This is a genomic window from Methanothrix thermoacetophila PT (genome assembly GCF_000014945.1).
Lineage (GTDB): Archaea > Halobacteriota > Methanosarcinia > Methanotrichales > Methanotrichaceae > Methanothrix_B > Methanothrix_B thermoacetophila.
Genome location: NC_008553.1, coordinates 515,197 through 572,867 on the forward strand (window position 1 = coordinate 515,197; position 57,671 = coordinate 572,867).

Here is a 57,671-nt window from a genome sequence, read left to right on the forward strand (position 1 = left end):
TCCCCTCTGGTCTGAGAGCCTGCCAGCGGGCATCTGTGTCAGCAGCTGAACCGCGCCGTAAATGGAGATTATCATCCCCAGCATGAGGTGTGTGGCCCCCATATCAAGGACGTAGAGGGGGAATATCGGCGCCACCACTGCAAAACCCAGAACTGAGACGAAGACCGACAGGTACAGGGGAAATATGCTCTTTGGGAGGTCTGCCATCTAGAACTTTAGCTCCATTCCAAGTATCGTTCTCGTGTTCGTCACGCTGGGTATCTCGCGAACCGAGAGAACCATCCTGTTGAGATCAGATATCGCCTCGACATCTGCTATCGCTATGAAGTCATACTCACCATACACCGGCACGACCTCCTTTATGTCTCTGATCTTCTGAAGTGAGTCAAAGACCTCCTTCTCAGAGCCCGGCTCAACATTTATCATTATGAACCCTTTCATGCGAGCCCTCCGTGACCTGACGTTTAGCCTGGATATTCACCCGCTCTCCTCAGAGCCCATGTTCTCATGAGCGAGATCCTCCATCGCCTGGACTTTTCCTATTATGGCGGCCATCTCGACCTCAAACCTGGGGTCGGGGGTCATCTCATAGGCTCTGCCGATGCATTCGATGGCATCCTGAAACCTGCCCAGCGCAACGAGTATGGTCGCCTTCGCCTCCAGGTCATAGGCATCTCCACCCCTCTCTATAATAGTCTCGTAGAGCTCCAGGGCTTTTTCAAGTTCGCCGAGGTCGCGGTGGACGAATGCGATGTTCCTCATAGCATCCAGGTTACCGGGATCTATCTCCAGAGCTCTGTTGTAGCACTCGAGCGCCTCATCAATCCTGTCCAGGTTATACAGTGCGACCCCCTTGTTGTTCCAGGCATCCGAGCTGTCCGGGTTGATCTCAAGCGCTCTGTCACAGTACTCCACTGCTTTCTCATACATCCCTCGCTTCACCATGTCTATGCCCTTGTGTATGAGGATCTTCTCCTTGGTGTGCATAATCACTCCCCCTACATGTAACCTTGGAGCTGCGAGGATCTCTCCGTCTCCTTCGCCTTCCCAGGGCGCTTGATCTCCCCGAAGAGCTTCTCATACTCCTTTATGTGGTTCATCAGCCACTCGGCAAGCTCCTTTGCTGCCAGCGGTGAGAGTATGACCTCAACCTCCATGCTCCGCTCTACAGTGCTCAGCTGCTTACCACCCTCTATGAAGGCTCTTGGCGAATCGTTGTAGAATGATATTCTGAAATCATACGGGCTGTGGCCGCCAATGGCTCCTATCGCGTAGACCTGCCGGAATGCAGGGCTCCTTGTTACCTCTATAGAGACTTCCATGGTAATCGGGTAAAACATCTATATTAAAATAGGTGTTGAGACTGCTCCCATAACTCGACGCGCTCGGAACACACGGCTGTTCGCTGCAGTTTTTCTCTCGGGCATGTTGTTGCGACGCCCTGTGGTCTGCGTATTTCGAGCGCCGGACCGGATGTGATTCATCGCTGAGATCGACTGCGATCGGTCTTGGTTCGAACATCTGAAAACCTGGGCCTGTGGATCGGCATCCTCTGAACGAACCCCCATGAGGTTGATGCACAAGCTTTCGCTCTAATACCACAAGCAAAACATTCAACTGCTCTATTGATTTCTCTTCTCAATGAGATCGCAGAGAAGGTTAAAAATCACGCAGAATAATTTGGAATTGGGTGAGAGGTTGGACGCCGATCCAGGGAGGAGACCCTCTCACCGGGTGTTATATGGCCTCTGGAGTTTCTCCAGATATCTTGAGTATAAACAATTTTACTTACTTAAACCTTCCGGCTGTGCATTTCTGGCTTCACTCATGCGCAGAGGGGATATCGAGATCTGTTGGGGGCTCGAATAGCCGAAGGCGATAACAGCGATCGACAGCTTTGAGCAGCTCTGCTGGGTCTCATTGGCTGAATGCTGCGGATATTCAATTGGGCACGCGTCCGGCTCTGAGCTACGACGACGGACATGGGTCGATCGCGCCGGGAAACAAATACCAGACCTCGGCATCATAAGAGCACGAATCTATCGAGGATTCCTAAAACCCACCCTGTTGATTAAAATAGTAACAATATAATTATGCATCAACCCGTACAGATCCCGAGAAATGGATTAATAGGAATCCTCTACCAAATATCACATGTTTTGAGCAGGAGAATACTCATACATCCCCAAGCCTCAGCTAAAGTTATATACTTAAAAACTTAATGATTAAGCATGAACTATGGCTACACAGGCTATGTGGCCACGCAAGGGTCTGATGAGGTAGATATCGCGGAGTTCCTAAGGAGTCTTGGATTCCTGGAGGACGAGGTATTCAGCGTTGTGTACGAGCTGAACTCATACAGAACGATTCCAGGAACAACTCTGGAAAGGTACATCAACAGGGTTGTCTCATCCATTGTTGATGAGGAGAGGATATCATTCCTCAAAGGGCTCCTGGTGGGAATAGCCATACGTCAGGTCGTCGATACGATCCAGGATGATGATGAGCCGCCGCTCAGCGATGAGGAGGCACGGCTCCTGGAGGAGCTGGGAAGGCTCTCCTGATGGGGGATTCAGGGCGCAAGCTCCTGTTTCGATGCCCCCAGGATCTTAAAGTACGGCTGCTGATGATCCAGCGGCTTCTTATGTGCTAGACGCCACCATACCACACTCGATGTAGCTGGGCCAAGGTGAGTGCAGATGATCTGTCCATACCAACGCATGCGAGTTCAGAGATCCCGCAGCAGATCTCTGTGGGCTTTCCTGCACGCAGAGAGCATCTCTGTGTAACTCGAGCTGTAATGCAGGTGGCTCGGACATCTGCAGTCGGTGCATCCAAAGCGCGGCACGGAAATGCAATATGCACCGATCCTCTTGGCAGCCTCGCACTCGAGATCCATATCAGTTGCTGTGGTGATCACATCCCTCAGAGTGGCATGTGGAAGAAGATAATCGATATGCCACCGGCGTGTGGAGTTATCGCCGTTCATCACTGCGACGTGGCGGGATATCCGTTTGAAGCCGCCCGGGCCGCGGGCAGAGCCGGTGTACGCGTAGTATCCCTCCGGAAACAGAATCTCGCCGATAGAGCCCACCCTTATCCTGATCACATGCTCCAGTCCCAGTATCAGGGTGTATATGCCGCGCATCTATATCTCCACATTCGCGTTCTTACACGCCGAGCGCGTTGATCTCATCGATCAGCTCGGCGAAGGCCTCAAGCTCTAGCTCTATGACCTCTTCCTCTGTCATGGAGATGCTCATCTCGCCATCGACCGTGAGCCTGTCCGGCCCTCTCACTATCAGCCTGTCGATCCCATCTCTCGAGAGCTCCTTTTTCACCTCCCTCTCATGCGCAAGCATCCTTCCCGGAATGACGACGGTCCTTTTAACCCTGGAGAGATCTATGTCCCTGAGATCATCGATCGTCATGAGGCATGCGACATCTTTCTTTGTGGCGACGACATTCACGTCTCTACCGAGTGCAGAGAATATCCTCTCGAGCAGCGGAGCAGCAATTGATCCTGTTACGATCGTTGCAGATCTCTTCAGCTCCGGGAGAGATCTGAGTCTGTCGGTATTGTGAGCAAGGGAGAATGGCGCCTTCGTCTCCGGATCCCAGAGTGGGGTTCCGGTTATCCTTATGCTGTACCTCTGATTCATCTCCGTGACAATGCACCTGAACTCCTCAACGGTGTGGACATCCTGCCCTGGGATGATGGGCGCATTTCCCAGTATCAATCCCTGCTCAGGATGGTTTGCAAACCTCATCAGGATCAATCCCTTTGCTCCCATATCCTCAAGATCCTGGCATGTTCGCTCGAGCACCTCCCCGTCGTTCACGCCCTTCAGCAGAACCGCCGCTGCATACACATCACACCTCTCGCAGAAAATCCTCAGATTAGAGAGCGCTGCCTCTGGATGCTTGTCATGCATGTATTTTCGTCTCAGCTCGGGATCTGTTGCGAAGACTGTAAAGGAGACCTCTCTGACGCCCGCATCCACAAGCTCATCCGCCTCGTCGCCCCGCTTGAATCCCTTTCCGCTGGTGTAGCCCAGATGTATCGGGACATTCTTCTGGCCGAGAATTCTCACGAGTTTCAGAAGATTTGGATAGCAGCTCAGGTCGCCGCCACCGCTTATGGTCACCTTCTCCGGCGTGGCTCCATAAGAGGCCTGGGCGACATCGAACACCACTGCATCAAGCGGCTTGAAGCCCGGGTATCCCTCGATTATGGCCCTGGTGCAGTAATCGCAGCCCTTCCTGAACGGAAGACAGTGCTTGCAGCCAAAGGGCGGAACCGGCTTCACGCCCCTGAAGTAGCAGTAGGTACAGAATCCACCGCAATCGATGCCGGGCCTGCCGCCAACATCTGCGAGTATCTCCATGGAAGCGAGTCTGTCCAGGAACATAAAAACCTTTGGCGATCGACACTCTCCTGGAGATCTGCTCAACCGATGTAGCGGACAATCTGCTGATTTTGCAACCGACGGCGACCTCCAGCACATGGTCCTGGAAATCTGCTCAACCGATGTAGCGGACAATCTGGCCAGGTTCGAAGAGATGACAAGATGTCAGGCCATCTGTGGTTGCAGTATCCGATACTGTATTCGCATCGACGAGTTCAGACGTATCCAACCTCGTGGGGATCATGCAGCATTATGCCAGAGCAGTATTCCTGATAGCTTTCTGCTATTCTAGCCCATGATCCTCAACTCCATATGGTCTGGCAAAGGCGATCACCGGGCTGGCAGATTACGGAATGCATCGACTTCATCGCAAAAAAAAAAAACATGCTGCAGGCATTTTTGCTACAATTGTTAAGATTAATCTTAAATAGTAGTATACTAATAATCCATAATCGGTGATAGTATGATGAGATATGTTTTAAGTAGTATCTGCATCACCCTTGTCCTGATATCATGCGCGTTTGCAGACGATGCCATGATACAGGAGATTGGTGTCAAAGCTGCAGAGAAGGCGATGAGCGAGTTATCCTTCCAGAAAGGCGATGAGAACATACTTGTTTTGACGAATGCCGGTTATGCGATCGTCTCAGGCATGACCACCCAGAAGGCGCTGAAGGGCATTACTGAGACAGCAGGCTGCTCTCATGGCGACGGAAACCTCTTTCAGGTTCTAAGGCCGCATTGGAAGCCGCTGTGGTTCTACTTCTTCGATAAGAACAGCAAAGAGGCGCTGTATCTGGAAGTGAAGCCGGAGGCGCTCTCGATGAGTTTGGAGGAGTTGAAAGCTGCGTCGGATGATGCAGTCTTCTCAAAGATCTCAAAGGCAAATGTGGATCTCGATTACCTATTGAATAACACCGATGAAGGTAACAGAACTTTTAACGAGAAGCTCTTCAACGGGAACGAGTTCTCGCTTGTCGGCATCTCGAATGTGTGGGCGAGGAACGCCAGCTTTGACTTCATTCAGGCTACTTCATTCCATGATCATCTCTGCCCTGGAGTCACCAGTGGATACATGATCGCGAAATACGTGGAGAGGGAGCTGCCGATAAACAGCAGTGCCGAGAGCTACAAGGTGATAGCAGTGCCTCCATGGTGCAAGGATGACGCACTCCAGATTCTCTGGGATGCGACGGTCGGGAAGAGCGGCATCTTCGTCATGGCTCTGACGGACACGGAGAAGAATGCGCTCAAGGCGAAGTACAACCAGAGCGACGTTGCGGGGATATTCGTGAGATGGAATGATACCGCAAAGCAGGGGGATGCGCTGGTTCTGAGCTTCAACTGGACCAGGATGTACGAGCTCACGGAGACGAAGGACTGGAAGGGCCCATCCTGGGCGCCGAAGCTCGTGATGGATGTTCGCATGATGGACTACTGGGATGAGCCAGAGATCGCGGTGAGCGTTATAAAGAGATTCCAGGTTGACCAGAACATGCTGGCCCAGCTCCAGAACGCTGGCATGCATCCCCTGAAGGTTGCGGGAGTGATGTGAGGGACAGAATCCCTCCTTTATATTTAGCAACTTTAATGACCTCTACCAATAAATACGACACTTTAGTTGCCAGATTAAATTGATGAGCCAGACTTGTTGCAAGCAATTTCATTAAAGATGTTATTCAATGACAAAGAATTCATATATGTAGGAAAAATTTCATATTAACTTGAAAAGGAGATGTAGAACATGAGCAGGTTGGTAAAGATCCTCTGCACTGCCATGCTGATATCGCTTCTTCTGCCGGCAGTTGCAGAGGAGATACCGGTATACACGATAGCGGACACGACCGGGGACTGGGGGTACCCATCGCCGTACCTCCACTACTCCAGGGGTCCCGGATATGTGCGGATGAGCTTCATCTTCGATACCTTGGTCTGGAAGGACCAGAACGGCTTCGTGCCTGCGCTCGCAGAGAGCTGGGAGTATCTGAAGGACGAGAACGCGTACATCTTCAATCTGAATCCGAACGCGAAATGGCATGACGGCGAGCCATTCACAGCGGACGATGTGGTCTTCACGATCAACTACATAAAAGAGCATCCGTACCAGTGGGTCGACAGCAGCACTGTGGATAGGGCTGAGAAGATCGATGATCACACGGTTAAGATCTACCTGGCGAAGCCCTACGCCCCGTTCCTGGACCAGGTCGCAGGTACACTGCCGATCCTCCCGGAGCACATCTACATCGATGTGACGAAGCCGGAGGATTTCCAGGATGCGAAGGCGCTTACAGGCACAGGACCGTTCAAGCTTGTCGATTACAACAAGGCCCAGGGCACCTATCTGTACGAGGCTAATGAGGATTACTACCAGGGCGCTCCGAAGGTGAAGCAGCTCAAGTTCGTCAAGCTGAGCGAGGAGATGGCAGGGCCGGCGCTGAAGCGAGGCGAGGTCGATGCTGCGGCTGTGCCTCCAGAGGTCGCTGAGGGGCTCAGGGGCAGCTTCGTGGTTCTCGAGGGCGCGCACGACTGGCTCGCGAAGCTCATGATAAACCACAAGAAGGAGCCGTTCTCCGATGTCAGGTTCAGACAGGCTCTTGCGTATTCCATAGACAGGGAGAAGCTCGTTGAGATAGCCCAGCGCGGGTATGGTGTTCCTGCGAGCCCCGGCCTCTTCGCGCCTGACAGCGAGTGGTACAATCCGGATGTTGAGCAGTATGCCCATGATCCGGAGAAGGCGGGCGAGCTCCTGAAGGAGCTGGGGTATGAGAAGAAGGGGGTCTTCTTCGAGAAGGACGGAAAGACGCTGGAGGTTGAGCTTCTCGTCACATCGAGCAATGAGCGCGCTGGCGAGCTCATAAAAAGAGATCTGGAGGAGGCGGGCATAAAGGTCAACATGCGCAGCGTCGACTCGAAGACTCTTGATAACGCGGTCAACGAGTGGAACTTCGATCTCGCGCTCAGCGGGCACGGCGGAATGGGCGGAGATCCGGCGATACTGAACAAGGTGATCACAGGGTCTGGCTTCAACAGCGCCAGATACGATAACCAGGAGCTGAGTGATCTTCTCAAGAGGGAGATCTCGGAGATGGATCCGGAGAAGAGAAGAGAGCTGGTGAACGAGATACAGGAGGTCTACGCGAGAGAACTTCCAGCGCTCCCGCTCTACTACCCGACCAACTACTGGGCACACGACGGGAAGGTCGATCTCTTCTACACAAAGAACGGCGTTGGGAGCGGCGTGCCAATTCCGCTGAACAAGATGGCCTTCCTGGCCTGAATTTTTTTTGGAGGTGGATGATGAAGATACTGATATGCGGCAAGGGCGGTAGCGGTAAGAGCACAGTTTCAGCTCTTCTCGCCAGGGAGATTGCTGGAAGGGGCACGAGGGTTCTTGTGGTCGATGCTGACGAGTCCAACTTCGGAATTTACAGGATGCTCGGCTTTGATCAGCCGAAAGACTTCATGGAATCCTTAGGAGGAAAGAGGGCGCTCAGTGAGAGACTGATGCGTTTCATCAGATCCGAACGGAGAGAGGCGCTGAGCATAATTCCAGAGGAGTTCCAGATAAAGGATATACCTCCGGAGGTCGTGGTTGGTGATGAGATGGTAAAGCTCGTCGCCATAGGCAAGATCCACAACTTCGGCGAAGGGTGCGCGTGCCCCATGGGCGCTCTCGCCCGGGAGTTTCTGGAGAAGCTCAGGACCAATGGAGAATATGTGATCGTCGATACAGACGCTGGAATAGAGCACTTTGGGAGGGGTGTGGAGACAGGCTGCGATAAGATCGTGGCTGTCATAGATCCATGCTACGAGTCTGTACAGCTATCTGAGAAGATAGCTGAGATGGGCGAAAAGATTGGAAAAGATGTGTTTTTCATCGTGAACAGAATCGATGAGGACTCTGAGGACATCCTGGATATGATCGACAGGGACAGGGTCATCGGCGTGATACCGAAACGTAAGGATCTATTCAGGGCAAGCCTGACCGGCGGAGCACTCCCAGAGATCGCGATAATGGGAGAGATCGCCGACAGGCTGATCAGATAGATGGAACAACATAGTATCTCCTTCAGTCACAAGCTCCGGTCTTCAGGTCGGGCAGTTGGCAGATGGGATGAATGGACATGGAGAGCGAGATGGTACTAAGACCCATTGGGGTGATCCACACCCCCTTCACCAGCAGGGCCGAGGCGCCGCACCAGGGCAGGGTCTCCAGAGAGATCTGCGAGATCGAGATCTTTCCCGAGTTTGAGGATGGGCTGATGGATATTGAGAAATGCACGCATCTCATAGTGCTTTACTGGCTGGACAGAGCAGACAGAACGAAGCTCAGAGCTGTACCGCCTCATGACGGCCGTGTCCATGGGGTCTTTGCGACACGATCTCCTGATCGGCCGAATCCGGTGGCATTCAGCGTAGCGGAGCTGTTATCTGTGGAGGGGAGGAAGCTGCGGGTGAGAGGCCTGGATGCCCTCGACGGCACGCCGCTGATCGACATAAAACCATATTCTGCTGGGATCGATTGCGTTCCTGATGCGAGGATCGGGTGGTGGGATGAGAAGGAAGGAGTGAGCGCATGATCTCGGTGCACATCAAAACCGGAGCAGATTGAGAAGAAATCGCGGCAGCATGCTTGGCATGGCTTTTGTCAGCTGAAAAGCTGCATTCGCGCTCTTTCTCCACAGACCTCCAGGCACCAGCAGATTCCTGCCGGAAAGGGAAATAAAGAGCCTGTCGATCTCATCATCGCTCATCGATCTGAGACGCTCAAGCGATGCTCTCCCAAGGATGTACTCAAAACCAAGCTCCCGCCACCACCTCCTGCTGTACTCTGAGAGTCGCTCCCTGGATGGATCCCTTTCCAGAGCTGCTCTGCCTGCAACGTCTCCACATATCTCACCCGCACGCATCGAGTACGCAAGCCCGCTTTGGGCTGCAGCCCCGCCTGTGACCATTATACCATCATCAACAATCCTTCCTGGAAGTACGGCGATCGGGTCACCACCCCGCCTGGTCCCCAGGATCCTCATTCGCTCCAGGCCGGGATGTGACCCTGCCCTTCTGCTAATGAATTTCTTCAGGAACGTTTCCAGAAACCTCTGGACATCTCTTCCGTGTCGTCTAACAAAGACTCCCAGCGTGGCCATGTCTTCACCTGCTGGAGAGAACGTGGCCTTCCATCCAGGAGCTATGCTCCCCACCCAGTACTCGAACCGGTCCTCCTCGCCGATGCCCGGATGGCGCACATCGACCTCAATCGCCCAGGCCACGTCATCGGGGTGACGCATGGTTTTGATTCCCAGAGACGATGCGAGCTGTGAATCCACACCCGCAGCATCTATGACGATCCTGGCATCGATCACATCTCCTGTGGACAGAAAAAGCTCCATTCCATCCGCGGATCTAGATACAGACCTGACTTCTGATTCGATGATCTCTGCTCCATAATCTGCTGCGGAATTCAGGTAGTGAGCGTAAAACCCCTTCCTGTCCAGGAAGTGGCCCCCCGCATCGATCTCAAGGCTGTGGCCCGATGGAGATATCAGCCGCATGCCTCTGACCTGGTGAATGGAGAATGGCTCCACATTCAGGCATGCAGCAGACGCCATCCCCTCAAAGATGGTGTTGGCATTGGGCACCGATGTGAGATCCCTGTCAATGAGCACTGTCCTCGCGTCGGTGCGGGCAGAGCTTGCTGCAGCAGAGAGACCTGCTGGCGAGGCGCCAACAACAGCAACATCGAACTTCATCTTTCTCATGGATCACCCGGCGGCATCTGTCGAGCAGATCATCCCGAGCATCATCCGATCTGCATAACACGAACACTGCATCATGCGGATCTAATCTTGCATAGGAGATCTGCTTGAAGGGATCTTTCGGGCCACCATGCTTCATGGCTGTTTATACATTCATCGGTTATTCTGTAGTGTTCCCCTCAACCAATGACTGTAGAGTTTTTTCTAACGATCCCGCTATGCTGCGATCGTATCAACGAATTCAAACGGTAGTACTTCAAAATCAATTCCCTTATGGGGCCATCGCGATTTGAACGCGAGTCACAGGACCCCCAGTCCTGTAGGATACCAGGCTACCCTATGGCCCCAAGACTCAGGCTGGCTTGAGTTGGCCCAGCTGCAATATAAGGGTTTCCCATGGGAGAGAACTGATAGGGATTTCAGACTCTTAGTGTAAACAGAGTACTTCATTTAGTTTTTGTGGTAGTCAACCAGTCAAAGTTTATGTCCAGTACACAACCAAATTAACTTATATATGTGCATATTATCATATATTGACATTAAAGAGGATTCCTAAAACCCACCAAATTGCGCCTCGCCTTATATACCTTTTATAAAACTGAGACCAAAATCGGAGGTTATTAGGAATCCTCTAAAGACTGGATATGGGGTGGGAGCATATCTGCAAGTTCAGGCATACTTGAAAAGGGTGAGCTGATTCGAATAGTGAGCTTGGCAATCCTGCTGATTTCCCTATCAGCTACATCCAGTGCGATCACGGGATTGGTGAAGGAGCAGGCCGATGTAACGGCAGCACAGTCCCTTGAGGCAGGGACAAACTATCCGATTCCAGTAGATATTGTGATTGATCTGTACTACACAGACGCAAGGGAATCCCCAGGCTCTGTCTACCATGCTGGTACGCCAAACTACACAAGGAGGAGCGGAAACATATACAGCTTCGCGTTCCATCCAGGAGTACCTGAGAAGCTTTACTTCGTCAATGCTAATGAGAACAAGATATACAGGACACACATGAGAAGTGACGGATATTATTTCCCAGAGGAGACGGTGTACACGCACGATACATACGTAAGGGACATAGCATTCGCATTGGATGACTCGGGTGATCTGCGCCTATACTTCAGCGAGGCCACAGGTGCGGGAGCCAACGGAATGATTTACAGGCTTGAAACCAACGGAACCGCGGCTCCGTTTTACGTGGTCAGACTCTCTGATGTCGGCGGCTCCTGGGCAGGGGACTTCGCATTCGATACTGAGGGGAACCTGTACCTGAGCTCTGGAAACCGGATCCCTGCAAGCATATACAGGGTGAGATCAGGTACCGGTGTTGTTGAGGTGGTCTATACTGATAACACGGAGCCAATCAAGGGGCTGGTCGTTAAGGATGGGGCGATATACTACGCAAACTGGAGAAACACGATCTATAAGCTGAATCTCACAGATGGAAGTAAAATCGACATCTACACAGATTCAGACAGGACATGGCTCTCCGACGTAGGATTCAGACGCGTTCTGAGTGCTGATGAGATGCCAAGAGCTGGAACATACGAGAGATTGCCGCTGAGAGATTTTACGAGGACGATGACTAGGGCTGCCATTCATAAATAGCAATCTCCAGCATCACCTCCATTTTTGCACTCGCTTGTTTCTGGGCTGAGGGCTTGATTCATCGAATTGGGCAGTGTACCATATTTGCTGCGAATTCAAAACTGATCGGTACGCGTCGGATAGTACGTGACCGATTCACAGCAATTTCAGCACACCACCTCGATTTGTCACTGATATTGGCATCCAATAGCACGCCGTGGACATATAATTGAACGGAATTTCATGAACCGATATTCACTGGTACAACAGATCACAAATCATGCGAGGTCACATGCTGTTGGCTTCGATGATCGGTTGCGTGCTCGAATAGCTGAATGATTCTGCTGGAATCGAGCGCTTGGGCGAGACTATCCCAGGAGTCTGAACGGGCTGATCGCTACGGGTTTCAACGATACGAGTATACGATTCAATGGCATAACGTGGTCATTCAAGTCGTCTCTAAACCAGCTGCCCACTGGCTGTGACATGGTGTCCTGCCATGCATTTGGGTTCCATGTGCTGATCATATCCACCGATGGCAGCGGGATGTTTTGAGACATGCTCAGCGTCTTCTTCTCCAAAATTGCATTGAAAATCTGGCTCAGGCCTCGATTGTGCCGATCAGTGGTGCAAAAGAGCAGTACTCAAGAGATGTATAAATAGCATCAGCTGTTTCGAGATGGCTTCGACACCGCATAAATCCCGTGATGTCAAATGCTGCTGATATCACAGATCCAAGCACACGGCCGATTTTCTTGAATAAATCATGTTACTAAATGTTTATGATCGTTTGTCGCTAAATTTAAATAGAATCGATTTGTAAATTAAATCCACAAGTTCGTCATCGAAGATGATAGGAGGGAAGAGCTTAATCAAGGTGTGTGTCGCGTGTATTGTGTGCCGTATTGCAGGTTAGATCCAAAAGATTTCGAGAGATACATTCGCTGAGCTCATCACACATTGAGAACCCTTTTGAGAGGGAGTTTCAGTGTAATACAGCTGGCTGTCAAGCGAATTCAGATCTGTATTGTTGAATCATGGTAATTATTGTATTGGTCTGTATGTATAGCATGGTATGATGTAAGGAGGGTGTTTGAAGTATGGCAGAAAATGTGGAATTCAAGGAGCCGCCAGGAGGCAGATGGGTCCTTGTCATATTGGGGATGATAATAAACCTCTGTCTAGGCAGCGTTTATTCCTGGTCGGTATTCGTTAAGCCCCTGACCGACCACTTCCAGGCGATGGGACAGGTGGTGAGTGCAAACGATGTGCTGCTGCCATTCTCGATATTCCTGGCAGTCTTCGCCATAGCGATGCCTTTGTCAGGCAAGTACATCGAGAAGTACGGTCCACGAAAGGTCACTATGGTGGGTGGTGTGCTCTGTGGACTGGGGTGGCTGCTGGCCTCGACAGCAAGCAGCGTGCAGATGCTGTATCCCACATACGGAATCATAGGCGGGCTGGGCGTCGGAATAGCATATGGGTGTCCAGTAGCAGTAGCTGCCAGATGGTTCCCCGACAGGCGCGGCCTCGCGGTGGGTCTGACTGTGCTTGGATTCGGCTTTTCAGCGTTCTTCACCGCAAATATAGCCGGATACCTCATTGCTGCTCAGGGCGTTATGAACACATTCAGGGTATTCGGTGTGGCGTTCATTATAATAATCGTCCTGCTCTCAATGCCGCTGGTATTCCCACCGGCTGGATACAAGCCCCCTGGATGGACGCCCCCTGCTCCAAAGCCTGGCGCAGCCGTCACCCACGAGTTCAGAAGAGAGGAGATGCTCAAGACGCCGACGTTCTATGGTCTCTGGCTCTGTTACTTCATCGGATGTCTTGCAGGACTAATGGCGATAAGCGTATCAAAGCCGGTTGGCACTGAGATCGTCCAGATCGACCCAGAGCTTGCAACATTCCTGGTGGGATTCTTTGCCATATTCAATGGTGGTGGCAGACCTCTCTTCGGCTATCTCACCGATAAGCTGACTCCGAGGAACGCAGCGATAGTATCGTTCGTGCTGATCTTCATCGCATGCATGATGATGGCCACAATGGCCAAGCCCACTGCCTCTGAGATATACGTTGTTGCGTTTGCTGCTCTATGGCTCTGTCTGGGTGGCTGGCTGGCAATAGCCCCGACATCGACTGCCACATTCTTCGGAACCACGGATTATCCGCGCAACTATGGTGTTGTTTTCCTCGCATATGGTGCTGGTGCGATAGTCGGTCCGCAGCTCGCTGGCTTCATCAAAACGTCCACTGGAAGCTATATGGGTGTCTTCAACTACGTGGCGGCCCTTGCCATAATCGGTATCATCATAGCGTATGTTCTGATGAGGCCTCCGAAAAAGCCAGAATGAATGGATAGACCATTCATTTTATATTTTTTGTTTAATTTAGTTGTAGTTCTCTGTGTATCCCTTGGGGGATTGGGAGTATTGCACATGCAAAAGTGCATTACGCCCTGGAGATGCTCTGATGGCATCTCGGGCGTTTGTATTTATGATGGCCTGCTTTTCAGGCGTTTGCATTAGATATAGAGTGCATATCCGGGCTCGACCCAGAGTGTTGTGGTAACACCTCTCGAATAGTACTTGGGCTTGCCGTAGAAGAACTGGCCGTCCCAGACCTTTATGAAGTGCTCCATGTTGCCCACGACTCTAAGGGTAAACGAGCCGTCAAGTGGATCTCCACCCTTTCCATCGGTTCCAACATATACATCGTCAAGATATACATCGTAACCTATCATACCTGTGGATTTTATAATCACAACAGTATCTCCAGCTTGTGATGGCGCTGCCGGCATGGCCGGAGGAGTGTACAGAGAGCTCACTGCGGAGACCGCGGGAACAGCCTGTTGAGGAGTCTGCTGCGGAGTAGTTTGAATGGCAGGAACGACATCTATTATGACGATATTGCTCGGGATGCTGTTCGCTATGAAGAAAACCATGTTCCTTCCAACAGCATCTGCCCTGAAGTTCATCTCGTTGGGCCCTGGGAAGATCGGGTACTGTCTGCGGTTGATTGTGTTGTTCGGGTATATCTCGTAGATGTCAGCCACACCATCAGTTGTTGAGTCTGCGATGAGCCTGAGCAGCGTATTCACAGGGCATACAACATACTGCGTCCATGTGCCAGATCCGGCGATCCAGAGCTGGTTTGTTCCCAGCAGGGATGCACGCGACACAAACTCCCTGTAGGGAATCGGCTCAGCTCCGAACAGGTAGACGAGCTGCGGCTCATGCCCTCTTATCTCAATTCTTCTCGGCTGGCTCAGGCCGGATGTCATGGATACGGAGGAGGACACAGACGAGCTGCTGAAGTAGAACTGGCTGAAGAAGGACATGCTGGCATTGTCGAAGTGATCCATCATGGAGAACGTAGTGTTCGAGCTGAATCCTGGAAAGGGCATATCCAGATAGCTGTAATTCTCATCACCAAAAAGATCCTCCGGCGTTATCGGGGTTGCTGTGCCTGCGATCATGCATGCAATCAGCATTACCATGATCAGAGTTCTCAAATTAAACACCTCATGGGACCGTTGATCAAGGCATTATATATCACTGAGCGTCTTGTAGGACTCACATGAGCCCAACAGGATTCTGGTATAGAAGCAGCAGTGTGCAGACTCCGGTCTTCAGGCCAGAGGGAAAGGTCAGCCGTATGGATATACACCTGCGTAGGGATACGGCCATCAATTCACAGCTGCCTGCCATCGCATACCGATAGACCGCCATACGCAGCGAGTCGATCTGAGAGCCATCGGAGCCACCGGATGCATGGGGCCTGTCCAGATAAGAGATGAATTCAGAGATCTGTGGCTTACTCCTTTTGTATGGAGAAGACACTCAATCCTTATCCGGACAGGTTCGATGCCTGCATCACAAGATTCTTCTTCAGGATCTGCAATATTCTAAGAAGCTCGTCTCAAACAGCGAGCCTCTGGGCGTCTCATGAGGGATCAGGTTGAGTGAGTACATACCTTTGCAGGCAGAGATCGTGGATATCGACCGCGTGACACATGACTCGTATCTCATATCCCTTCAGATCCTGGACAGGGATGTGAGCTTCACATACAGACCCGGACAGTTTGTCATGGTCTCGCTTTTTGGAATGGGCGAGTGCCCCATATCGATAGCATCGAGCCCGACGAGAAATGTGCTCCAGCTCTGCATCCGCAGGGCGGGGAGGATAACAAACGGAATAATGGACTCCATGATAGGTGATGTTCTTGGAATCCGCGGACCACTGGGAAATGGATTCCCCATCGATAAAATGCATAAAAGTATCGTCATCGCAGGAGGTGGCTCCGGCTTCGCGACCCTGCGGTCTCTGATAAATTACATTGTTGATAGGAGAGATGAGTTCGAGGAGGTCTTTGTGGCATACGGGGCCAGAACGCGTCAGGATCTCTACTTCATGCAGGAGTACAAATCCTGGAAGATGGAGGGAATTGAGATCGAGCTGACCGTGGACGTCGGCGATGAATCCTGGAGGGGCAACGTCGGGATGGTCCCTGAGCTGCTTGATAGAATGGATATATCACCACCAGCATCAGCTGCGATCTGCGGCCCACTGCCGATGATTCGCGCGGTTGCGAACAGACTCCTGGAGAATGGTTTCAGAGGATCAGACATACTTCTATCGATGGAGCGGCACATGAAATGCGGAATCGGAAAGTGCGAGCACTGCACCATCGGCCCATACCGTGTATGCAAAGAGGGTCCGGTCTTCCCGTACAATACGATCAGGGACCTGCTCTGATCTCACTTCTTCCAGAAATCCGGGAGAAGAAGCACGAGGACCGTCATGATCTCGAGCCTGCCCATCCACATGCAGAGGATGAGTACCAGCTTGCCCAGCGGATGTATCTCAGCGAAGTTCATGTACGGACCAACCGGTCCGAAACCAGGTCCGACGTTTCCGAGACATGAGGCAACCGCGGATATGATCGCCTCCAGGTTCATCGCCTGATCTGAGTACGAGATCGCAGCGAGTACGATAGAAGCCAGGGCGAATGTCAGCATGTAGACTCCGAAGAAGCTGATCGTGGAGCGAACGATCTCCTCCTTGACAGTGATGTCATGAAGTTTTACCTGTATCACCGCCTTTGGATGCATTGCGAGCATGAGTTCCCGATGGACGTACTTCAGGATCACCAGCACCCTTACAACCTTTATGGCACCACCAGTTGAGCCTGCGCATGCGCCCACGAACATCAGCAGCAGCAGAACGATCTTCGCGGCTGGGTACCATGTGTCGAAGTTTGTTGTCGAGAAGCCGGTCGTTGTCATTATAGAAACTACCTGAAACAGCGCACATCTTATGCGATCCGGAAGGGGACTCATCATGCCAGCTGTGGCTGCGATAAAGAGCGTGGAGACTACAATGATAAAAGAATAGAACCTGAACTCCGGGTCCCTGATCAGGCATCTCCTGTCCTGATGTATCGTCATGTAATGAAGCGCGAAGTTTGCTCCTGCCAGAAACATGAACAGCACTATTATGTATTCGATCATCGGGCTTCCGTAAGCCTCGATGCTCATCGATTGTGGCGAGAATCCACCTGTGGCCACCGTGGCGAACGTGTTGCATAGTGCATCATAAAGCGGCATTCCGGCCACTTTGAGGAGAATTACTTCGATAATGGAAAGTGAGAGGTATATCCCCCAGAGCAGCTCTGCGGTCTGTCTTATCCTGGGCGTCAGTGACTCCTTCTCAGGTCCAGGCACCTCTGCCCTGTAGAGCTGCCTGCCGGCAACACCGAGCCGCGGCAGTATCGCGATGAACAGGAGGATTATTCCCATTCCGCCCAGCCACTGGGAGAATGACCTCCAGAAGAGGAGACCGTAATACGTGGGATGTTCAGGGATCATCGCAGATACAGTTGTATTTGTCGTTGCCCAGAGGAGGTACTCGACGGATCCAGCGACTATAAACGCCACACTCTGGTTTGCCAGCTCACCATCTATAATCCAGTACCCCTCGCTGTTGCTATCTGTGAGCACAGATGCGCCAGTTGTGGTAAATCCGGACATCGATTCGAAGAGCGAATCTATGGACCCCATTCCCAGCATCATGTAAGGTATCGCGCCTATCATCGCAGCTGCCAGCCAGCCGAAGGCCACCAGCGCAAACCCATCCTTGATGCTAAGGTCCCCAATTTCACCGTGCCTTCTGAAAAAAGAGCCTATCATCATCGCGATCATCGATGTGAACGCGAACGCCACAACGCCATGTGGCTCTCTGTAGCAGGCCGCGGCAATACCAGGAAATACCATCGCTATGCCGATTATCCTGAGCAGATCTCCAAATGAGTAAAGGAGGATTTTCACGTTCATGCAGATGCCACTCGAATATAGCTTGAGATGGGCTGAAGCCCTGCCTGCAGCTCCGCCGTCTCACATCAGGTCCTGGGACATATCATGTTCTTGATCATAAAGCTTTAGCATTAATGGTACCCCATGGGGACGCGTGAGAATAAGATTTGAGTGTTTCTGACAGGCAGAAGCGTAAACGCGTCTCAAAATTATCAGGCGTATTGATTTATGTGGTTTGTATTTCCGCACAGGATCGACACAGGTCAGCACCATTGCTTAAATAGTTTCGAGACGACTTCGCAGTAAATGTTCAGCTTTCTGGCCTCAGCGCTTATCTGGACAGGCCCACAGATTCGGACCTATCCGAATAAGGATTAGTGTCTCAGACATCCAAAAGCAGTAAGGCCCGGCATCTGGCTTAAGCTCTTATCCGGACACGTCCACAGATTCAGCCAAAAAGGTTAAATGATTGAAGGACTACCATTGCTCCGCGCTCCGGTAGTGTAGCTCGGCCAATCATGAAGGACTCTCACTCCTTCGACTAGGGTTCAAATCCCTACCGGAGCACTATTCTCCGATTATCTACAATGTCATGTTGCGAATTGATTTGTGTAATTCATGCATTCTGGCGGTCTGACGAAAGTGCGCACCAATTCGCCAGAATGCACAGATCGCCAAATGGGTGCGAGTTTTGATAGCATGCTTGTCTCGAAACCAGTTGCCCACTGGCTGTGATATGGTTGTCCTGCCATGAATTTAGATTCCACGTGCTGATCATATCCACCGATGGCAGCGGGATTTTTGAGACAGTCTAAGCGTCTTCGTCTCCAAAATTGCATTGAAAATCTGGCTCAGGCCTCGATTGTGCCGATCAGTGGTGCCAAAGAGCAGTACTCAAGGGGATGTATCGATGGCGGTAGATATTTTGGAGCAGCTCTATGAAAGCTTGCCCGAATAGGCACTGATTCTGCTATTCGTCTGTGGCGAATGGATGGGCTCTCACCAACCACATCATACCAGCCACATCATCTGCCCTTCCCCCCTGCGCATGTTTGTTTTAGTTATATATCCCTCTCACCAACCACATCATACCAGTCACATCATCTGCCCTATGAGCTGCTATGTGCATAAAGGCGCAGCATTTTTGCATTTTTGTGCTGTGTTGGATAACTATTTAAACTAGGAAAATATATAATATATTTCATGGCCTATGAGGATAACCGCAATTGGCGCGAATACAATGAGAAATTGGTTAGGCGAGGATGGTTTTACCTTAGCACTGACTTTGTGAATAATTGGGATGAAGAGCTACTGAAGATGAATAAGAACAAGAATGGCAGACCCTATCGCTATCCTGAGACATTTATTCAATTTTGTGGTTTAGCATACGCCTTTCTTCATTTACCATACAGGCAGCTCGAAGGATTTATTCAGGCGCTAAGCGGATTTGTTCCTGGGCTGTTGGCTGCCGATTATTCGACATTATGGCAGAGGATTACGAATTTGGAGTTGAATATTCCAATACCTGATAACGATTTAGTGGTCGCAGTTGACTCAACAGGAATGAAGGTTACGAATAGAGGCGACTGGATGAGAGAAAGTCATGGTGTTGAACGCAGAGGCTGGATAAAAGTGCATATCGCCGTAGATGTTGAAACAAGGAAGCCCGTAACCTTCGAGATAACCGATGAGACCGTCACTGATCATGAGATGGTAAAACCGCTGCTGGAAGATGTTAAGCTTGAAGATTCACTGATGGATGGAGCTTATGATAAGGAGGGGGTATTCGATTTCATGAAAGAGAAGGGCGTAGATATGCCTGGAATCAAGATCAGGAAGAATGCTATCGTCAAAGCAGGCTCGTCCAGAGCCGAACCAGTTCTTGAGTTTATGAAGTATGGATACCACAGTTGGAAAATTGTGCATGGATATGGAAGAAGGTGGGCGGCTGAAAGTGTATTCTCAGCAATTAAGAGGATATTTGGCGAGACTGTGAGGGCCACTTCGAAGGAAGGCATGATTCGCGAAGTACGCAGGATGTTCACATTTTATACTATAATTTTAAGCGTATAACATTATGACGAAGATTCTTGAAAGAATAAGAGAGAATATATGAATATAAAGCTACTTATCCAACACAGCACATTTTTGTAATAAATAAACTGATAGTTTATCCATTTAGGGAAATGCTTCTCCCAATTTATGGAAAACACTTTATAGCGAGCGATCCCCTGAAAAAGCGGTGAGGATATTGAGGTACATGCCTGTCTTCCTGATCGTCGGAATGGTGGTGGTTGCCTCGCTGGGCTGCATAACAAAAACACCATCCGAGAATATAACACTCAGAATCGGCTACCAGCCGAGCACCCATCAGATAGCGGAGATGGTCGCGATGGAGAAGGGTTGGTGGCTCGAGGATCTGAAGCCGTTTGGCGTTACGGCAGTCGAGGAGTACGAGTTCCCCTCCGGCCCACCTGAGATGCAGGCGATGCTTGCCGGCAGCCTGGATGTCGCTTACGTTGGAACAGCGCCGCCAATATCAGCGATATCAGGCGGTCTCGATGCAAAGATAGTTGCAGGCGTCAACACCAACGGCTCTGCTCTTGTACTCGCACCTGATAAGGAATACAGTGGCCCCGAGTCGCTGAAGGGCATGAGCATAGCTACGTTCCCGCCAGGCTCGATACAGGATACGGTGCTCAAAAAATGGCTGAGGGAGAACGGCGTCGATACATCCGAGGTGAAAGTGCTTCCTATGGGGCCGGGTGATGCTGTGACAGCGATGTTCGCCGGCCAGGTAGACGGCACGTTCCTGCCTGAGCCATCGCCATCGGTAATTGAGATGTCCAATAAAGGAAAGGTCGTCGTATACTCTGGAGAGATGTGGCCGAACCATGCCTGCTGCAGCCTGGTCGTCAGCGGCAAGCTCATCAGGGAGCATCCGGAGCTTGTCGAGCAGATCGTAAAGACGCATATCAAGGCAACAGAGTATGTGTATGCTCATCCTGATGAGGCAGCGAGGATCTATGCCAACCGGACGAAGCAGGATCTGAGCGTTGTGGAGTACTCGATGAAGAACTGGGATGGGAGGTGGATAAGCGATCCTCATGTGCAGATCCCATCCACAATGGAGTACGCCAGGGTCAACTACGAGCTGAATTACATAAGCAGAATGCCATCTGAAGAGGAGCTCTTTGATGTGAGCTTCTACGATAAGGCGAGGGGTGAGTGAGATAAGCAGAGAAGCCGGTAAACCCGGAAAGGGGTGGGCACAGCCCCTCCCCCTCATCGGAATGCTGGCCGTATGGCAGATCTCTGCCATGCTCGTGAACGATTCTCTTGTGCTTCCAAGCTTTCTTGATGTGGTGAACGCCTTCGGATCCAGCTGGAGGGACATATTCTTTCAGGACCTGCCTGTGAGCCTGCTGCACTTTTTCCTGGGGATATTCGCAGGCATGATCATAGCAATGCCTCTTGGCATGGGGATGGGCTGGTCGAGGTCTCTGGATAAGATCATCGATCCCATAGTGGAGGTGGTCAGGCCGATACCACCCCTGGCCTGGATACCATTCGCCATCGTCTGGTTCGGGCTCACACATGAGTCAGCAGGATTCATAGTCTTCATCGGCGCCGTATTCCCGATACTGATAAACACATATGTCGGGTTCAGGAACCTGCCCCGGGTATATGTGGAATCGGCAATGGTCCTGGGCGCAACAAGGGACAGGGATCTGATAAGGTATGTGGCGCTTCCATATGCGCTCCCATCAATAGCTGCGGGGATAAGGATCGCGATGGGCATAGCCTGGATGTGTCTTGTTGCGGCTGAGATGTTCGGAGTGAGCACGAGCGGTCTCGGATACAGGATATGGTCTTACTACTATCTCCACAAAATGGAGCACGTCCTGCTGTACATGATCGTTCTGGGCATGCTCGGACTATTCATCGACAAGGCGTTCAGGAGTATAATCGAGGACAGGCTTCTCAAATGGCGGGTCGGGCTCACACAGTGAGCACGCTCCGGAAATTTTTGAGATCGTCTCCGCAGGTTTCAAGAGCGGACGTTTTGCGGGCTGCATGAACCTTCCTCAGGTTATTACCGGCTCAGGTGGCGCACCATATTTGCCGTAAATCCAAAACTGATCGGCATGCGTCGCACCAGCATAAGGTCAATTTATAAATTTCGGCAGACCACCCTGGATTCCCGCCAGATAACCTGGCCGCACCTTCGTAACAGTTTTTAGCATTTTAAGGCAACTCCACAGGCTCTCAGAGCAGAGCTATATCCCATGCTGCAGTATGTTCAGAAGGTGATTCTGTGAGAATCGAGGATCTGATTGCTGCAGCGAGGGGCGAGCTTGAGGCGGATCTCCTCCTGGAAGGCGGGAAGCTGGTCAATGTCTTCTCAGGGGAGATACACAGGGCTGATATTTCGATTTACGGCGGATTTGTGGCGGGTTTCGACTGCCCGAGCGCCAGGAGGGTCATCTCGGTTGAGGACCACCTTATAGCTCCTGGCTCCATAGATGCTCATGTTCACATCGAGAGCTCCATGCTGATGCCCTCAGAGTATGCGAGGGCTGTTGTCCCGCGCGGGACGCTCACTGTGATAGCGGATCCGCATGAGATCGCGAACGTACTGGGCGTTGATGGAATATCGTATCTGCTCAGATGCGCTGAGGGCATCCCGATGAGATTTCTCGTGACTGCGCCATCCTGCGTGCCTGCAACTCACCTTGAGACATCAGGCGCTGCACTGGGTGTGAGCGAGATCGCCAGTCTCCTCGATGATCACAGAGTCGTGGGCCTGGGGGAGATGATGAACTATCCAGGAGTGATTCACAGGGACAAGCCTGTGCTCGCGAAGCTGAAGGTTGCGGCCTCCAAGAACAAGACGATCTGCGGCCATGCTCCAGGGCTCGGAGGCAGGGATCTTCATGCATATGCTGCTGCGCTGATAGAGGATGACCACGAGTGCACCAGAGCAGAGGAGGCGATGGAGCAGCTCCGCGCAGGCATATGCATAATGATCAGGGAGGGCAGCGCGGCGAGGAATCTCGATGAGCTCGTGAAGATCATAAGAGAATACAACACGCCAAACATCATGCTCTGCACGGACGATCTGGATCCGAGAGATATCGTGCATAGGCATATCGATCACATGATAAGAAGAATCATAGAAGCAGGAACAGATCCGGTCGCTGCGATACAGATGGCCACCATAAATCCAGCGCGCCACTTCGGGCTCCGCAGGACAGGTGCTGTCGCCCCGGGATACAGGGCTGACATCATTGTTATGGATCATGATTTCAATGTGAGGCGCGTGATCTTCGAGGGCGAAGAGGTGGCGAGGGACGGAAGGCTCACGGCAAGTTTCGAGTCGAAGCGGCTGCCGGTGCAGACCAGCATGAATGTGAGGCTGCCCATCACGCGAGAGTCTTTCAGAATCCCCGCAACAGGCAGAATCGTCAGGGTCATCGGCGTTGCGCCGAACCAGATTCTCACGGAGACAATTGCGGCGCGCCCTGAGGTCAGGAACGGAGAGGTTATTTCAGACACGAGAAACGACATTCTGAAGGTCGCGGTGGTGGAGAGGCACAGGGCAACGGGCAACGTGGGACTCGGTCTTGTGAGCGGGTTTGGACTGAAGAGAGGCGCGATTGCGAGCTCTGTCTCACACGACTCCCACAATATAATAGTTGTTGGAGAGGACGAGGAGAGCATGGTGAGGGCTGTGGAATCACTGATATCCATGGGCGGTGGATGGGTTTCTGTGGACGGGACTACGATCGCCTCTTTGCCACTCCCAATCGCGGGTCTGTTATCTGAAAGGCGAGTGGAGGATGTTGTCGAGGAGGCGGAGAATGTCATCGCAGCATCTCACTCCCTAGGATCAGAGCTCGAGGATTCATTCATGACGCTCTCATTCCTCGCCCTGCCGGTTATACCAGAGCTTAGGATCACAGACAGAGGGCTTGTGGATGTGAGGGAGTTCGGGCACGTCCCCCTGTTTATGGAGTAACCGACTGCTATGTCCGGGCCGGATATCTGGTTCAGGTGGAACAGAAAGAACAGGTACACTATAGCAGCGCTGCTCCCGCTCGTGAGCGGCGCCAGGCTTGTGGATAGGCCAAGGCCGGGAATAATGCTCTACAGCATCGCGACACCTCAGGCTGAGGAGGTTTACAGAGAGGTCGATGCAGCGCGCAATTCTGGTATGAAATCTGTGTTCATCGCCGGAGGGCCGCATCCATCTGCAAGGCCTGAAGAGGTCCTCAGGCACTTCGATTATGTCGTCATTGGCGAGGGGGAGGAGACGCTCCCAGAGCTCATCGATGCACTCCGCACAGGCCGCGATCCGGGATCTGTGAAGGGGATAGCGTATATGAAAGAAGGAGAGCTCATAATCACAGAGCGCAGGGGTTTCGTGGATCTCGATCGATTCCCCTCATTCTCGCGCCCTCTTCTCGCGCCAATAGAGATAACCAGGGGCTGTCCGTGGGGATGCGCGTACTGCCAGACCCCCAGGCTCTGCGGAAGCGTGATGCGCCACCGCTCCATCCCGTCGATTCTCAGCCATGCGAGGATGCACATGGATCTCAGGTTCACGTCTCCAAATGCGTTCGCATACGGCTCAGACGGTCTCAAACCCAGACTGGAGAGGGTCGAGCTGCTTCTCAGAACGCTATCAGAGCTCGGGAGGCCGATATACTTCGGCACGTTCCCATCAGAGGTGCGGCCGGATTTCATCTCAGGGAAAGCGCTCGAGCTCATAACAACGTACTGCACGAACCGAACGCTCAGCATAGGAGGACAGTCGGGAAGCGACAGGATTCTGAGAGATATCAATAGAGGCCATTGCGTGCATGATATCGAGATGGCCTGTGAGATCTGTCTCGATCATGAGATCGTGCCGAATGTTGACCTTATTCTCTGCCTTCCCGGTGAGACAGAGGAGGACCAGATGCTAACGGTCGAGCTCGCAGAGCAGATAGTGAGAATGGGTGGCAGGGTCAGAGTTCACAGGTTCATGCCCCTGCCAGGAACTCCACTCGAATCTCAGGAGCCATCGCCACTCATGAGGGAGGCGGAGCTCAGGCTGGGCCGGCTGGCACTGGCCGGAAAGCTGAAGGGAAGGCTGCACTAGAGGTAGAACTGCCTAAACGGGAGCATATAGCTGTCCTGGAGCTCGTATCTGATCAGTATCTCCTTCGGGCGCACCTCTATCTCCCTGACAGCCTGAGAGAACAGGTACCAGATGTATCCCCTCTGAGGTATCTTGTACTTGTCGGGAAGCGTTGACGCAAAACCCGATGCGTTCAAGATGTATGTGCGCAGGAGCTCACTGCCCGACGCGAACAGGAATGGCAGGCTCAGCTTATCAAGCGCCTCTCCGCACTTTCCCTCAAGCCTGAGCCGCTCCAGAAGAAAGTCACGGATCTCCTCCTCGTTTATGACAAGCTCTCGCATCTCGCTCATCGGATCACCCTAAGAGAGTGATACGTGGATTATAAAATTAGCTGCTTCGCAGCTCCTCGGAAACCCCTGTGAGCAGACATGACGTTAGGTGCTCAAGAGATAGACACGGATAGAACTCCTGAGGCATCGTGCCGGTTGAAAAATCCTCAGAAGACTGTCCGGCGATTTGGTCCCGCGACCAAAACAAGGACTTCGAACTCCTATTTCGGTTGGGAAGCGCATGCTATACGGTGAGGATCTTCCGGTACATCATCGCATGGATGCTGCTGATGCCGAAGATCTTTGATATCCGCCGGAGATCCTCTGAAGTGGGTGAGGAGAGCCTGGCTGGAGGCACAGGCCTGCACTCCCTCGCAAACACGCACCCTCCGCGCATCCTGGAGCATGCAAAACCTCCTGCGCTTCCTTTCACGAAGATCTCCCCAGATCTCATCTCGGTTGCTGTGAAATCCTCCGTATCGCCATGCACAATCACAGTTCCGCCAGACAGGAGAACCCCTGTGTTTCTTCCTGAGCAGCCATGGATCTCGAGATCCCCAGAACGCATGAGAATTCCGGCACTCATTCCCGCATTCCCGAAGACCTCGATCCTCCCGGGAGATTCGTTCCTCGCCCCTATCGTCTCTCTGGATACACCATCGCATATCCTGAGAACGCCATCAGAGAGCTCGTTCGGATGGAGTGGAGAATACCCCTTCTCCAGAAGCTCTGTTATGGATACAAACTTTCTGTATCCGGAGAGATCGCTCTCCACCTCTATGACATTGCCCAGCGGCTCCTCGACCCTGCCGCTGACGTAGATCGCACCTCTGATCATTGAGATGCCCATCCTCGGGCCCACATCTCCATCCACTATTACCTTTCCTCCATCCACAGCGCCCCCGCTCCCGCCCAGCCTCATCAGATCCACGCCCATGCTGGAACAGAGCCTGCTCCCCACGTCCCCCAAGATCCTCACAGTCTCCCCGCGCCTGAGCGCGTCCACCAGTGCCCTGTAGCTCCATCCATCGATCTCAGCATCCGGATCGAAACGCGAGCCCCTGTGCTGCCAGTAGAAATCGAAGGTGAAATCGCAGAGGCACTTCTCGCCTGATGTTCTGATGGTTATCATCGAATCGATCCAGTAACGAACTCAATGATATGATTGCCGATGGCATCTTGAGGTGGAGCTACCCGAATAAGAATAGAGCGCTATGACAAACAAGAGCAGTGAGGCACAGTTTCTAACTCCAAACCGTATCTCCAGAAACCATGCCATGTGTCGCTCAGACGCGCTCGGCATACACTCTCTCGATCTCCCCACATATCACATCCCAGTCGTATCGGCTGGCGATCTCCCTGCATTTTTGGCCGGCTTTTCTTGAGAGATCGAGCGCGGCCTGGATCGCATCCGCCATCGAGGCAGGAGATAGCTCTGAGATCACTCCTGTCTCAGGGGTGAGAAGGTCACAGGCAGCGTTCATCCTGTGGCGCACAGCGACCACAGGAACCCCGCATGCCATCGCCTCCAGCGCGGCCATCCCGAACCCCTCTCTTGTTGAGGGAAGGACAAAAGCCCTGGATGACTTGATCAGAGCGATCGTATCCTCGTATTTGAGAAAGCCGCTGAACCTCACCCTGTTATCCACACCAAGCGATCTGGCGAGGGAATGAAGCCGCGACGCCTCCGGCCCCTCACCGATTATCAGGAGGCTCACATCCGAAAGCAGAGCGATCGCCTCCAGAAGCATGTGCAGGTTCTTGTGAGAGATCAGCCTCCCTGCGAATACAAGATCGTGCTCCGAATCCGCAGGCCGGATCGATTGTATGTGGCTGTAATCTATCCCGTTAGGAACCACGATGCTTCCCGCTCCCAACTTCAGCAGCTCCCTCCTTGTCATCTCAGACACCGCTATGTTGTTTCCGGTCAGCGTCGCAGTAGCTTTCTCGACGGCCATTCCAAGATAGCCCGAGACGCCCAGATACTCTATCCAGTAATCCCCCCAGATCTCATGCCATGTTATGAAGAAAGATGCGCCTCCGGAGCGGAGCCTCGTGGAGAAGCATGAAAGATAGGGGAACTCCTGGCAGTCAATGACATCAAACCCGCCCTCGAGGTTTCTCAGAACACCAAGTGCGAAGAGCAGGGCCTGCTTCACCGACCTTTTATTTTTGTTGTATAAAGGATGCGGCGGGCAGACACCGTGATGCCACACATCGCCCAGTTTGATCTCTCTCTCTCCATCCCACCATCTGGCGCCGTAGCAGTGGACATCGTGCCCCCTCCGGGCGAGCCTCTGCGAGAGCTCGTAAACCCTCCGCTCAGCCCCTCCCTTGATCCAGGGGTACACTGCGTCATAAACATACGCTATTCTCATGGTGATCAGCCCTGCTCTCCAAACGCATGCTCTGATCAGTCCCTGCCGTCTGTGAGCAGGAAGAGGCTTATGAGCATGCCCGAGAATATCGTCTGGATCCCGATCATGGATAGGACCATTGCGATCATCGCGCTCTGAACCTCCGCAAGCGATCCGAAGCCGGCGCTGATCCAGCTCATCAGCACCTTACCACCGATCGCGATGCCCGCGATTATGAAAGCCATCCCCAGAAGAATCTCCTTCTCCAGGGAATGATAGCTCAGCAGCCTCTCCGCCAGCCAGCTGCTCGCGATTCCGTGCGTTGCGCCGAATATGCTGAAGTGAACACCGGCGAGAAACGTCTGGTAGCCGATGAAGAGCATCATGATTCCGAGGATGAGAGAGTGCATCCGGAGCTCAGAGGAGCGTGATACAAGAAGAACCCCTACAGTTAGCATCATGCCCAGAGACATTACAAGAGCGCCGGGCGCTACGAGAAAGGGGATCGGCTGGTAGAGCATCATGAACCTCAGATGGCGCCAGCCATCGGAGAACGAGCGGAGCTTTGATCCACCCCTCCGCCTCGGATAGTAATCGATCGGAGACTCTGCAATCCTGAGACCCCTCCGGGATGCCTCGACCAGCATCTCCGAGGCGAACTCCATCCCCGCAGTTCTCAGCCGCATCTTCTTCAGGGCATCTCTCCTTATCGCTCTGAGACCGCAGTGCGCATCTGAGACTCTGATGGAGTAGAGATGGTTGAGGATCCATGTGAGTGCTGGATTCCCGATGTATCTGTGAAGCGCTGGCATCGCCCCAGGATGTATCCTGCCGCGAAGCCTGCTGCCCATCGCCAGGTCCGCGCCGTCGTCGAGCAGCTTCAAAAGCTTCGGGATGTCCTCAGGGGCGTATGTCAGATCTCCGTCCATGAGCACGATGTAATCCCCCGATGCCACCTCGAAGCCCTTGAGGTACGCCCTTCCGTATCCGAGCGCTTCAGATCTCACCACCCTGGCGCCGTGGCTTTCCGCTATCCTGGGGGTTTCATCATCAGAGCTGTCGATAACGATTATCTCCCACACAGAGGCAACGCTCTGAAGAACAGCGCGCGATCTTCTTATGCATTCGCCGATCGTATCTGCCTCGTTCAGGGTGGGTATGATGAGACTGACAGAGCGCACATACGGCCAATGACATGCGGTACTTATAAGGGTTTGTGAGGCGCGGGGACCTGTTTGAATAAGAGCTGAATTCAGAAATCTTGGCTTGCTGTTTTTGGATGACGGGGATACTTAATTCTTATCCGGAGAGGTTCGGCGCGGCCACAATAATATCTATTGGATAGAGTACTTGTCCGGATAGGATCTAAGGCCAGAAATCCGGACCCTACCGCCTTCTGCAGGTCGAAAACACATGATCATTATTCGGACAGGTCTGAATAGAGTGTATGTGATTGTAAGCCCGCATGCAATAAAAGGCATGTTAAATGGTGTAGGCATTTGAGATGCTGGTTGGTCTTCCCAAAATGTCTAGGCATAGCAGGCTATACCCTCCGTATTGTGCTTTCATGCTAATCTCCCGCTCTGTTGATGCTACTTACACCAAAATATTTATTAATATGGGTTATAAAGATTTAAAAACAACGACCTTAAATAATACGGAGGCAACATAATGAGAAACTTAATCATAATCTTAACCTTAATATTGTCCATCGTCCTGTGTGCTGCAGAGAACTCCTCAGAGTATCCGATAACGATCACAGATTCGATGGGTAGAAATGTAACCATAGATGTCCCTATTGAGAGGATTGTTGTTCTGAACTCAGATGCAGCCGAGGCTGTGGCGATACTCGGGTGTGCAGATGAGATCGTCGGAGTCTCTGACACAGTCAAGAACAAGGAATACTATTTCCCACAGCTAAAGGGAGCGCAGCTTGTGGGAACGTGGAAGGAGCCGGACTACGAAATGATAGCGGAGATCGCAAAGGTGGGTGATGAAGTTGTCCCCAATATCCTTGTAATAACATATACATCCCCCGGGAAGTTATATGGGGTGGAAGAAGCTGCTGCAAAGCTCGAGCCCTTTGGCATCAAAGTCGTTGGTCTCGACCTGAACAAGCCTGAAACAATGATATCAGAGATTCTAACGCTTGGCAAGATCCTGGACAGAGAAGAGGAGGCCAGCAGGTACGTGGAGTGGTACAAGAGCGTACAGGAAGAGGTGGAGGATGCTGTAAAGGATGAGAGCGTTCCGAAAGTGTACGTCGAATCCACATCAAAAGGTGGGTCTTACACCACACACGGTCCCGGCTCTGGCGTTGACCAGCTCGTATCAATTGCGCGCGGGCATAACATCGCAGCCGATCTCAGAGAAGCTTATCCGGTCGTCGACTGGGAATGGGTTATCTCCAAGAATCCGGATATCATAATAAAAAAGGTCTCGTACACCGATAGAACACCATATCCATTCGGATGGGAGATACCACCATCACAAGACAGCGTGAAACTTGAGAATATATTAAATGAGATCATCAGCAGACCCGGGTCAGAGAGCATCAGCGCCATCAAAAACAGCAGGGTTTATCTGATGAACTGGGAGATAACTGCAGGCCTTGATGATGTGGTGGGTCTTGCATACATGGCAAAGATCCTCCATCCTGAGATCGATCTGGATCCTGAGAATGTTTACAGAGAGTATCTCCAGATGCTCGGAGTCGATTACCCCAAGAACCGGACATTTGTTTATCCGGAGATATGATCAACGCGCGTGGCCATACAAGAGCTCAGAAGATGACTGGCGCCTGCTGAGGGCATTCAGCCTGAGAGAGATAACATGTGGCATGTAATTAATAAAAATGAAGTTGTCTCAAAATTCCCAGGCGTATTGATTTATGTGTATTATATTTCCGCGCAAGATCGATGGAGATCAGCATTGTTGCTTAAATAGTTTCGAGACGAATTCGATGATATCAATTACTGCGCTGACAAAAGAGTATTCAGGGCGGTGTGTGGTCGACGATCTGAACCTCCATGTTGCCCGGGGGGAGCTGTTCGGCTTTCTGGGGCCGAACGGTGCTGGAAAGACCACAACCATTCGGATAATCACGACGCTGACCAAGCCGAGCTCCGGGAGGGTTCTCATCAATGGCATAGATGTTGTGAGGCATCCCTCGCGAGTCAAGGCCGAGTTCGGTGTTGTGCAGCAGCACATGAGCCTGAACAGGGATCTGACGATAGAGGAGAACCTCGAGCTGCATGCGAGACTCCATCACATTCCGCGATCCGAAAGGCGTGAACGGATATCCGAGCTTCTGGAGTACGTTGGCCTGGAGGAGCATGCGGATTACCTGATAGATGATGTCTCAGGTGGGATGAAGCGGCGTGCGATGATCGCGAGAGCACTCCTGCACAGACCGCGGCTGCTTATACTCGACGAGCCCACAGTCGGCCTGGATGTGCAGACACGCCGGCGCGTCTGGGATCTGATCCGCAGGGTCAACTCAGATGGAGCCACGGTATTTCTGACGACCCACTACATCGAGGAGGCGGAAGCGCTCTGCAACAGGGTCGGAATAATGCATCATGGTAGGCTCATAGCCCTGGGGACTCCACTGGAGCTGCGCCGGATGACGGGAATGGTGACGGTTGAGGTCCAGAACAACTCGAACGGTACAAGATATAGATACTTCCCTGACAGAGATGCAGCCGCTGAGTATGTGAAAGCACTTCCTGACAGCACCAAAGTTGTCATGAGGGAATCGAATCTGGAGGATGTCTTCGTGGAGCTGACTGGCGAGAAGGTGCGTGAGACTTGAATCCAGTCATGGTGATCACAGATATATGCAGCATACTTTGGTCCGATCTCGTGACGCTGAAACGGAGATGGGCGAGGTATCTCATCACAACACTGATGAGCCCTCTGCTGTATCTGATGGCGTTCGGCTGGGGATTGGGCAGGGGCATAAACATGAACGGTATGAGCTACCTGGAATTCGTCATCCCGGGAATAATCGCTCTCACCGCCATGAACGCAAGCTTCAATGGAGCCGGCATAAGGCTCAACGTCGATAGACTCTATTTCAGAAGCTTCGACGAATCTCTGATGGCACCTGTGTCAGACGTATCGCTGCTCATCGGGAGGTCCATGATAGGGATGGTTCGTGGGCTGATAAGCTCCTCTGTATTCGTCATGCTCGCGCTGGCAATAGCACCATCGATGCATATCGAGCCTGTATTCCTCCTCATTCTCCTGATCACATGCATGACATTCGCCTCCATGGGAGTGCTCGCGGCCCTGCTCGCGCGATCCCACGAGGACATGGCCACGTTCAGCAGCCTGATACTGATGCCCATGACCTTCCTCGGCGGCACGTTCTTCTCGCTCTCACAGGTGCCGGAATGGCTCAGACTCGTCCTGTACATCCTGCCGTTGACGCATTCGAGCGCATGTCTGAGAGCTGCTGCACTTGGCCAGCCGGTGCCCTGGAGCTCGTTCATCGCTATCATCATGTTCATGTCTGTATTTCTTGTTACGGGCAGAATGGCGCTGAGGAGGATTAGCGAGTAGTTCTCAGAGCTGTCTCTATCTTATTTGATGACACGCATTTGTATTGGTTCTTTTAGTATGAACAACTGCTTCTGCAGCTTATGTACGCTGACCGAATGAGTATTTGCTCAATATCATGAGCGTACTTGAGTACTGATCAAGTGAGGTCGCTATTATTGGGTATAGTCGTTCATCCAGAAATCTGTCAAGAGGGCAATTTACATCAGCGTATCGAGCATGTTCCGAATGATCCAAAGTTGCGGGTCGTGGACCCGTATCACTGAATAAGTAGCTAATAAGTAGCTATGATCGAGAGCTATGGGCGGGAGATCCCCTGAATCTGGATGGATCGAGCGCTCCAGATTTCAATGAATCAAGTACACGACCAAGTTGCACAAGAGCGACCTGTTTTAGGATTTCGGCGCACGGACGATCCAAACCTGTCCGAATAAGAGCTGAATTCAGAAATCTTGGCTTGCTGCTTTTGGATAGCGGAGACGCTTAATCCTTATTCGGACTGGGGCCACGACCACATAGAAAAGTTTATATATCAGTTTCATTCTCATACTAACAAAAAGTTAGTAAATCGAGGTTAACAAAAGCTGTGCAGGGTGCTGACAGAGATAAAAAATTTGTACCCTGCTGTGATAGTGTATATGGAGGTTTCAATATGACAGAGGAGGTAATTCTGAAGGTCGGAGAGGCAAGAGCCTCCGATGTTGGAAGAGGGATAGCACGAGTTGACCCCGCAGTTATAAAGGAGAGGGGCTGGCAGGCCGGGGACGTCATTAGCATCAGGGGAAAGAAGCAGACTGCTGCGCTTCTCTGGCCGGGCTATCCGGAAGATACAGGAACAGGCATAATCAGAATGGACGGCACGCTCAGGAGAAATGCTGGGGTCACCATAGATGAGCGGGTCCCTGTGAGGATCGTACAGGCTGCTCAGGCCGAGACTGTGGTCTTCGCTCCCACCGTTCCGCTCCGCATAACAGGCGGAGAGGAGTACCTGAAGAGGTACATGGAGGGCAGGGTGATCTCAAGAGGAGATGTTATAGAGCTCAACGTCATGGGGCGCAAGATCGATCTCGTCGCTGTGAGGATCACTCCTCCAAGAGATGCGCTTGTGATAGGGGACCGCACCAAGATAGAGATCAGCGAGAAGCCGGCGAAGGAGGAGAAGATGATACAGCGCGTGACCTACGAGGACATCGGCGGTCTGAGCGCTGAGATCAAGAAGGTCAGGGAGATGATAGAGCTCCCGATGAAGCATCCCGAGCTCTTCGAGCGGCTTGGCGTTGAGGCTCCGAAGGGCGTGCTCCTCCACGGTCCGCCTGGCACCGGCAAGACCCTGCTGGCAAGGGCTCTCGCATCCGAGACCAACGCTCACTTCGAGACCCTGAGCGGCCCTGAGATTATGTCCAAGTACTATGGCGAATCCGAGGAACGCCTCAGGCAGCTCTTCAAGACCGCAGAGGAGAACGCGCCCAGCATAATACTCATAGATGAGATCGACTCGATCGCCCCCAAGAGGGAGGAGGTCACAGGCGAGGTTGAGAGGAGAGTCGTGGCACAGCTCCTCGCGCTCATGGATGGCCTCGAGTCGCGCGGCAAGGTCGTGATAATCGGAGCCACAAACAGGCCGGATGCCCTCGATCCCGCGCTCCGCAGGCCGGGCAGGTTCGACCGGGAGATCGAGATCGGGGTGCCGAACAGAGATGCCAGGCTGGAGATCCTCCAGATACACACGAGAGGCATGCCTCTGAGCTCTGATGTGGATCTCGGAAAGCTTGCTGACATAACCCACGGTTTCGTCGGAGCGGATCTTGCTGCACTCGCAAGAGAGGCCGGCATGCGTGCTCTGAGGCGTGTGCTGCCGGAGCTGGATCTCGAGGTCGAATCCATACCTGCTGAGATCCTGAACAAGATCGAGGTGACAATGGCGGACTTCATGGACGCGCTGAGGGATCTCGAGCCATCCGCGATGCGTGAGGTGCTTGTGGAGTCGCCAAACGTCCACTGGAGCGATATTGGTGGCCTTGCACAGGCGAAGCAGGAGCTGATGGAGGCTGTGGAATGGCCCCTCACCTACCCGAAGCTCTTCGAGCATATGAAGGCCAGTCCGCCAAAGGGGATCCTCCTCTACGGACCGCCGGGCACGGGCAAGACGCTGCTCGCAAAGGCCGTGGCGACTGAGAGCCAGGCGAACTTCATAAGCGTCAAGGGCCCAGAGTTTCTGAGCAAGTGGGTTGGAGAGTCAGAGCGCGCCGTCAGGGAGACGTTCAGGAAGGCCAAGCAGGCTGCGCCCGCGGTGGTATTCTTTGATGAGATAGACGCCATCGCTCCCATGAGGAGCTCCGGAGCAGCAGACTCACATGTGACTGAGAGGGTGATAAGCCAGATACTCTCTGAGATGGACGGGCTTGAGCCGCTGCACAATGTGATAGTGATAGCGGCGACAAACAGGCCTGACATAATCGATCCAGCGCTCCTCAGGCCTGGCAGGTTCGACAGAATGATAGAGATCGGACCGCCTGACGAGGAGTCGAGGCTGGAGATACTGAAGATACACACCGCGAACAGGCCTCTCGCTGAGGATGTTGATCTCGCCGAGATCGCAAAGCGCACCGAGAACTACAGCGGCGCGGATCTTGCAGCAGTATGCAGCGAGGCCGTGATGCTCGCGATCAGGGAGTACGTCCTCGCCGGCAAGCCACAGGATGAGGAGGCGATAAAGAACCTCAGAGTGGAGCGCAGGCACTTCGAGGAGGCGCTGAAGAAGGTCAGGCCGAGCCTGAAGGATGTGCGAATGCAATACACTCTCCCGAGATGAGCGCTCTCGATCATGATGCTGCTCGTCCCGTCGCCCGTCCGCTGTGAGGACGGGCTTCTGTTTTCATTGCGCATTCCGGCATGCTGCAGCTCATATGCAAGTGAGACTCAGAGTCTCCACTTGAAACTGAACCGCTGCATTTAATTTCTGGGCAGCATCCTATGGGCGATCATGAGCAAGATTGGCAAATCGATAAGGCTTGAGCGCATAATAGACAGAAAGACGAGGAAGACCGTCATAGTCCCAATGGATCATGGACTCACGGTCGGCCCCATACCTGGTCTCATAGATCTGGCAGCAGCTGTGGATAAGGTCGCGGAGGGTGGCGCAAATGCTGTCCTCGGGCACATGGGCTTGCCGCTGTACGGCCACAGAGGCTACGGGAAGGATGTCGGGCTCATAATCCACCTATCAGCGTCGACATCCCTGGGCCCGGATGCGAACCACAAGGTGCTCGTGACCAGGGTCGAGGATGCAATAAGGGTTGGCGCAGACGGAGTCAGCATTCATGTGAATGTGGGCGCTGAGGACGAGGCGGAGATGCTGCGAGATCTGGGCATGGTCGCGAGGAGGTGCGATCTGTGGGGCATGCCGCTTCTCGCCATGATGTATCCGCGTGGCGCGAAGGTAAGGTCAGAGCACAGCGTCGAGTACGTGAAGCATGCGGCCAGGGTTGGAGCTGAGCTGGGCGTGGATATAGTCAAGACAAACTACACAGGCTCTCCGGAGACGTTCAGAGAGGTCGTCAGAGGGTGCCCTGCGCCGGTGGTCATAGCAGGCGGCCCAAAGATGGATACTGAAGCGGATCTCCTCCAGATGGTGTACGATGCGATGCAGGCTGGCGCTGCCGGCATCTCCATAGGGAGAAACATCTTCCAGGCAGAGAATCCTACCCTGCTCACCAGAAAGCTCTCAAAGATCGTGCATGAGGGCTACACACCAGAGGAAGCTGCAAGGCTGAAGCTCTGAGATCCACACGACCTGGTTAAAGGCTCGAACAGCTGAAGGAGAAGCGATAGCCTCTGACGGATTCGGTAAGTCAATGGGCTGTAAACGCCTGCGGATATTACACGACTTTTTGCCTGATCCGCGCAGGGGAAAGCGGCTTTCTCTGTTTGTGGGCGAGCCTGAGCTCATCCGTACGTAACATGTGACGGATGTCAGATGTCAAGAGTGAGAACCCGGGCGTTCCACGCCCAGGAAAAATAAGCGCCCGGACCGGGATTCGAACCCGGGTCGAAGCCTCGACAGGGCTTCATGATAGGCCTCTACACCATCCGGACAATTCTCAAGTCCCGCCTCCCAGATTCGAACCGGGGACATCGCGGTGACTGCGCGTAGCACCATAAAGGTGCGATACATACTACAGCCGCGCACTCTACCAGGCTGAGTTAAGGCGGGCCTCGCTATTGGTTGACGTGCTTATACTTAAGCTCTTCGATGGGCCAGAAGGACCTGTCCGAATAAGAGCTGAGGCCTGAAATCTGGACCTTACCCCTTCCGCAGGTCGGAAACACCTAACCCTTATTCGGACACGTCCGGCCAAGGTAGCTATCCGGATAAGATTGAGACTCATTCATGTATGTCCAGCTTGCTGACCATAAGATCTAAGTCGATGCGCAAGAGAACTCATGTAGATGGATCATTCCGATTATGACATACTATCACTCTTCGATGATACGGTTCGGGAATGGTGGATAAGAAGCTTCGGCGGCAGAGAGAAGCTGTTCACGCCTCCCCAGCGACTGGCGGTACCTCTTATCCACGCCGGAAGGAGCGTGCTCATAAGCTCGCCAACTGGATCCGGAAAGACGCTGTCTGCCTTCATCTCCATTATAAACAGCCTCTTCATACTCTCCAGAACAGACGGACTCGAGAACAGTGTTTACTGTCTCTATGTATCACCGCTGAGATCGCTGGCCAACGACATACACAGAAACCTGGAGCGACCCCTAACGGAGATACAGGAGATCGCAGCAGAGCGGAGAATCGAGTCGGTGGAGATCAGGCACGCCATACGACATGGGGACGTATCATCCTCAGAGAGAGCGAAGATGCTCAGAAAGACACCTCACATACTGAACACGACGCCTGAGAGCCTGGCGCTGCTGCTGAACTCCCCTCGCTTCAGGGAGAAGCTCAGGACCATCAGATGGGTCGTTGTCGATGAGATACATTCACTTGCGGGCTCCAAGAGAGGCGTTCACCTCTCGCTCAGCCTGGAGCGTCTTGAAGAGCTTAAAAGAGAGACAGGTGGGGAGAGCTTCGTGAGGATCGGCTGCTCAGCGACCATCGAGCCGCTAAGGGAGGTCGCTGCGTTTCTCGGCGGCGCGGGCAGGGATGTGGAGATCATCGACACAAGGTTTTCGAGAAAGTTCGACCTCAGGCTGATCTGCCCCGTGCCAGATCTCATCTCCACGACTCCCGGAGAGCTCAGCCGGGCGCTCTACGAGACCCTGGATGAGCTGATACAGGAGCACAGAAACACGCTCGTATTCACAAACACCAGGAACGGGGCTGAGAGGATCCTCTACAACCTCAGGGCGAGGTATCCGGATCGTTACAACGAGAGCAACTCCGGCTGCCATCACGGCTCGATGGGGAAGACTAGCAGGCTGGATGTGGAGGAGAGGCTGAAATCAGGGGATCTTAAGGTCGTGACCTCTTCCACATCACTGGAGCTCGGGATAGACATGCCGCATCTCGATCTCGTCCTCCAGATAGGCTCTCCAAAGTCGGTGGCAGCCCTGCTCCAGAGAATAGGAAGGGCGGGCCACAGCCTGGATCAGATTGTCAAGGGCAGGGTCGTTGTTCTCGACAGGGACGAGCTCATAGAGTGCGCGGTGATGCTCGGATGCGCGAGAGAGGGTTTCGTCGACAGGATCCACATACCAAGAAACTGTCTGGATGTTCTATGCCAGCACATCATGGGCATGGCCCTGGAGCGGCGGTGGCGCATAGATGATGCGCTGAGGATCATAAGAAGATCATACTGTTACAAAGACCTCAGTGAGGACGATCTGAGGTCTGTAATGACATACCTCTCCGGTGCGTATGCCGATCTGGAGGAGAGGAACATCTATGCGAAGATCTGGTACGACCCTGAGACCGGAGAGTTCGGCAAACGCGGAAGGAACTCCAGGATGATATACATGCTCAACCTGGGGACGATACCCGATGAATTCTCCTGCGATGTCGTCACAAGGGACGGGAGATGGGTGGGGAATCTCGATGAGAAGTACCTGGAGCGGCTGTCGAAGGGCGATGTCTTCGTCCTCGGCGGCAGATCGTATGCATTCAGGTACAGGCGCGGCGGAAAGATTTACGTCGATCCCACCGGAGAGCGCCCGACGATACCGAGCTGGTTCTCTGAGAAGCTCCCCCTCTCATTCGATCTCGGCCTGCGTGTGCTGCAGTTCAGGGCGCACATGCTCGACATCATGAGGAGAGCTGGTGAGGATGAGGTCGTTCATCATCTCCTCGAGATGCTACCGATAGATGAGAACAGCGCCAGAAGCATCTACCAGATATTCAAGCAGCAGATCAGGTACCTCGGAGAGGACTCGATCTCAACAGACAGGCGCATTGTTGTGGAGGAGACAAGGGACACCAAAGGGAAAATGGTATACTATTTCCTGACCAACTACGGGCTGAGGTTCAATGATGGATTCAGTAGGATGGTCGCTTATCTCCTCTCAAGGGAGGGCAGGAGCAATGTTCTGGTCTCGATAGCGGACACTGGCTTCATGCTATCCATCCCTGAGAAATCGAAAGCTGACCCCATTGCAGCTCTCAAATCCATCAGGCCAGAGATGTGTGAGGATCTGCTCAGGAGAGCGGTCGAGAACACGAATCTGCTGAAGAGGGTCTTCAGGATAAACGCCACCAGGTTCTTCATGATCCTGAGGAACTACATGGGGCACAGAAAGAGCGCGAGGAGGCAGCAGGTATCCGCAGACATGCTCATAGGTCTCGCAAAGCGGCTCGAGGACTTCGCGGTCCTCAAGGAGAGCTACCGTGAGATCATCGAGGACAAGTTCGAGCTCGATAACATAAAGAGCGTTGTTGAAGCGATAAGCACCGGGGATATAGAGATCGTGAAAAAGAGAAGCCCGTCGCCAGGTCCGATGGCGTTCGGAATAGCATCCATCGGAACTCCCGATGTCGTGCTGGCGCAGGACAGGCTTGCGCTGCTGAAGGAGTTCCAGAGAAGGGTCATGGAGAGGATCGCCGGAGAGAGTGCAGCGTGATCATCGAGGATCTTCGAGATCATCTAATGAAGAGGTTCGATTTCCTTCTGGGATCTCTCTATATTAAGGAGACGGAAACATGTGTGCTCTCCGATATCCACATTGGCCTCGAGGAGGAGCTCCTCGCCCAGGGGCTCGTCTTCCCTCTCAGGGAAAAAGAGGAGCTGCTGCGGAGAATCGAGATCATCCTTGCGAAGCTTAATCCGAAAAGGTTCGTTCTTGCAGGAGATGTGGTCCATTCATTCGGACGGGCGGATCAGAGGATTCGGAGGAAGCTTGATGCCATCTTAAACACAATCCGCTCGCGATGCGATCTGGTTCTCATTTCAGGCACACACGATGGGATGCTGCCCTACATGGGATTCACAGCTCAGAGCAGATATGATGAGGGTGGGTACACAGTATCTCACGGGGACGAGGACCTTAGGGACCACGGCCATCTGATAATGGGACACGAGCATCCGGTGCTGGATGTCGAGATGATGCGCATACCATGCTACCTCTTTGGCAGGGGTCCCATGGACGGAATGGACATCATGGTCCTGCCTGCCTTCAATCCGCTCTGCCAGGGCGTGGCTGTGAACCATCTCGAAGCTCCTGATCTTTTGTCGCCTCTGCTGAGAAGACTGGACATAGGCAAGCTTCATCCTGTTGTCGAGATGGAGGGGGAGGTGATGGTCTTCCCGGAGATCAGGCATCTGTAAGATGCACCCGCCCTCGTTTTAGGCTCCTCCGTGCAGCTCCTGGAGCTGCATTATCCTCCTCAGCTCATCCCTGAGGGATTCCGGAAGGCCCTTTATCTCCACGTCCAGGAACCCTCTGACTATTACGCCGGTCGCCTGATCCTTTGTCAGGCCCCTTGCCATGAGGTACTCCAGCTCCTGCTCTGAGATCTTGCCGACTGCAGCCTCATGCGACATGTCGAGGCCGCCGCATCTTCCATCGAGCTCAGGTATGGAGTCTATTCTACCCTTCTCAGATAATATCAGCCCGACGCACTCGAGATGCGCCTTGACGTCAGGCACCTCGCCGACCATCTTTCCTCTGGTTATTATCTCCCCGCCGACCGAGACCGCTCTTGTTATGGAGTCCGCGCTGCATCCGGGCGCCCTAAGCACGACCTCGCTTCCGGTGTCAAGATGCCCCTCCTTCGCATAGAGAACGGTGTTGAAGCTCGCCACCGCCCCGGGCCCATCCAGTATCGCCTTCGGGTACGTCTGCAGGGTCTTCGCGGGCGTCAGGCAGATGTAATTGTTCGATAGAGTGGCCCCCCCCTCCATGTATATCGCTGTTCTGGGCCGGACCTCAACCTCGCGCCCCCAGTTGTGGATCATGGTGAAGCTCACATGCGCGCCCTTCTTTATGAAGAACTCAGACACGCCGAGATGCAGGCCTCTCTGCACATGGCTGGGCGTCGTGCATCCTGTGATGACGTGAAGCTCGCTGCCCTCCTCCGCTATTATTATGTTGTGCACTCTCTGGTTCAAATTCGTCTGCCCGAGGTATAGACAGCTCTTGAGCGGAAATATCGTCTTCGCGCCCCTCCTCGCCCTGAGGAAGTAGCCGGCTGGTGGATGGAGTGCAACATCTGCTGTGTACTTGTCCTGGTCCACAGGAACGAGCTTCCACCAGTAGTCCTTGAGACCATCATACTTCTTCAAAGCAGTGGCTATATCCAGCACCTCGATCCCCTCAGTGGAGGAGCTCGCGACGACAGGCGTCTGATCCATCTGGATGTATGCGCCACCGACCTCATCCTCCAAACTCACACCAACACCCAGAGCTGCCCTCCTGACCTCCTCAGGCACCTCCTCGATGCTCTGAACCTCATCGTGTGGCTTCGCCTCGACCTCATACTCCTCAAGATCCACATCCGGGCCATATGTCGCCTTCTTGCCCAGAGCTTTCCTCGCCCTCTCAGCTATGTCGGACATAGGCACCTGACACACCCCTCGTATCCTCTTGTCTTGATCTGCTCCAGTATCTCCCTCGGACTGCCCGTGCAGACTATCGTGCCCTCCATCATAACATGAGCTTTGTCCACAGAGATGTAGTCGAGTATGTGACCGAAGTGTGTTATTACGATGCCAGAGCGGATCCTCTTGCTGGGCTTCGTGTCCTTCTCTGTGAGCTTGTTTATCGCTCTGCCGATGAGCTTTATGTTCTCCAGATCAACTCCTGAATCAGGCTCATCCAGCATCACAAGCTCCGGTCTCTGCGCAAGCAGCTGAGCCAACTCGGATCTCTTGATCTCCCCTCCCGAGAATCCGCGGTTGACCTCACGATCTGCAAACTCCAGGAAGTTCACCTCCTTCAGCACCTTCTCCGGGTTCACCTCAGGGTTGCACAGCTTTATGAGATCCTTCAGCTTCAGTCCCCTTATCGCAGGCGGGCTCTGAAACGCGATCCCTATCCCCATCCTCGCCCGTTCATCCATCGATAAATGGGTAATATCATTTCCTTTGAACAGTATCCTTCCTCTTTCAACGATATATCTGGGCACGCCTGCTATCGTATTCAGCAGCGTGGTCTTGCCGCATCCGTTCGGCCCGAAGAGGGCATGGTTCTCTCCCCGGTTGATCTTGAGGTTTATGCCCTTCAGAACCATCCGGCCGCCGATGCTTACATGCAGATCCTCGATCTCGAGCAGCCCGAACACCTCCCAGGGTTGATAAAGCTCTGTTGAGCTCTCTGTTTATTTACGCTTTCCCGTCACCTCTGTGGACGCTGTGTCAGGAATCCTGTAAGGAGATCGTGTGAATGTGCAGGGCTCTCGAGGGCACAGAGCTTCAGACCACATCCACGATGACGCTCCCCTGAACCTCTTTCCCTGTGGAGTCGCGAACCTTGACGACTATGAGATGCTCGCCTTTCTTCAGACCGCTCGAGTCGACCTTTATCTTGCTCCCAGACCCAAGATATCTGTTCATGCTTGACCACCATTCATAGGTGTATGGCCCCCTCCCACCGCTCGCCGATGCCTCCATGACCACGGGGCCACCAGAAAGGACAGCCCCAGCCTTTGGGGATATGATCTTCGCAGCCAGCTCAGTGGAACCCGTGTTCGTCTGAGATTCCTCGCGCTCGAGACAGCCGGATGCGAGGACGATAATCAATACGACAACAACTGCCAGAATCCTCATGCTCAAACCACCATTAGCTTCTGGAACGAGACCCTCGAATGCTCAAAGCTGCCCGGGGATATAGCTGGTATTACAGTGAACTATCCTAAAGGGTAAAGCTTCCCACTTCATAGCCAACACTTGCATTACAGAAATATCTATCGTTTAGCATGCCAGAGCAAGGAGGGCTTCGTTTTCATCCCAACTGCGCCCTTCTCCACTCCCCAAGAGTTAAAGATCTCAGTAGCACTCCAGCTGCATGCATCTGCAGCTCCCATGTATCAGGCTCAAGCTCTCTGCTCAATCTGTGATGGGTGAGAACGTCCTGGGGTCGAGTGAGATCTCAGCCTCACAGAAAGAGCATGCTGTCTCAAGGTATCTGTTCTCCCTTATCGCGCGGTCCACATTCTCCTGAGGCGTGAGGTACTGTGTCATCTCCTCTCCACAGATCGGACACCTGACCCTGAGCCACTCAAGCCGTGTAAGGGATCTCACAATCCTTATCAGATCTGCCACTGCGTTCGCGAAACCACCTGATGAAAATGTGATGGGCACGACATCCTCTATGAAGAATGGCATCTCCACCCCATCCTCTGCGATCGGAATTATGAGATGGTCTATCGCTTTGGCGAATCCGATCTCCATGTTGACCGTCCGGGAGAATATCGAGTTCGATGTCACGATGGGCACAATGCATTCCGATGATCGTATCCCGAATGATGCCCAGGCGGTCCTGGAGATACCACAAGTGTATCTGAATTGCGATGTGAGAGACTCGATACATATGCGATATAGCGCAGTGCAGAGATCTCCTGCAAGATCTGCATCAGAGTGGCAATGAGAGACATATATTTTTGAGATCATGCTTTATCAAGCCTCGCTCATGAGGGCGTAAACCAGACGCGCTGTATCATCAAGAGCGACCCCCCGCGCCCCATATCCATGTCATTTGAAAGGCCTTCTGCATTCGCAGAGAGACCTGCACCCTCAAACCCCATGTAAGTTTGCTTCCTGCGACATTATATGGCTTATGAGATTTAAGAAGGTGTTTTGCGTTTCGCTCTTATCCATTTGATGACTTGCCAGAAGGATCAGTGGTCATGCTATGCGTTCGTGTCGAATGAATGTGGTCATCACCAACCACATCGCATGCCCTACGAGTTGTTACGCAGACATGAGCGTTGCATTTTAATATGCCTAGCTTTGTTGAACCCCATCGACATCGCAAGAAGCATGCGGATTCATTTGAAAGTGACGCCACCTCGAAAGCCGCCGGCCACTGGCAGTGACATGCTCTTCTGCCATGCATTTGGGTTCCAGTGCCTGATCATATCCCCCCATGGCAGATGGATGTTTTGAGACAAGTCCAGTGCAGCTTCCACTCTGCCCTGAGGGCAGGCTTCCTGCGATTCAACGTGCTTCAACATGGTCGAAGCCTCTCGATGCAGTCGAGAGCAGCCGAAAACATTCGAGAGATTCGAATGATTCATTGATCAGGTTCGTCTGGCATGCTTCTACTTACACAGAACCAGTGGCTACCTAGTAGCCTCTTCTCAATAGTCTCTACCCATCTGTCCGAGGGTTAATATACAGGCATGTGGCTGAGTAGCATACCATCACTACTGAGAGCTTGTGCCTGCCTGTCTGGCTGGAATACCAACTCATTACTGCGCCTCGGAGGTATTATGAAAGAAAAATGGCTTATGGCGCTTGCATCCGAATGGGATGATGTAAAGCCGCTGATAACCACAGCACTCGAATCCGGTTTCGACTGTGTGGTCGTGAGCAGAGATCATATCGAGCTTGTGAGGGAGCTCGGCAGCATTAGGATCGCATGCTTCGGTCGCGAGCGTGGATCCGAGGACCTTCTGATCATGGACACATCTGTGCCCAGAGAGAATCAGATCAAGAGTGTCGAGAAGATCGGCAGGCCCATCGGGGGTTATGTTGAGATACGCTCCAAGGAGGATGAGCTCTTCGCCACAGAGCTCGGCAAACATGTTGACTACCTCCTCGTTGTCGGAACTGACTGGAAGGTCATACCTCTGGAGAACATGATCGCAGCGCTCCAGGGCTATGATTGCAAGATAATAAGCTGTGTGCGCTCCTCAGAGGAGGCAGAGGTCGCCCTCTCCACGCTCGAGCACGGCGCTGATGGCGTGCTTCTTGATACCAGAGACCCCTCCGAGATCAAACGCGTACAGGCAGCTGCAGAGCGCCTTGGGATGAGCAGAATAGATTTGAAAACCGCGACCGTTGTCGCTGTCAAGCCTGTCGGCATGGGCGACAGGGTATGCGTCGATACCTGCAGTCTCATGCGGAGAGGGGAGGGCATGCTTGTGGGCTCGCAGTCGAGAGCGTTCTTCCTTGTGCAGAGCGAGGCGGAGGAGAGCCCGTATGTTGCAGCCAGGCCATTCCGCGTGAACGCCGGAGCAGTCCATGCGTACATACGGGTTGGAGATAAAACCAGGTACCTCTCAGAGCTCAAGAGCGGTGATGAGGTCACCATTGTGGATAAGGACGGGATGACGAGGAGTGCGGTCGTCGGCAGGGTCAAGATCGAGCGAAGGCCGATGATCCTTGTTGAGGCAGAGGTCGATGGCGAGAGGGTGAGCACGCTGCTGCAGAATGCAGAGACGATAAAGCTCGTATCCCATGATGGAACCCCGATATCGGTGGCAGAGCTGAAGCCTGGTGATAAGGTTCTCGTGCATGTTGAGACCAGCGCGAGGCACTTCGGCATGAGCATCGAGGAGACGATAATCGAGAGATGACCCTCCGAGATGCTGTTAATACGGAGGGGGCATGAGATATGTGCCTAAGAGAGCTTGATCTTAACGGGCTGAGAATCAAAACCCCCGCGATTGTCGCCTCGCTCGGGGCAGATGCAGAGCGCGTAGCGAGCAGGGCCGAGTCAGAGGGGGCGGACATCATAGAGGTGCGCCTCGATCTTCTCGCGGATCCTGATGTGATAAGAGACATAAGGTCAACAGTATCGCTGCCGCTGATAGCCACGAACCGCATCGCATCCGAGGGCGGCTCCTTCCGTGGATCGGAGGAGCGGAGGATTAGTATCCTCCGGGATGCCTCGCGCTTCTCAGATATCATCGACATCGAGCTGATGGCGCCAGGCAGAGACATGCTCCTGAAGAACATCTCATGCCCAGCTCTGATATCGTACCATGACTTCAGCGGCGTGCCTGACAACCTTAAATCCATCATAGAGGACGCAATGCGTGCAGGCGCCGACTTGGTGAAGATAGCCGTCACCCCACACTCCATGCAGGAGGCGCTTGCTATCCTGAGGATCCTTTTGGATGTAGATTGCCCATTATGCATAATAGGCATGGGCGCGGTTGGCAGACATCTGAGGGCAGTGGCCCCTCTTTATGGATCTCTGCTGACCTATGGATATGTGACAGGTCCCACTGCGCCAGGGCAGATGAGCGTCAGAGAGCTGGACACTGCTCTCAGGTGCCTGGGCGCGAGATGATGCTGAAGTGCGATCCACATATCCTCTGAAAAGTGTATATGAAAGGAGGGAGCAAAAGTCGTTGGGATGTAGGAGGGAGGAAAAATGGTACGACTTTTGCCACATGCACTTACGTCTATAGTCGAATATAAATCTTTCGGTTGTGTGAGAGGATCTGTCCGGATAAAAGCTGTGGCCGGAAATCTGGATCTTCCCCTCTTCTGCACATCATCATAAACACCTAATCCTTATTCGGACACGTCCGCGTGTGGATGTTATCCCCAGGAACTTTCTAAGCCTGTACCAAAATCTGGATCACGAGCCCGAACTGAATTAGCCTGCTGAACCGGATGCCTCAAGACGGGATAGTTCGTAAGTGTGATTGAGCGATACTGTTTTCAATACGAGTATACAACCCTCGCTAATTCGTGATGGAGTAGCAGGGTGCAAAATCCAATCTTCAGGAGAGGAGGACACATTTTCCCAGGACCTCATGATTTGTCAGATGGGACTGCAGGGCATCAGTCAGTAGCATACTGCAGAGACACTTCTTGATGAAAAGCAGAGAATCCACCTGATCTCGCCTCTTTTAAACCAATGTAAAAGCCCAAGATAAAAAATGTTTGGTATATATCATGAACATCGGCTACAGCGGATTGGATCAGAGCAAAGCGGATATGATCATGGCCAAGCACGCTATTACAAGAAGACCTATCCAGCATGGAAATACATTTTTCATTTTATCACAGACCTCCCACAGTACATTGTCTTTTGTACAAAAAGGTATTTAGACTTTTTGGAAAATGTGTGTGAATCGATTAGATAAAGGTCTCTGAATAACTGAATACCCATCCCTGCGACCAGGCAGTAATTTTCAGAATGAGGTAGAGGTGATTGATGGGTGGTTGTACAGAGATTGCCTTTCTGACGATTCTACCCCATGAGCATTACGAAATATCCCGTCTAGAGGCGATCGAGGAACAAGCGAAAACAGTTAAATCCGATCCCCTCAACCTTGGATCCGTATGCCTGAGCCTCAGAAGACGCAGGATCTCGTCTCCGTGGAGGTCAGTGGTCTCAGCGCATCACTGCTTATAACACACGGCTCGATAAGCATCTGGTTCGGGAGGAGCGCAACCCCCTCGCTGGTATCCCGGGTCATAAGAACCATCGCAAGGATCGACTGCGCTACAGAGCACGAGAGGGTGATACTCTGCGACTTCAATGAGATAAGCGATTTTGAGGGCAGGGGGTATGTTCTGACATCGTATGCGCGAAGCGGCGATATGTACAGGGCCATATTCGTCGTTCCGTTTTCCAGGGAAGATGCCCTCGATCTCTTCATCGATTCGATCCTCGATGCAATATCAAAGGGAGATATCAGCGTGAGCCTGCGCTGGCGTGGCGGCCCTGTACGGATGAGGGCTCTCTGCGAGGAGCTCAAAAGGCTGAACTACTTCACGAGATTCATATCAAACTACAGGACAGATGAGTGATTATGATGAGATTTGCAAAGCACATAACGGAGATTGAGAGCTCTGGTATAAGGAAATGTTTTGATGGCGTCGGACCTGGCGCGGTAAACCTGAGCATTGGTCAGCCAGATTTCGACACGCCCGGGCACATAAAAGAAGCCGCAATCAAAGCGATCGAGCAGGGGATGACGGGATACACACCAAACCTGGGAATACCGGAGCTGAGAGCTGCGATATGCGAGAAGCTCAGGCGCGAGAATGGACTGACATTCTCTCCGGATCAGATAATGGTGACATCTGGCGCAAGTGAGGCTCTCTTTCTGGCCATCGCTGCTGTCACATCACCAGGTGATGAGGTGCTGATGCCGGATCCGGGATTCGTTTCATACAGACCGCTGGTCCAAGCTGCCAATGGACGTCCGGTTGGTGTGCACCTCGATCATGAGTTGAAGCTCTCTGTCGATACGGTCGCGGAGCACATCACGCCAAAGACTAGCGCGATCATAGTGAACTCGCCCGCAAACCCAACAGGCGCAGTCCAGTCGGAGAGCGAGATCAGGGGCCTGGCAGAGCTCGCCGATGATAAAGGAATAGCGCTCATCTCTGATGAGGTCTATGAGCACTTCATATACGAGGGGGAGCACGTCAGCCCCGCCAGGTACGGTGAGAATGTCATAACAGTGAACGCGGTCTCGAAGACATATGCCATGACAGGATGGAGGCTCGGCTACCTGGCTGCACCTCCAGAGGCGATCGATGTTATGCTTAAGATCCACCAGTACATCCAGGCATGTGCATCATCCATATCACAGGCAGCTGCGCTTGCAGCCATAACCGGTCCACAGGATTGCGTGAGGGAGATGAGAGAGAGCTTCCGCAGGCGGAGGGATATGATGATACGCGGTCTTCGAGATCTCGGCTTGGATCTGGTGGTTCCAAAGGGCGCGTTTTACATTTTCCCCCGGGTCGGGGATGGAGATGAATTCGCGGCCAGGCTGGGTGCAGCAGGTGTCATAACTGTGCCCGGATCTGCATTCGGAGTGAACGGAAAGCCACATATACGGATATCATACGCCGTGTCCGAGGATAACCTGAGGCTCGCACTGGAGAGGATGAAGGAGGTGGTCTGACAGGAGCCGCACTCCGCTCGCAGCAGTATCGAGACGGCCTCTGCAGGCTAAATCTGAGGATTGCAGGGCGCAAACTCCAATCTTCAGGAGAGAAGGTCGCGAGCAAAGCAACATCACCTCGCACAGCCGGCAGCTTCGGGCATGGGCTTTGAGCAAGGCTGCCACTCAGTGCAGCAGCTTCACCCTTATCTTCCCGAAGTCCTCCTTAATCTCAACGGCGAATCCCATCCCCCTGAGGATCTCCTCGACCTCGGTCCTGACGAACTTCTTGCTCAGATCGGAGGAGAGTATCAACGTGTATTCGGTATCTGATGTCCTGCTCAGCTTGAAGAGGTTGCACGCCTCGAGTCTTCTGAGAATAACATCTGCGTTGTAGAGCCTGTGTCTGAACTGCTCCGCGTGAGCCCTGCACACATCCCTGTGCTTCTCCCAGAACGCCTCTGCATCAGGGTGAGAATCGATGAAGCTGAGAAAGAGGAGCCAGTGGTCTATATCGAGTATCACGTGTTCTCCTGCCGAGAGCATCTCAGCATGTGTGTACAGCTTTTTATCCTCCACTGTTGCGAATATGCCCCTGTGGCGGCTGTAGAACCTCAGCGCCTCTCTCATCATCTCGCTCTGAGAGACGCCGAGCTCGTCCCTGAGCTTCCTGAAGAGCCTGGCGGTCTCCTCGTCCATGGATATCGTTATCCTCTCAGGTGCCTTCATGGTACCTCCAGTCGTGGCATCTCATACTTCATTATCCGGCATGCTTCTGCCATTACAATCAGGACAGCCTGCATCTCTTTCAATCGAGATCTCATCCATCTGAGCACATCTCCCATCCCATATGAGGAGTCTGTTGAGGAGCAGCTCGCCGACGCCTGTGAGCATTTTAATCGCTTCCGTCGCCTGGATCGAGCCTATGATGCCGCATGTCGCGCCTATGACAGGTGGTGCATCCCGCGGCGGTGGCCTGGGGAATACGCATCTCAGGCACGCGGTTCTTCCTGGAATTATTGTGGTAACCTGGCCGTCTAAGCCGGAGACGGCACCGTGGACCAAAGGCAGACCATGCTTGAGCGCAGCCGAGTTCAGGATGTACCTGACCTCGAAGCTGTCCATGGCATCGACTATGAGATCGATGTCATCCACAAGATCATCTATGCTGCTCTCCGATATGCAGATGTCCACACCCTCAACCTCGATCGTGGGGTTCAGAGAGCGCAGAGTCTCCTCAGCCGAAACCGCCTTGCGGACACCTGGAATGCGATGCAGTATCTGCCGGTTGAGGTTGCTGAGATCGACGATGTCAGAGTCCACAATTCTTATGCGACCAACACCGGCTGCCGCCAGATAGTATGATGATACAGAACCAAGGCCGCCAGCCCCCGCGATTAGGACTCCTGATCTCCTCAGGCGCTCCTGCCCCTCTATTCCAAGAAGAGGGATCTGCCTGGAGTACCTGGCCACCTCCGCCTCGGTGAGCATGACCCTCTCCTGTGCACGATTAACATGATGTCTCATCAACCTGCGATGAGCAGCCTGATGAGATCGTTCCCCTCGATCATTCCATAACCCCCCTCAGATGCTGAGATCTCGTCGAATGCATCCACAGAATCCACACATACCCCAGATCCCGCGATCGCAAACGGCACCGGGTCTGTGGAATGTGTTCTTATCTCTATGGGCGTGGGGTGATCCGGGAGAAGAAGCACGCGCCACGCCTCTCCAGATCTTTCAAGACCATGGATCATGGGGCCCACGACCCTTTCGTCAAAGAGCTCTATAGCTCTTATTTTCTGTTCCACATCTCCAGAGTGAGCGGCCTCATCCGGCGCCTCGATGTGAAGATAGACCAGGTCCACTGAGCCGAGAGCTTCGAGCGCTGCCCTGACCTTGCCAGCATAGTTGGTATCGATCGTGCCCGTTGCCCCGGGAACATCAATCACGCGCCATCCAGCGCAGACGCCCAGCCCTTTGAGGAGATCGACCGCTGAGATCACTGCGCCTTTCAACCCGTAGATCTCATGGAACCTGGGCATCGACGGCGCCGGCCCCTGGCCCCAGAGCCAGATCATATTCGCGGGCTTCAAACCCATGCTCACACGCCTGCGGTTTACAGGATGCTCCTCCAGCAGAGGCCTGGCTCTCTCCATGATGTCTATGAGGATATGCGCATCATCCCCTCTGGGAAGATGATCTGATATGGGTTTGCCCATTATATCATGAGGCGGTGTGCAAACAGCATCCCTGCATACCTTTAAAACCACGATGTTCCTGTAGCTCACCCCAGGATATATCCTGCCGCCTGGTATAACCTTCTTCAGGGATTCTGCTATCTCAGCGCCCTCCTCAGATGTGATGTGTCCGGCGCTGTAGTCGTCCATGATGCCATCCATCACTGTGACGAAATTGCATCTGAACGCGACCTCCTTCTCCCCAAGAGGTATCCGCATCGCAGCAGCCTCTAGAGGGGCCCTCCCTGTGTAATACCTCCTCGGATCATAACCCATTATGGAGAGGTTTGCGACATCGCTTCCAGGGGTCATGCCCTCAGGTACTGTCCGGGCGAGGCCGCACCGCCCTATGCGCGCGATGGAATCCATGTTTGGCTTGCGTGCGACCTGCAGGGGTGTCCTCCCGCCCAGTGCTTCCATCGGCCAGTCGGCCATTCCATCTCCGAGAAGCACAACGTACTTCACGATGAATCACTCGCTTCTCTTCGATTCCATCTCAGCGAGGTGTTTGTTCAGGACCTTTGCGAGCGTGTTGAGCTTGCTCCTGCCACATGTCGCGCCTCTTGTAACTCCGGTGACGATGTCCACAACAGTCCCCATTGTGGCCTGCTTGCTCTTCGGTGGCATGACGACCCGCGTCTTCACACCCTCCTTGGCGAAATCCTCGAAGTCAACGGGACACTGTGATACGACGACCGCAGGAATATCCACATACGCGAGGATGTCTCTGGTCTTGTAGATGACATGCGACTTCACGTTGCCGAGATGTATCACAGCTATCTTGTGCCTCTGTATCTGCTCGATCTCCTTAGGGGTCAAACCGAACGTGGGGCCGTAGCCCCTCGACGCCTGCGGAAAAGAGTCCGGAACGCCTGTTCCAGCCTCGAGAACCAGAACGCTCGTCTGTATTCCCTCCCTTCTCAGACCGTAGGTTATCTCACAGACGGGTTTTGTAATATGCCTCCTGCCGGGGGACATCGCAATCGCTATAACATCCGGCCTCGCCGCCTCTGAGAGAGTGCCCCTCTGCGCAAGCCCGCCGCCCTTCGCCAGGCCCATGCTCTCCCTGCAGTCCACGACCTGGGTCTGCCTGCCGATCATGCATCAGACTCTGAGCTCAATGCTGATATAGTCTTTGCTTTGTAGGCGTATCGTGGTCTCCTCTTCGCCATGAAGAGCAAAATTTGGCCCCTGCACCTCTTTGTCACGCTCGGCGGCCGGATGCTATGAACTCGCAGGATGTATTTTTGGCTATCCAGCATTTACATGCCCTTGTATCAAAGAGCTGAACAATGGAATACCGGCTGCACATAAGCCTGCAAAGCGGGCACTCTGTGGATCTCAGCATGCACACAACCGAGCAACTTGACATTCTCTCCTGAAGATTGGAGTTTGCGCCCTGCAACTCTCTATCACAACATTGATCGCCGCTTGGCCTCGAGCCTCTCCTCCCTGAGCCGCTCAGCCCTGTACTCCTCAATGATGCTTCTGAGCCGCTCAGCCCTCTTCTCCGCCTCATACGCCCTTCTCTGCTCCGCCCATCTCTCCTTCGCGGCTTTCAGCATCTCAGGATCAACGAATGATATCCCATCTATCGTCTTTATTGAGAGTTCGTCTGCGCTGAGCACAGGAAGGGACTTCTCCATGAAGTACTCCATCATCCTCTGAGGCATCTCCTTCAAGACGACCACAGCCTCAACCTCAAGATCTGCGATGAGATCTGCTGTGTTCGGGCCGCCGCCCGAGGGATCCTGGAGCAGTATGAGATCTCCCCGTCCTATGGACCACTTGCTTCTCGCGGAGAGGATCGCCTCCTTTGAGAAGACTGGAACTGGCTTCAACTTCCTGTATCCTGCCATCGCCTCTATCCGCTCCGCCTTCCGGATCCTCTTCGCCTCTGATCTGAGTCTCCGCATGCGTTTCCTCTCAGCTCTCAGCAGGTTTCTGAGCCGTTCTATCTCCTTGTCCCTTATCCGGATCTCGTGGTCGCGTTTCATCTCTCTGTATGCTCTGTCCTGCAGCTTCTCCAGCTGTCCCTTCAACTCCGAGATCTCTTTATCTTTTGAGGAGATCTCAGCCCTGAGATCCTCCACATACTCCCTGAGGTTTCTGACCTGCTCTGTCAGAAGCCTCAGCTCCTCAGGCCTCGGCGGTGGGATCTGCGGAGGCTCTTCAGCTGACGCCACAGGCATCTCATCCGACTCCAGAAGCTCAGCCATCGCCTTCTCGATGGAGTAACCCCTCACCACAAGCGCCTTCACCTCGTCCGGATTCACATCCCGCGAGACCTTCTTCTCCACCTGGCTGAACTTGTTTCTGTATTTTTTGAATGCGCTCATCGCTGCTGCAAGCGCATCCCTCTCGTGATCGTTCCTGTAGTCGAAGGGCCTGGCAAGCATGATCTTATCCTCGGCTGCCAGATCTTCACCTGGGGAGTAAAGGACCGCGTTGAATGCCCGCTTTATCTTCTCCACGGCCCCAGGGGCTGGAGAAACATCCGTAGCCACTATCAGAGGCCTCCCACGGGCTGCTATCCACTCGATAACATCCGAGGAGGACATAGTTCTGGCAGAGATGAGATCGACGAGCTCTCCCCTGAGATTGAGGGCTGCAATCCCAGTTGTGGTCCCGGGATCCATGCCAACAATTAGATAGTCCCTGCGCTGCTGCAGGGGAACAAACTGTAAACGCTGCCGCGGGATTGGTGCAACCCGTATCTGGACGTCCCCCCTCGAGCTGGAATGCACCGGTACCCTCTCCCTGGGCGCCTCGACCATGAACTCGCATCTGATATAACCGCCAAGCCCCTCCACAGCCTTCATCGTAAACTCGAGACCGCTCTCTTTGAGACGCTGTTCGATATCCCTGGAGATGAGCTTCACGTTTCCGTGGATCTTCCTGGAGTACCTGTTCTGGCTCCACCCACCCCTTCCGGGAGAGCGCCTCCGGCTCACCTTTATCCAAGTCCTGTTCTCGAAAACGGAGACTGCGCACCCGATGCCCTTTGCGGCAAGGCGTGCACATGCCTCAGCCTCATGCATGGGATTCAATCGATCAAAAGCTATGCCATGCCACCTCGCCACCTTCACAAGCGGCTCCGGATGATCCCCGCCAGTCACCTGGACGATTCTTGTGCCTGGCGGGAACAGCCTCATGAGGGCTGTGAGCTCGTTCCTGTCTGAAGCGAGCTCAAAGATGTTATCCACCGCTATGATATCCGGCTTCTTCTCTCTTATAAATCGGATGAGCTTCTGCCTGCTGACCATCTCATAGCAGTAGCTGCTCTCCCCCTCTATCACAAACAGCGCATAGCTCGGCTGACTCCTGCTCCTTGGGGAGCCGCTGGCGATATCCACACCGAATATCCTATTCTCCATCATCAACCTTTATCTTTCGGATGACCTCTTCTGGTTCCAGATCTATTTTATATCTGCGCTTAAAGTATTTCAGTATGTTGGAGATGTCCCTGTTGAGAAGCTCCTCCGCGCTCTCATGGTCACTCCCGACCGCCTGGGGCCAGTCGATTATGATTATGTCATCCGCCACAATTACGTTGTACTCACTCATGTCTGCGTGTATCACTCCGAGCCTGTATGCCTTGCCGATCTCCTCCAGGATTCTGTTGAGATAGAATGCGGGATCATCGAGATCGGTCTTCGTGAGAAGCACCCCTGGAACCCTCTCCATCACAACCGCATGCCTGCTCCGAGCGATAGGCTTAGGAACGGAGACATGTGGGTAGAGCTTCCTCATCACATCAAACTCAGTTCTGGCCGCAAGAGCTGCAGCATAGATCCATGCAACCTTAGGCCTGTCCCTGAGATAGTCCCTGACCCTTCTCACCCTGGAGAAGCTGGTCCTCCCCTCCCGGTGGAATTTTATAACCAGCGGAATATCATCGAGGGCCTCGTAGACGACAGACTCCTTGCCAACGCCCAGCCTGTCGCCGAGTGACGCCACGAAGCCTCTCCTGACGAGATCGTGAAGCGCGAGAAGATCGTATGCTGCAAACTCGATCTGGTAACCCTCGTATGGAACATTCGTGTGTGCGACGAGCTTTCTGTCTGAGAGCAGCCTGAGGTAATAATCTGCCTTCGAGGCCGGTATGCCGGAGATGGCTGAGATCTCCTCGATGGGCACCCATTCCCGCCGGCGCATTCCGGCCTCGATGGCTCTAAGTAGGGTCACATCCTCAGATCTGAGGCTCAGAAACCGCTCTGCCAGCTGTATCACGATGGTATCTTCGTCTTCTCCGGCTAAATCCCTTTGCCTGTGTATGAGAGCCATCTGCTCTCAAGATCGTCCGAGTTCATCGTCTCTATAACGTAGTCTGCGAACTCCCTGCCTGTTGCCCCTCCAGGCCTGCCGGTCATCACCAGTTTCTTCTCGAACTGACCGCAGATGTCCAGAGCCATCTCGAGCTTCCTCGCCTTGTCAATCATCCCGACATGGCGGAGCAGCATGGTCGAGGCGCGCATGATGCTCGATGGATCCGCGTACTGCGCCCGCCCCTCCTGGACCATCCTAGGTGCTGAGCCGTGGATGGCCTCGAACATGGCGTATCTTTTACCTATATTCGCGCTTCCTGCTGTCCCCACTCCTCCCTGGAACTCAGCTGCCTCATCAGTGAGTATGTCCCCGTAGAGATTCGGGAGAACTATGACCCTGAAATCCCGTCTCCTCTTCGTATCAACGAGCTTTGCAGCCATTATATCAACAAACCAGTCGTCGAAGGTTATCTCAGGGTACTCTTTCGATATCGCCCTCGCGATCTCGAGGAACTTCCCATCTGTTGTCTTCACGACATTCGCCTTCGTCACAACAGATACCCTGTTGATATTGTTCCTCCTCGCATAATCAAATGCGAGCCGTATTATCCGCTCGGAGCCCTGAGTGGTTATGACCTTGAAGTCCACCGCGAGATCGTCGGTTACATTGAATCCCTTGCTTCCCAGGACGTACTCGCCCTCGGTGTTCTCCCTGAAGAAAACCCAGTCTATGCCCTCTGAGGGTATGGAGACAGGCCTCACGTTTGCGAAGAGGTCAAGCTCGCGGCGCATCGCCACGTTTGCGCTCTCCAGGTTGGGCCAGGGGTCGCCTTTCTTCGGGGTTGTGAGCGGCCCCTTGAGTATAACGTGGCACTTCTTCAGGGCATCAAGAGCATCGTCAGGGAGGGCCTTCATCGCCCTTGCCCTCTCCTCTATGCTGAGCCCCTCTATCTTTCGGAACTCAACATCTCCGCGCTCTAGTTCGTCCCTAAGAAGGCTCTGGAGAACCCTTATGGCCTCGCCTGTTATGTAAGGGCCGATTCCATCACCATCGACGTATCCTATGACAAGGGGCTTCAGGCTGCTGTAGTCTATCCAATCGCCGGCAGCCTTCATCTGCTCCACCCTGGCAAGCTGCTCCTCCAGAAGCCTGCCAAAATGCTCCTTCGCCCTCTCAATGGCCTCTTTCTGGTTCATAGCAAAACCGTAATTATGCGATATCAGATCAAGCTTTTCATCACCGACTATGTGCACGAGAGTGAAGCTGTTACAGAGGGATGGCATCGTGGACCGGAGATGTAAGGAGATCTACTTCAGGTCTGCCACCCATGTTCATCTGGGTCCATACCATGAGACCCCAGCCAGCCCAGAAGACCTCTTATAACCGGTGATGAATCTCATTTCATGCGCGTTGGAGTGATCACCAGAGGCAAGTACGGAGAACGGCTCATAGATACGATATTGAGACACACGGACTTCGATGTGGTGCATGCAGCTGTTCCGGAGACGCTCCCTGGCTTCATCGAGGATCCGGATGAGTTTCTCAGGAGCATAGACCTAAATGAGGACGTTTTCAGCTCAGATCTGATTGTCATGTACACACTCCATCCGGATCTGACTCCGGCGATAGCGAGAATTGCAGGGGAGCGTGGGGTGAAGGCGCTTCTAATCCCGGGAGGCATCGGAAGGGCTGGCTCGATAGAGGAGCTGCGCAGCATCTCGGAGAGATACAACGTTTACATAGAGGTGGATGAGATCTGCTGCACCCTCGAGAAGGTCGGGGTGGATGCTGTGGATCAGTTCGCAGAGCATCTAGGAAGGCCGGAGCTGAGGGTCGAGCTGAACAGCGGCAGGATCGGCAGAGTGGATGTGGTTCGCGGATCCCCATGCGGCAGCACATGGCATGTCGCACGCGAGCTCATCGGGAAGAGCGTCGCCGAGGCGCCTTCTCTCGCGGGCCTCGCATGCCAGCAGTACCCGTGCAGGGCCGTGCGCGGCACGCCTGGCGGTATTCACACATCCGGAGATCTGCACAAGAACGCGATGGAGCGCGCTCTGGGCATGCAATCAGAGCTCATCCTTCCAAAACAGTCGAGGCCGATCAGGATACGGGGTGGCGTTGTTGAGACGTTGTGATGTGGTGAAGGCAACTGAAGCGGTTGCATGCAAATCACAGATCTCGCTGCCCGGATGGGTCGTTCGCTTAATAGAAAATGCCCTTCGCAGTGAGAGGAGCGAGATAGCCAGGTACCATTTGAATGCAATACTGAACAACATACGGATCGCTGAAGCTGATGCGCGCCCGGTATGCCAGGACACCGGCCTCCCCGTCTTTCACGTGGAGATCGGGGAGGGATGCTCGTTCGACTTCAACCTGTGGGAGGCGATCGCTGAGGGAGTGACGATCGCGACCAGAAAGGGCATGTTGAGATCGAATGTGGTGGATCCGCTGAGCAGGTTGAACACAGGGGAC

Annotated in this window: 50 protein-coding genes and 4 tRNA genes (2 of these 54 only partly in view); 27 read left to right on the plus strand and 27 right to left on the minus strand. The window is 53.2% G+C overall.

Annotated elements, in window-relative coordinates; translation table 11 throughout:
• The 4 genes in view from MTHE_RS02555 to MTHE_RS02570 are tightly spaced (at most 36 nt apart) and all read right to left on the minus strand, a layout consistent with a single transcriptional unit that may run on beyond the window.
• Positions 1-207 carry the start of an MFS transporter gene (locus MTHE_RS02555; RefSeq protein ID WP_011695691.1) on the minus strand. 957 nt of this gene lie to the left of the window's left edge, so only the first 207 of its 1,164 coding nucleotides appear in the window; it begins with the start codon at positions 205-207; its stop codon lies beyond the left edge, outside the window.
• Entirely contained in the window at positions 208-441 is a 234-nt protein-coding gene (locus MTHE_RS02560) for an Lrp/AsnC ligand binding domain-containing protein (RefSeq protein WP_011695692.1), read from the minus strand.
• A 36-nt stretch (positions 442-477) separates the two neighbouring features.
• On the minus strand, positions 478-987 hold the full coding sequence (locus MTHE_RS02565; protein ID WP_011695693.1) for a tetratricopeptide repeat protein: 510 nt from the start codon (positions 985-987) through the stop codon (positions 478-480).
• An 11-nt stretch (positions 988-998) separates the two neighbouring features.
• Positions 999-1,322, minus strand: a complete 324-nt coding sequence (locus MTHE_RS02570; protein ID WP_175265710.1) for a DUF3467 domain-containing protein — start codon at positions 1,320-1,322, stop codon at positions 999-1,001.
• A 909-nt stretch (positions 1,323-2,231) separates the two neighbouring features.
• On the opposite strand from MTHE_RS02570, the gene MTHE_RS02575 reads away from it, so the two are divergent.
• Complete coding sequence (locus tag MTHE_RS02575; protein WP_011695695.1) at positions 2,232-2,564, plus strand: hypothetical protein; 333 nt, start codon at positions 2,232-2,234, stop codon at positions 2,562-2,564.
• 164 nt (positions 2,565-2,728) lie between these two features.
• Here the strand turns inward: MTHE_RS02575 and MTHE_RS02580 are convergent, their stop codons facing one another.
• Both MTHE_RS02580 and mmp10 read right to left on the minus strand, forming a co-directional pair.
• Positions 2,729-3,148, minus strand: coding sequence for a GIY-YIG nuclease family protein (locus MTHE_RS02580; protein WP_011695696.1), 420 nt, complete (start codon positions 3,146-3,148; stop codon positions 2,729-2,731).
• A gap of 22 nt (positions 3,149-3,170) precedes the next feature.
• The gene (mmp10, locus tag MTHE_RS02585) at positions 3,171-4,388 is read right to left on the minus strand and encodes a methyl coenzyme M reductase-arginine methyltransferase Mmp10 (RefSeq protein WP_175265711.1); all 1,218 of its coding nucleotides are present in this window, start codon (positions 4,386-4,388) and stop codon (positions 3,171-3,173) included.
• A 484-nt stretch (positions 4,389-4,872) separates the two neighbouring features.
• Here mmp10 and MTHE_RS02590 point away from each other — a divergent pair, with 484 nt between their 5' ends.
• The 4 genes from MTHE_RS02590 (at position 4,873) to tsaA (ending at position 8,989) form a co-directional block, all read left to right on the plus strand.
• Positions 4,873-5,964, plus strand: coding sequence for an FmdE family protein (locus MTHE_RS02590; RefSeq protein ID WP_011695698.1), 1,092 nt, complete (start codon positions 4,873-4,875; stop codon positions 5,962-5,964).
• Positions 5,965-6,153: 189 nt separating this feature from the next.
• Positions 6,154-7,686, plus strand: a complete 1,533-nt coding sequence (locus tag MTHE_RS02595; protein ID WP_011695699.1) for an ABC transporter substrate-binding protein — start codon at positions 6,154-6,156, stop codon at positions 7,684-7,686.
• Between the two features lie 20 nt (positions 7,687-7,706).
• Complete coding sequence (locus MTHE_RS02600; protein WP_011695700.1) at positions 7,707-8,456, plus strand: ATP-binding protein; 750 nt, start codon at positions 7,707-7,709, stop codon at positions 8,454-8,456.
• A 77-nt stretch (positions 8,457-8,533) separates the two neighbouring features.
• Positions 8,534-8,989, plus strand: a complete 456-nt coding sequence (gene tsaA, locus MTHE_RS02605; protein ID WP_011695701.1) for a tRNA (N6-threonylcarbamoyladenosine(37)-N6)-methyltransferase TrmO — start codon at positions 8,534-8,536, stop codon at positions 8,987-8,989.
• 12 nt (positions 8,990-9,001) lie between these two features.
• Here tsaA and MTHE_RS02610 read toward each other — a convergent pair whose 3' ends face one another.
• The gene (locus tag MTHE_RS02610) at positions 9,002-10,168 is read right to left on the minus strand and encodes an NAD(P)/FAD-dependent oxidoreductase (RefSeq protein ID WP_175265712.1); all 1,167 of its coding nucleotides are present in this window, start codon (positions 10,166-10,168) and stop codon (positions 9,002-9,004) included.
• A 271-nt stretch (positions 10,169-10,439) separates the two neighbouring features.
• Positions 10,440-10,512 (minus strand) — tRNA-Pro (locus MTHE_RS02615).
• Between the two features lie 415 nt (positions 10,513-10,927).
• On the opposite strand from MTHE_RS02615, the gene MTHE_RS02620 reads away from it, so the two are divergent.
• Together MTHE_RS02620 and MTHE_RS02625 are read left to right on the plus strand one after the other, a co-directional pair.
• The gene (locus tag MTHE_RS02620) at positions 10,928-11,776 is read left to right on the plus strand and encodes a hypothetical protein (RefSeq protein WP_175265713.1); all 849 of its coding nucleotides are present in this window, start codon (positions 10,928-10,930) and stop codon (positions 11,774-11,776) included.
• Between the two features lie 1,079 nt (positions 11,777-12,855).
• Positions 12,856-14,112 (plus strand): L-lactate MFS transporter, encoded by a 1,257-nt coding sequence (locus MTHE_RS02625; protein ID WP_011695704.1) that lies wholly within the window; start codon positions 12,856-12,858, stop codon positions 14,110-14,112.
• A gap of 170 nt (positions 14,113-14,282) precedes the next feature.
• Here MTHE_RS02625 and MTHE_RS02630 read toward each other — a convergent pair whose 3' ends face one another.
• Positions 14,283-15,272 (minus strand): hypothetical protein, encoded by a 990-nt coding sequence (locus tag MTHE_RS02630; protein ID WP_011695705.1) that lies wholly within the window; start codon positions 15,270-15,272, stop codon positions 14,283-14,285.
• Positions 15,273-15,718: 446 nt separating this feature from the next.
• On the opposite strand from MTHE_RS02630, the gene MTHE_RS02635 reads away from it, so the two are divergent.
• Positions 15,719-16,516, plus strand: coding sequence for an FAD/NAD(P)-binding protein (locus MTHE_RS02635; protein ID WP_011695706.1), 798 nt, complete (start codon positions 15,719-15,721; stop codon positions 16,514-16,516).
• A 2-nt stretch (positions 16,517-16,518) separates the two neighbouring features.
• Here the strand turns inward: MTHE_RS02635 and MTHE_RS02640 are convergent, their stop codons facing one another.
• On the minus strand, positions 16,519-18,093 hold the full coding sequence (locus MTHE_RS02640) for a TrkH family potassium uptake protein (RefSeq protein ID WP_011695707.1): 1,575 nt from the start codon (positions 18,091-18,093) through the stop codon (positions 16,519-16,521).
• A gap of 471 nt (positions 18,094-18,564) precedes the next feature.
• Between MTHE_RS02640 and MTHE_RS02645 the strand changes: the two genes are divergently transcribed.
• The 6 genes from MTHE_RS02645 to MTHE_RS02670 all read left to right on the plus strand — a co-directional run bounded on the left by MTHE_RS02645 (position 18,565) and on the right by MTHE_RS02670 (position 25,219).
• A tRNA-Glu gene (locus MTHE_RS02645) sits at positions 18,565-18,639 on the plus strand.
• A gap of 636 nt (positions 18,640-19,275) precedes the next feature.
• Positions 19,276-20,145, plus strand: coding sequence for an IS5-like element ISMth3 family transposase (locus MTHE_RS02650; protein ID WP_011695394.1), 870 nt, complete (start codon positions 19,276-19,278; stop codon positions 20,143-20,145).
• A gap of 187 nt (positions 20,146-20,332) precedes the next feature.
• Complete coding sequence (locus MTHE_RS02655; RefSeq protein WP_011695708.1) at positions 20,333-21,304, plus strand: ABC transporter substrate-binding protein; 972 nt, start codon at positions 20,333-20,335, stop codon at positions 21,302-21,304.
• Between the two features lie 61 nt (positions 21,305-21,365).
• On the plus strand, positions 21,366-22,085 hold the full coding sequence (locus MTHE_RS02660) for an ABC transporter permease (protein ID WP_011695709.1): 720 nt from the start codon (positions 21,366-21,368) through the stop codon (positions 22,083-22,085).
• A 305-nt stretch (positions 22,086-22,390) separates the two neighbouring features.
• On the plus strand, positions 22,391-24,094 hold the full coding sequence (ade, locus tag MTHE_RS02665; RefSeq protein WP_011695710.1) for an adenine deaminase: 1,704 nt from the start codon (positions 22,391-22,393) through the stop codon (positions 24,092-24,094).
• 9 nt (positions 24,095-24,103) lie between these two features.
• The gene (locus MTHE_RS02670; protein ID WP_011695711.1) at positions 24,104-25,219 is read left to right on the plus strand and encodes a TIGR04013 family B12-binding domain/radical SAM domain-containing protein; all 1,116 of its coding nucleotides are present in this window, start codon (positions 24,104-24,106) and stop codon (positions 25,217-25,219) included.
• On the opposite strand, the gene MTHE_RS02675 is transcribed toward MTHE_RS02670, so the two are convergent.
• The 4 genes from MTHE_RS02675 to MTHE_RS02690 form a co-directional block, all read right to left on the minus strand.
• Positions 25,216-25,551 (minus strand): hypothetical protein, encoded by a 336-nt coding sequence (locus tag MTHE_RS02675; protein ID WP_011695712.1) that lies wholly within the window; start codon positions 25,549-25,551, stop codon positions 25,216-25,218. The two genes, MTHE_RS02670 and MTHE_RS02675, sit on opposite strands and share 4 nt — an antisense overlap.
• Before the next feature lie 223 nt (positions 25,552-25,774).
• The gene (locus MTHE_RS02680) at positions 25,775-26,662 is read right to left on the minus strand and encodes a tributyrin esterase (RefSeq protein ID WP_011695713.1); all 888 of its coding nucleotides are present in this window, start codon (positions 26,660-26,662) and stop codon (positions 25,775-25,777) included.
• A 154-nt stretch (positions 26,663-26,816) separates the two neighbouring features.
• Complete coding sequence (locus tag MTHE_RS02685; protein WP_011695714.1) at positions 26,817-27,908, minus strand: glycosyltransferase family 4 protein; 1,092 nt, start codon at positions 27,906-27,908, stop codon at positions 26,817-26,819.
• Positions 27,909-27,943: 35 nt separating this feature from the next.
• A complete protein-coding gene (locus tag MTHE_RS02690; protein ID WP_011695715.1) occupies positions 27,944-29,068 on the minus strand; it encodes a glycosyltransferase family 2 protein in 1,125 nt (374 codons plus the stop codon).
• Between the two features lie 586 nt (positions 29,069-29,654).
• Between MTHE_RS02690 and MTHE_RS02695 the strand changes: the two genes are divergently transcribed.
• The 5 genes from MTHE_RS02695 (at position 29,655) to MTHE_RS02715 (ending at position 36,231) form a co-directional block, all read left to right on the plus strand.
• Complete coding sequence (locus MTHE_RS02695; RefSeq protein ID WP_232840887.1) at positions 29,655-30,644, plus strand: ABC transporter substrate-binding protein; 990 nt, start codon at positions 29,655-29,657, stop codon at positions 30,642-30,644.
• Between the two features lie 205 nt (positions 30,645-30,849).
• Positions 30,850-31,701, plus strand: a complete 852-nt coding sequence (locus MTHE_RS02700; RefSeq protein WP_175265714.1) for an ABC transporter ATP-binding protein — start codon at positions 30,850-30,852, stop codon at positions 31,699-31,701.
• Positions 31,698-32,453, plus strand: a complete 756-nt coding sequence (locus tag MTHE_RS02705) for an ABC transporter permease (protein ID WP_011695718.1) — start codon at positions 31,698-31,700, stop codon at positions 32,451-32,453. Before MTHE_RS02700 ends, MTHE_RS02705 begins: the two co-directional genes overlap by 4 nt.
• Positions 32,454-33,102: 649 nt before the next feature.
• The gene (locus tag MTHE_RS02710; protein WP_011695719.1) at positions 33,103-35,262 is read left to right on the plus strand and encodes a CDC48 family AAA ATPase; all 2,160 of its coding nucleotides are present in this window, start codon (positions 33,103-33,105) and stop codon (positions 35,260-35,262) included.
• 171 nt (positions 35,263-35,433) lie between these two features.
• Positions 35,434-36,231, plus strand: a complete 798-nt coding sequence (locus tag MTHE_RS02715) for a 2-amino-3,7-dideoxy-D-threo-hept-6-ulosonate synthase (protein ID WP_011695720.1) — start codon at positions 35,434-35,436, stop codon at positions 36,229-36,231.
• Between the two features lie 241 nt (positions 36,232-36,472).
• Here MTHE_RS02715 and MTHE_RS02720 read toward each other — a convergent pair.
• Together MTHE_RS02720 and MTHE_RS02725 are read right to left on the minus strand one after the other, a co-directional pair.
• A tRNA-Asp gene (locus MTHE_RS02720) sits at positions 36,473-36,545 on the minus strand.
• A 10-nt stretch (positions 36,546-36,555) separates the two neighbouring features.
• A tRNA-Tyr gene (locus MTHE_RS02725) sits at positions 36,556-36,663 on the minus strand.
• A gap of 236 nt (positions 36,664-36,899) precedes the next feature.
• Here MTHE_RS02725 and MTHE_RS02730 point away from each other — a divergent pair.
• On the plus strand, positions 36,900-39,512 hold the full coding sequence (locus MTHE_RS02730; protein ID WP_011695721.1) for an ATP-dependent helicase: 2,613 nt from the start codon (positions 36,900-36,902) through the stop codon (positions 39,510-39,512).
• Between the two features lie 26 nt (positions 39,513-39,538).
• Positions 39,539-40,216: a metallophosphoesterase gene (locus MTHE_RS02735; RefSeq protein ID WP_175265715.1), complete on the plus strand. Its 678-nt coding sequence runs from the start codon at positions 39,539-39,541 to the stop codon at positions 40,214-40,216.
• A gap of 18 nt (positions 40,217-40,234) precedes the next feature.
• On the opposite strand, the gene MTHE_RS02740 is transcribed toward MTHE_RS02735, so the two are convergent.
• The 4 genes from MTHE_RS02740 to MTHE_RS02755 all read right to left on the minus strand — a co-directional run bounded on the left by MTHE_RS02740 (position 40,235) and on the right by MTHE_RS02755 (position 43,498).
• Positions 40,235-41,446, minus strand: coding sequence for a SufB/SufD family protein (locus tag MTHE_RS02740; RefSeq protein ID WP_011695723.1), 1,212 nt, complete (start codon positions 41,444-41,446; stop codon positions 40,235-40,237).
• On the minus strand, positions 41,434-42,162 hold the full coding sequence (locus MTHE_RS02745) for an ABC transporter ATP-binding protein (protein ID WP_175266006.1): 729 nt from the start codon (positions 42,160-42,162) through the stop codon (positions 41,434-41,436). Before MTHE_RS02745 ends, MTHE_RS02740 begins: the two co-directional genes overlap by 13 nt.
• Before the next feature lie 139 nt (positions 42,163-42,301).
• Positions 42,302-42,655, minus strand: a complete 354-nt coding sequence (locus MTHE_RS02750) for a hypothetical protein (RefSeq protein ID WP_011695725.1) — start codon at positions 42,653-42,655, stop codon at positions 42,302-42,304.
• A gap of 279 nt (positions 42,656-42,934) precedes the next feature.
• Positions 42,935-43,498, minus strand: a complete 564-nt coding sequence (locus MTHE_RS02755; RefSeq protein WP_011695726.1) for a toll/interleukin-1 receptor domain-containing protein — start codon at positions 43,496-43,498, stop codon at positions 42,935-42,937.
• Between the two features lie 821 nt (positions 43,499-44,319).
• Between MTHE_RS02755 and MTHE_RS02760 the strand changes: the two genes are divergently transcribed.
• The 4 genes from MTHE_RS02760 (at position 44,320) to MTHE_RS02775 (ending at position 48,711) form a co-directional block, all read left to right on the plus strand.
• On the plus strand, positions 44,320-45,408 hold the full coding sequence (locus tag MTHE_RS02760; RefSeq protein WP_175265716.1) for a 3-dehydroquinate synthase II: 1,089 nt from the start codon (positions 44,320-44,322) through the stop codon (positions 45,406-45,408).
• Positions 45,409-45,446: 38 nt separating this feature from the next.
• Positions 45,447-46,127, plus strand: coding sequence for a type I 3-dehydroquinate dehydratase (locus MTHE_RS02765; RefSeq protein ID WP_011695728.1), 681 nt, complete (start codon positions 45,447-45,449; stop codon positions 46,125-46,127).
• Between the two features lie 1,004 nt (positions 46,128-47,131).
• On the plus strand, positions 47,132-47,602 hold the full coding sequence (locus MTHE_RS02770; protein WP_011695729.1) for a hypothetical protein: 471 nt from the start codon (positions 47,132-47,134) through the stop codon (positions 47,600-47,602).
• 5 nt (positions 47,603-47,607) lie between these two features.
• On the plus strand, positions 47,608-48,711 hold the full coding sequence (locus MTHE_RS02775; RefSeq protein WP_011695730.1) for a pyridoxal phosphate-dependent aminotransferase: 1,104 nt from the start codon (positions 47,608-47,610) through the stop codon (positions 48,709-48,711).
• 165 nt (positions 48,712-48,876) lie between these two features.
• Here the strand turns inward: MTHE_RS02775 and MTHE_RS02780 are convergent, their stop codons facing one another.
• From MTHE_RS02780 to MTHE_RS02810, 7 genes are all read right to left on the minus strand, one after another.
• Positions 48,877-49,419, minus strand: coding sequence for a ribbon-helix-helix protein, CopG family (locus MTHE_RS02780; protein WP_011695731.1), 543 nt, complete (start codon positions 49,417-49,419; stop codon positions 48,877-48,879).
• A gap of 21 nt (positions 49,420-49,440) precedes the next feature.
• Complete coding sequence (locus tag MTHE_RS02785; protein WP_011695732.1) at positions 49,441-50,181, minus strand: HesA/MoeB/ThiF family protein; 741 nt, start codon at positions 50,179-50,181, stop codon at positions 49,441-49,443.
• A gap of 35 nt (positions 50,182-50,216) precedes the next feature.
• Positions 50,217-51,395: a cofactor-independent phosphoglycerate mutase gene (locus tag MTHE_RS02790; RefSeq protein WP_011695733.1), complete on the minus strand. Its 1,179-nt coding sequence runs from the start codon at positions 51,393-51,395 to the stop codon at positions 50,217-50,219.
• Between the two features lie 6 nt (positions 51,396-51,401).
• Positions 51,402-52,031 (minus strand): methyl-coenzyme M reductase I operon protein C, encoded by a 630-nt coding sequence (gene mcrC / locus MTHE_RS02795; RefSeq protein ID WP_011695734.1) that lies wholly within the window; start codon positions 52,029-52,031, stop codon positions 51,402-51,404.
• A gap of 311 nt (positions 52,032-52,342) precedes the next feature.
• Complete coding sequence (locus MTHE_RS02800; RefSeq protein WP_011695735.1) at positions 52,343-54,307, minus strand: DUF460 domain-containing protein; 1,965 nt, start codon at positions 54,305-54,307, stop codon at positions 52,343-52,345.
• Complete coding sequence (locus tag MTHE_RS02805) at positions 54,297-55,163, minus strand: RIO1 family regulatory kinase/ATPase domain-containing protein (RefSeq protein ID WP_011695736.1); 867 nt, start codon at positions 55,161-55,163, stop codon at positions 54,297-54,299. The genes MTHE_RS02800 and MTHE_RS02805 overlap by 11 nt, the downstream gene beginning before the upstream one ends.
• Before the next feature lie 23 nt (positions 55,164-55,186).
• Positions 55,187-56,395 carry an isocitrate/isopropylmalate family dehydrogenase gene (locus MTHE_RS02810; RefSeq protein WP_175265718.1) on the minus strand — a complete coding sequence of 403 codons (1,209 nt, stop codon included), beginning with the start codon at positions 56,393-56,395 and terminating at the stop codon, positions 55,187-55,189.
• Between the two features lie 207 nt (positions 56,396-56,602).
• Between MTHE_RS02810 and MTHE_RS02815 the strand changes: the two genes are divergently transcribed.
• Both MTHE_RS02815 and MTHE_RS02820 read left to right on the plus strand, forming a co-directional pair.
• The gene (locus tag MTHE_RS02815; RefSeq protein WP_011695738.1) at positions 56,603-57,334 is read left to right on the plus strand and encodes a DUF166 domain-containing protein; all 732 of its coding nucleotides are present in this window, start codon (positions 56,603-56,605) and stop codon (positions 57,332-57,334) included.
• On the plus strand, positions 57,312-57,671 hold the 5' end (the start) of the coding sequence (locus MTHE_RS02820) for a fumarate hydratase (RefSeq protein ID WP_217417067.1). Its footprint extends 480 nt past the window's final position; only the first 360 of its 840 coding nucleotides appear in the window; the start codon lies at positions 57,312-57,314; its stop codon lies beyond the right edge, outside the window. Before MTHE_RS02815 ends, MTHE_RS02820 begins: the two co-directional genes overlap by 23 nt.

Excerpts from the sequence above, each read along its gene's own strand:
- MTHE_RS02560 (WP_011695692.1), bottom strand. The coding sequence starts at position 441 with ATGAAAGGGTTCATAATGATAAATGTTGAGCCGGGCTCTGAGAAGGAG.
- MTHE_RS02565 (WP_011695693.1), bottom strand. The coding sequence starts at position 987 with ATGCACACCAAGGAGAAGATCCTCATACACAAGGGCATAGACATGGTG.
- MTHE_RS02570 (WP_175265710.1), bottom strand. The coding sequence starts at position 1,322 with ATGGAAGTCTCTATAGAGGTAACAAGGAGCCCTGCATTCCGGCAGGTC.
- MTHE_RS02575 (WP_011695695.1), top strand. The coding sequence starts at position 2,232 with ATGAACTATGGCTACACAGGCTATGTGGCCACGCAAGGGTCTGATGAG.
- MTHE_RS02580 (WP_011695696.1), bottom strand. The coding sequence starts at position 3,148 with ATGCGCGGCATATACACCCTGATACTGGGACTGGAGCATGTGATCAGG.
- mmp10 (WP_175265711.1), bottom strand. The coding sequence starts at position 4,388 with ATGGAGATACTCGCAGATGTTGGCGGCAGGCCCGGCATCGATTGCGGT.
- MTHE_RS02590 (WP_011695698.1), top strand. The coding sequence starts at position 4,873 with ATGATGAGATATGTTTTAAGTAGTATCTGCATCACCCTTGTCCTGATA.
- MTHE_RS02595 (WP_011695699.1), top strand. The coding sequence starts at position 6,154 with ATGAGCAGGTTGGTAAAGATCCTCTGCACTGCCATGCTGATATCGCTT.
- MTHE_RS02600 (WP_011695700.1), top strand. The coding sequence starts at position 7,707 with ATGAAGATACTGATATGCGGCAAGGGCGGTAGCGGTAAGAGCACAGTT.
- tsaA (WP_011695701.1), top strand. The coding sequence starts at position 8,534 with ATGGAGAGCGAGATGGTACTAAGACCCATTGGGGTGATCCACACCCCC.
- MTHE_RS02610 (WP_175265712.1), bottom strand. The coding sequence starts at position 10,168 with ATGAGAAAGATGAAGTTCGATGTTGCTGTTGTTGGCGCCTCGCCAGCA.
- MTHE_RS02625 (WP_011695704.1), top strand. The coding sequence starts at position 12,856 with ATGGCAGAAAATGTGGAATTCAAGGAGCCGCCAGGAGGCAGATGGGTC.
- MTHE_RS02640 (WP_011695707.1), bottom strand. The coding sequence starts at position 18,093 with ATGAACGTGAAAATCCTCCTTTACTCATTTGGAGATCTGCTCAGGATA.
- MTHE_RS02650 (WP_011695394.1), top strand. The coding sequence starts at position 19,276 with ATGGCCTATGAGGATAACCGCAATTGGCGCGAATACAATGAGAAATTG.
- MTHE_RS02655 (WP_011695708.1), top strand. The coding sequence starts at position 20,333 with ATGCCTGTCTTCCTGATCGTCGGAATGGTGGTGGTTGCCTCGCTGGGC.
- MTHE_RS02660 (WP_011695709.1), top strand. The coding sequence starts at position 21,366 with ATGCTGGCCGTATGGCAGATCTCTGCCATGCTCGTGAACGATTCTCTT.
- MTHE_RS02670 (WP_011695711.1), top strand. The coding sequence starts at position 24,104 with ATGTCCGGGCCGGATATCTGGTTCAGGTGGAACAGAAAGAACAGGTAC.
- MTHE_RS02675 (WP_011695712.1), bottom strand. The coding sequence starts at position 25,551 with ATGAGCGAGATGCGAGAGCTTGTCATAAACGAGGAGGAGATCCGTGAC.
- MTHE_RS02680 (WP_011695713.1), bottom strand. The coding sequence starts at position 26,662 with ATGATAACCATCAGAACATCAGGCGAGAAGTGCCTCTGCGATTTCACC.
- MTHE_RS02685 (WP_011695714.1), bottom strand. The coding sequence starts at position 27,908 with ATGAGAATAGCGTATGTTTATGACGCAGTGTACCCCTGGATCAAGGGA.
- MTHE_RS02695 (WP_232840887.1), top strand. The coding sequence starts at position 29,655 with ATGGGTAGAAATGTAACCATAGATGTCCCTATTGAGAGGATTGTTGTT.
- MTHE_RS02700 (WP_175265714.1), top strand. The coding sequence starts at position 30,850 with ATGATATCAATTACTGCGCTGACAAAAGAGTATTCAGGGCGGTGTGTG.
- MTHE_RS02710 (WP_011695719.1), top strand. The coding sequence starts at position 33,103 with ATGACAGAGGAGGTAATTCTGAAGGTCGGAGAGGCAAGAGCCTCCGAT.
- MTHE_RS02715 (WP_011695720.1), top strand. The coding sequence starts at position 35,434 with ATGAGCAAGATTGGCAAATCGATAAGGCTTGAGCGCATAATAGACAGA.
- MTHE_RS02730 (WP_011695721.1), top strand. The coding sequence starts at position 36,900 with ATGGATCATTCCGATTATGACATACTATCACTCTTCGATGATACGGTT.
- MTHE_RS02735 (WP_175265715.1), top strand. The coding sequence starts at position 39,539 with ATGAAGAGGTTCGATTTCCTTCTGGGATCTCTCTATATTAAGGAGACG.
- MTHE_RS02740 (WP_011695723.1), bottom strand. The coding sequence starts at position 41,446 with ATGTCCGACATAGCTGAGAGGGCGAGGAAAGCTCTGGGCAAGAAGGCG.
- MTHE_RS02750 (WP_011695725.1), bottom strand. The coding sequence starts at position 42,655 with ATGAGGATTCTGGCAGTTGTTGTCGTATTGATTATCGTCCTCGCATCC.
- MTHE_RS02755 (WP_011695726.1), bottom strand. The coding sequence starts at position 43,498 with ATGATCTCAAAAATATATGTCTCTCATTGCCACTCTGATGCAGATCTT.
- MTHE_RS02760 (WP_175265716.1), top strand. The coding sequence starts at position 44,320 with ATGAAAGAAAAATGGCTTATGGCGCTTGCATCCGAATGGGATGATGTA.
- MTHE_RS02765 (WP_011695728.1), top strand. The coding sequence starts at position 45,447 with ATGTGCCTAAGAGAGCTTGATCTTAACGGGCTGAGAATCAAAACCCCC.
- MTHE_RS02770 (WP_011695729.1), top strand. The coding sequence starts at position 47,132 with ATGCCTGAGCCTCAGAAGACGCAGGATCTCGTCTCCGTGGAGGTCAGT.
- MTHE_RS02775 (WP_011695730.1), top strand. The coding sequence starts at position 47,608 with ATGAGATTTGCAAAGCACATAACGGAGATTGAGAGCTCTGGTATAAGG.
- MTHE_RS02780 (WP_011695731.1), bottom strand. The coding sequence starts at position 49,419 with ATGAAGGCACCTGAGAGGATAACGATATCCATGGACGAGGAGACCGCC.
- MTHE_RS02785 (WP_011695732.1), bottom strand. The coding sequence starts at position 50,181 with ATGCTCACCGAGGCGGAGGTGGCCAGGTACTCCAGGCAGATCCCTCTT.
- mcrC (WP_011695734.1), bottom strand. The coding sequence starts at position 52,031 with ATGATCGGCAGGCAGACCCAGGTCGTGGACTGCAGGGAGAGCATGGGC.
- MTHE_RS02800 (WP_011695735.1), bottom strand. The coding sequence starts at position 54,307 with ATGGAGAATAGGATATTCGGTGTGGATATCGCCAGCGGCTCCCCAAGG.
- MTHE_RS02810 (WP_175265718.1), bottom strand. The coding sequence starts at position 56,395 with ATGAACCAGAAAGAGGCCATTGAGAGGGCGAAGGAGCATTTTGGCAGG.
- MTHE_RS02815 (WP_011695738.1), top strand. The coding sequence starts at position 56,603 with ATGCGCGTTGGAGTGATCACCAGAGGCAAGTACGGAGAACGGCTCATA.